At 64.3% G+C, this 56,208-nt stretch carries 53 protein-coding genes and 1 tRNA gene (1 of these 54 cut by a window edge); 36 read left to right on the forward strand and 18 right to left on the reverse strand.

The features are described from left to right. The first annotated feature begins 83 nt into the window (after positions 1-83). The 9 genes from FHS69_RS07015 to FHS69_RS07055 all read left to right on the forward strand — a co-directional run bounded on the left by FHS69_RS07015 (position 84) and on the right by FHS69_RS07055 (position 11,537). Positions 84-1,451, forward strand: coding sequence for an MATE family efflux transporter (locus FHS69_RS07015; protein ID WP_166777131.1), 1,368 nt, complete (start codon positions 84-86; stop codon positions 1,449-1,451). A 46-nt stretch (positions 1,452-1,497) separates the two neighbouring features. After that, positions 1,498-3,885 carry a chemotaxis protein CheA gene (locus FHS69_RS07020; RefSeq protein ID WP_166777132.1) on the forward strand — a complete coding sequence of 796 codons (2,388 nt, stop codon included), beginning with the start codon at positions 1,498-1,500 and terminating at the stop codon, positions 3,883-3,885. Beyond that, positions 3,882-4,319, forward strand: a complete 438-nt coding sequence (locus FHS69_RS07025) for a chemotaxis protein CheW (RefSeq protein ID WP_166777133.1) — start codon at positions 3,882-3,884, stop codon at positions 4,317-4,319. Before FHS69_RS07020 ends, FHS69_RS07025 begins: the two co-directional genes overlap by 4 nt. 54 nt (positions 4,320-4,373) lie before the next feature. Further along, entirely contained in the window at positions 4,374-4,739 is a 366-nt protein-coding gene (locus tag FHS69_RS07030; RefSeq protein WP_067674268.1) for a response regulator, read from the forward strand. 83 nt (positions 4,740-4,822) lie between these two features. After that, positions 4,823-5,845: a chemotaxis-specific protein-glutamate methyltransferase CheB gene (gene cheB / locus FHS69_RS07035; RefSeq protein ID WP_166777134.1), complete on the forward strand. Its 1,023-nt coding sequence runs from the start codon at positions 4,823-4,825 to the stop codon at positions 5,843-5,845. Continuing rightward, positions 5,836-6,702: a CheR family methyltransferase gene (locus FHS69_RS07040; RefSeq protein WP_067462438.1), complete on the forward strand. Its 867-nt coding sequence runs from the start codon at positions 5,836-5,838 to the stop codon at positions 6,700-6,702. Before cheB ends, FHS69_RS07040 begins: the two co-directional genes overlap by 10 nt. A gap of 108 nt (positions 6,703-6,810) precedes the next feature. Further along, on the forward strand, positions 6,811-8,349 hold the full coding sequence (locus FHS69_RS07045) for a putative bifunctional diguanylate cyclase/phosphodiesterase (protein ID WP_233457114.1): 1,539 nt from the start codon (positions 6,811-6,813) through the stop codon (positions 8,347-8,349). Then, the gene (locus tag FHS69_RS07050; RefSeq protein WP_166777135.1) at positions 8,346-10,136 is read left to right on the forward strand and encodes a methyl-accepting chemotaxis protein; all 1,791 of its coding nucleotides are present in this window, start codon (positions 8,346-8,348) and stop codon (positions 10,134-10,136) included. Before FHS69_RS07045 ends, FHS69_RS07050 begins: the two co-directional genes overlap by 4 nt. 57 nt (positions 10,137-10,193) lie before the next feature. After that, positions 10,194-11,537 carry a methyl-accepting chemotaxis protein gene (locus FHS69_RS07055; RefSeq protein WP_166777136.1) on the forward strand — a complete coding sequence of 448 codons (1,344 nt, stop codon included), beginning with the start codon at positions 10,194-10,196 and terminating at the stop codon, positions 11,535-11,537. Positions 11,538-11,597: 60 nt separating this feature from the next. Here FHS69_RS07055 and FHS69_RS07060 read toward each other — a convergent pair whose 3' ends face one another. Both FHS69_RS07060 and FHS69_RS07065 read right to left on the reverse strand, forming a co-directional pair. Then, complete coding sequence (locus tag FHS69_RS07060; RefSeq protein ID WP_166777137.1) at positions 11,598-14,924, reverse strand: amidohydrolase family protein; 3,327 nt, start codon at positions 14,922-14,924, stop codon at positions 11,598-11,600. Between the two features lie 29 nt (positions 14,925-14,953). Then, a complete protein-coding gene (locus FHS69_RS07065; RefSeq protein ID WP_166777138.1) occupies positions 14,954-15,982 on the reverse strand; it encodes a LacI family DNA-binding transcriptional regulator in 1,029 nt (342 codons plus the stop codon). A 171-nt stretch (positions 15,983-16,153) separates the two neighbouring features. Here FHS69_RS07065 and FHS69_RS07070 point away from each other — a divergent pair, with 171 nt between their 5' ends. Genes FHS69_RS07070 through FHS69_RS07085 form a run of 4 tightly spaced genes read left to right on the forward strand, consistent with a single transcriptional unit; the run spans position 16,154 to position 20,397 of the window. Beyond that, on the forward strand, positions 16,154-17,662 hold the full coding sequence (locus tag FHS69_RS07070; protein WP_166777139.1) for a flavin-containing monooxygenase: 1,509 nt from the start codon (positions 16,154-16,156) through the stop codon (positions 17,660-17,662). A gap of 33 nt (positions 17,663-17,695) precedes the next feature. Next, positions 17,696-18,454, forward strand: a complete 759-nt coding sequence (locus tag FHS69_RS07075) for a competence/damage-inducible protein A (protein ID WP_166777140.1) — start codon at positions 17,696-17,698, stop codon at positions 18,452-18,454. Positions 18,455-18,508: 54 nt separating this feature from the next. Continuing rightward, positions 18,509-19,477, forward strand: a complete 969-nt coding sequence (locus tag FHS69_RS07080; protein ID WP_166777141.1) for a polysaccharide deacetylase family protein — start codon at positions 18,509-18,511, stop codon at positions 19,475-19,477. A gap of 11 nt (positions 19,478-19,488) precedes the next feature. After that, positions 19,489-20,397 (forward strand): GNAT family N-acetyltransferase, encoded by a 909-nt coding sequence (locus FHS69_RS07085; protein WP_166777142.1) that lies wholly within the window; start codon positions 19,489-19,491, stop codon positions 20,395-20,397. On the opposite strand, the gene FHS69_RS07090 is transcribed toward FHS69_RS07085, so the two are convergent. From FHS69_RS07090 to rplK, 3 genes are all read right to left on the reverse strand, one after another. Next, complete coding sequence (locus FHS69_RS07090; RefSeq protein ID WP_067462405.1) at positions 20,394-20,573, reverse strand: hypothetical protein; 180 nt, start codon at positions 20,571-20,573, stop codon at positions 20,394-20,396. The two genes, FHS69_RS07085 and FHS69_RS07090, sit on opposite strands and share 4 nt — an antisense overlap. Positions 20,574-20,700: 127 nt before the next feature. Continuing rightward, entirely contained in the window at positions 20,701-21,393 is a 693-nt protein-coding gene (gene rplA / locus FHS69_RS07095) for a 50S ribosomal protein L1 (protein ID WP_166777143.1), read from the reverse strand. Between the two features lie 4 nt (positions 21,394-21,397). After that, positions 21,398-21,829: a 50S ribosomal protein L11 gene (rplK, locus tag FHS69_RS07100; protein WP_067462399.1), complete on the reverse strand. Its 432-nt coding sequence runs from the start codon at positions 21,827-21,829 to the stop codon at positions 21,398-21,400. A gap of 245 nt (positions 21,830-22,074) precedes the next feature. On the opposite strand from rplK, the gene FHS69_RS07105 reads away from it, so the two are divergent. The 3 genes from FHS69_RS07105 (at position 22,075) to FHS69_RS07115 (ending at position 24,724) form a co-directional block, all read left to right on the forward strand. After that, positions 22,075-23,109, forward strand: a complete 1,035-nt coding sequence (locus tag FHS69_RS07105) for a retroviral-like aspartic protease family protein (RefSeq protein WP_166777144.1) — start codon at positions 22,075-22,077, stop codon at positions 23,107-23,109. A gap of 46 nt (positions 23,110-23,155) precedes the next feature. Next, on the forward strand, positions 23,156-23,530 hold the full coding sequence (locus tag FHS69_RS07110; protein ID WP_166777145.1) for a hypothetical protein: 375 nt from the start codon (positions 23,156-23,158) through the stop codon (positions 23,528-23,530). A 69-nt stretch (positions 23,531-23,599) separates the two neighbouring features. Next, positions 23,600-24,724 carry a transporter gene (locus tag FHS69_RS07115; protein WP_166777146.1) on the forward strand — a complete coding sequence of 375 codons (1,125 nt, stop codon included), beginning with the start codon at positions 23,600-23,602 and terminating at the stop codon, positions 24,722-24,724. A 65-nt stretch (positions 24,725-24,789) separates the two neighbouring features. Here the strand turns inward: FHS69_RS07115 and nusG are convergent, their stop codons facing one another. Both nusG and secE read right to left on the reverse strand, forming a co-directional pair. Next, positions 24,790-25,326 (reverse strand): transcription termination/antitermination protein NusG, encoded by a 537-nt coding sequence (nusG, locus tag FHS69_RS07120; RefSeq protein ID WP_067462384.1) that lies wholly within the window; start codon positions 25,324-25,326, stop codon positions 24,790-24,792. Between the two features lie 44 nt (positions 25,327-25,370). Beyond that, the gene (gene secE / locus FHS69_RS07125) at positions 25,371-25,574 is read right to left on the reverse strand and encodes a preprotein translocase subunit SecE (RefSeq protein ID WP_067462379.1); all 204 of its coding nucleotides are present in this window, start codon (positions 25,572-25,574) and stop codon (positions 25,371-25,373) included. A gap of 297 nt (positions 25,575-25,871) precedes the next feature. Between secE and FHS69_RS07130 the strand changes: the two genes are divergently transcribed. Continuing rightward, positions 25,872-27,395: an alanine/glycine:cation symporter family protein gene (locus FHS69_RS07130; protein WP_166777147.1), complete on the forward strand. Its 1,524-nt coding sequence runs from the start codon at positions 25,872-25,874 to the stop codon at positions 27,393-27,395. Between the two features lie 79 nt (positions 27,396-27,474). Here FHS69_RS07130 and FHS69_RS07135 read toward each other — a convergent pair whose 3' ends face one another. The 5 genes from FHS69_RS07135 to FHS69_RS07155 all read right to left on the reverse strand — a co-directional run bounded on the left by FHS69_RS07135 (position 27,475) and on the right by FHS69_RS07155 (position 33,020). After that, positions 27,475-27,624, reverse strand: coding sequence for a hypothetical protein (locus FHS69_RS07135; RefSeq protein ID WP_166777148.1), 150 nt, complete (start codon positions 27,622-27,624; stop codon positions 27,475-27,477). A gap of 39 nt (positions 27,625-27,663) precedes the next feature. After that, positions 27,664-28,818 carry a glycosyltransferase family 87 protein gene (locus tag FHS69_RS07140; protein ID WP_166777149.1) on the reverse strand — a complete coding sequence of 385 codons (1,155 nt, stop codon included), beginning with the start codon at positions 28,816-28,818 and terminating at the stop codon, positions 27,664-27,666. Positions 28,819-28,922: 104 nt separating this feature from the next. After that, on the reverse strand, positions 28,923-30,746 hold the full coding sequence (locus FHS69_RS07145) for a DUF885 domain-containing protein (protein ID WP_166777150.1): 1,824 nt from the start codon (positions 30,744-30,746) through the stop codon (positions 28,923-28,925). Positions 30,747-30,846: 100 nt separating this feature from the next. Further along, positions 30,847-32,115, reverse strand: a complete 1,269-nt coding sequence (locus FHS69_RS07150; RefSeq protein ID WP_166777151.1) for a metal-dependent hydrolase family protein — start codon at positions 32,113-32,115, stop codon at positions 30,847-30,849. Positions 32,116-32,174: 59 nt separating this feature from the next. Next, positions 32,175-33,020, reverse strand: a complete 846-nt coding sequence (locus FHS69_RS07155; protein ID WP_166777152.1) for a MipA/OmpV family protein — start codon at positions 33,018-33,020, stop codon at positions 32,175-32,177. Between the two features lie 113 nt (positions 33,021-33,133). Between FHS69_RS07155 and crtY the strand changes: the two genes are divergently transcribed. The 6 genes from crtY (at position 33,134) to FHS69_RS07185 (ending at position 41,155) form a co-directional block, all read left to right on the forward strand. Further along, positions 33,134-34,318 (forward strand): lycopene beta-cyclase CrtY, encoded by a 1,185-nt coding sequence (gene crtY / locus FHS69_RS07160; RefSeq protein WP_166777153.1) that lies wholly within the window; start codon positions 33,134-33,136, stop codon positions 34,316-34,318. 59 nt (positions 34,319-34,377) lie between these two features. Then, positions 34,378-35,868 carry a phytoene desaturase gene (locus FHS69_RS07165; RefSeq protein ID WP_166777623.1) on the forward strand — a complete coding sequence of 497 codons (1,491 nt, stop codon included), beginning with the start codon at positions 34,378-34,380 and terminating at the stop codon, positions 35,866-35,868. 8 nt (positions 35,869-35,876) lie between these two features. Further along, positions 35,877-36,458, forward strand: a complete 582-nt coding sequence (locus FHS69_RS07170) for an LOG family protein (RefSeq protein ID WP_166777154.1) — start codon at positions 35,877-35,879, stop codon at positions 36,456-36,458. A 32-nt stretch (positions 36,459-36,490) separates the two neighbouring features. Next, positions 36,491-37,477: a phytoene/squalene synthase family protein gene (locus FHS69_RS07175; protein WP_208380262.1), complete on the forward strand. Its 987-nt coding sequence runs from the start codon at positions 36,491-36,493 to the stop codon at positions 37,475-37,477. Positions 37,478-37,620: 143 nt separating this feature from the next. After that, positions 37,621-39,492: an acetyl/propionyl/methylcrotonyl-CoA carboxylase subunit alpha gene (locus tag FHS69_RS07180; RefSeq protein ID WP_166777155.1), complete on the forward strand. Its 1,872-nt coding sequence runs from the start codon at positions 37,621-37,623 to the stop codon at positions 39,490-39,492. 112 nt (positions 39,493-39,604) lie between these two features. Next, positions 39,605-41,155 (forward strand): carboxyl transferase domain-containing protein, encoded by a 1,551-nt coding sequence (locus FHS69_RS07185; RefSeq protein ID WP_166777156.1) that lies wholly within the window; start codon positions 39,605-39,607, stop codon positions 41,153-41,155. On the opposite strand, the gene FHS69_RS07190 is transcribed toward FHS69_RS07185, so the two are convergent. Then, positions 41,152-42,423 (reverse strand): multidrug effflux MFS transporter, encoded by a 1,272-nt coding sequence (locus FHS69_RS07190; protein WP_166777157.1) that lies wholly within the window; start codon positions 42,421-42,423, stop codon positions 41,152-41,154. The genes FHS69_RS07185 and FHS69_RS07190 overlap by 4 nt on opposite strands. 65 nt (positions 42,424-42,488) lie before the next feature. On the opposite strand from FHS69_RS07190, the gene dinB reads away from it, so the two are divergent. Next, entirely contained in the window at positions 42,489-43,613 is a 1,125-nt protein-coding gene (gene dinB / locus FHS69_RS07195) for a DNA polymerase IV (protein ID WP_166777158.1), read from the forward strand. On the opposite strand, the gene FHS69_RS07200 is transcribed toward dinB, so the two are convergent. The 4 genes from FHS69_RS07200 to FHS69_RS07215 form a co-directional block, all read right to left on the reverse strand. Further along, positions 43,610-44,095, reverse strand: coding sequence for an NUDIX domain-containing protein (locus tag FHS69_RS07200; protein WP_166777159.1), 486 nt, complete (start codon positions 44,093-44,095; stop codon positions 43,610-43,612). The genes dinB and FHS69_RS07200 overlap by 4 nt on opposite strands. Then, the gene (locus FHS69_RS07205) at positions 44,083-44,703 is read right to left on the reverse strand and encodes a 6-phosphogluconolactonase (RefSeq protein ID WP_166777160.1); all 621 of its coding nucleotides are present in this window, start codon (positions 44,701-44,703) and stop codon (positions 44,083-44,085) included. Before FHS69_RS07205 ends, FHS69_RS07200 begins: the two co-directional genes overlap by 13 nt. A gap of 74 nt (positions 44,704-44,777) precedes the next feature. Further along, positions 44,778-45,239 (reverse strand): Dps family protein, encoded by a 462-nt coding sequence (locus FHS69_RS07210; RefSeq protein WP_067462336.1) that lies wholly within the window; start codon positions 45,237-45,239, stop codon positions 44,778-44,780. 108 nt (positions 45,240-45,347) lie between these two features. Further along, positions 45,348-45,911, reverse strand: coding sequence for a TMEM165/GDT1 family protein (locus FHS69_RS07215; protein WP_166777161.1), 564 nt, complete (start codon positions 45,909-45,911; stop codon positions 45,348-45,350). A 70-nt stretch (positions 45,912-45,981) separates the two neighbouring features. Between FHS69_RS07215 and FHS69_RS07220 the strand changes: the two genes are divergently transcribed. Further along, positions 45,982-46,776, forward strand: coding sequence for an SDR family oxidoreductase (locus FHS69_RS07220; protein ID WP_166777162.1), 795 nt, complete (start codon positions 45,982-45,984; stop codon positions 46,774-46,776). 28 nt (positions 46,777-46,804) lie between these two features. On the opposite strand, the gene FHS69_RS07225 is transcribed toward FHS69_RS07220, so the two are convergent. Next, positions 46,805-46,878: transfer RNA gene (locus FHS69_RS07225), tRNA-Gly, on the reverse strand. A gap of 115 nt (positions 46,879-46,993) precedes the next feature. Between FHS69_RS07225 and FHS69_RS07230 the strand changes: the two genes are divergently transcribed. The 11 genes from FHS69_RS07230 to mmsB all read left to right on the forward strand — a co-directional run. Beyond that, positions 46,994-48,064 (forward strand): PLP-dependent cysteine synthase family protein, encoded by a 1,071-nt coding sequence (locus FHS69_RS07230; protein ID WP_166777163.1) that lies wholly within the window; start codon positions 46,994-46,996, stop codon positions 48,062-48,064. A 35-nt stretch (positions 48,065-48,099) separates the two neighbouring features. Beyond that, entirely contained in the window at positions 48,100-49,314 is a 1,215-nt protein-coding gene (locus FHS69_RS07235; protein WP_166777164.1) for a DUF819 family protein, read from the forward strand. 88 nt (positions 49,315-49,402) lie between these two features. Then, entirely contained in the window at positions 49,403-50,899 is a 1,497-nt protein-coding gene (locus FHS69_RS07240) for a CoA-acylating methylmalonate-semialdehyde dehydrogenase (RefSeq protein WP_166777165.1), read from the forward strand. A 32-nt stretch (positions 50,900-50,931) separates the two neighbouring features. Beyond that, positions 50,932-51,402, forward strand: a complete 471-nt coding sequence (locus FHS69_RS07245; RefSeq protein WP_166777166.1) for a hypothetical protein — start codon at positions 50,932-50,934, stop codon at positions 51,400-51,402. 11 nt (positions 51,403-51,413) lie between these two features. Beyond that, entirely contained in the window at positions 51,414-51,722 is a 309-nt protein-coding gene (locus tag FHS69_RS07250; protein WP_166777167.1) for an I78 family peptidase inhibitor, read from the forward strand. Beyond that, positions 51,719-52,105 carry a RidA family protein gene (locus FHS69_RS07255; RefSeq protein WP_166777168.1) on the forward strand — a complete coding sequence of 129 codons (387 nt, stop codon included), beginning with the start codon at positions 51,719-51,721 and terminating at the stop codon, positions 52,103-52,105. The genes FHS69_RS07250 and FHS69_RS07255 overlap by 4 nt, the downstream gene beginning before the upstream one ends. A 48-nt stretch (positions 52,106-52,153) precedes the next feature. Further along, positions 52,154-53,308 (forward strand): acyl-CoA dehydrogenase family protein, encoded by a 1,155-nt coding sequence (locus tag FHS69_RS07260; protein WP_067462236.1) that lies wholly within the window; start codon positions 52,154-52,156, stop codon positions 53,306-53,308. Continuing rightward, on the forward strand, positions 53,305-53,703 hold the full coding sequence (locus FHS69_RS07265) for a VOC family protein (RefSeq protein WP_166777169.1): 399 nt from the start codon (positions 53,305-53,307) through the stop codon (positions 53,701-53,703). The genes FHS69_RS07260 and FHS69_RS07265 overlap by 4 nt, the downstream gene beginning before the upstream one ends. After that, complete coding sequence (locus tag FHS69_RS07270) at positions 53,696-54,748, forward strand: enoyl-CoA hydratase/isomerase family protein (protein ID WP_166777170.1); 1,053 nt, start codon at positions 53,696-53,698, stop codon at positions 54,746-54,748. The genes FHS69_RS07265 and FHS69_RS07270 overlap by 8 nt, the downstream gene beginning before the upstream one ends. A gap of 108 nt (positions 54,749-54,856) precedes the next feature. Beyond that, complete coding sequence (locus FHS69_RS07275; protein WP_166777171.1) at positions 54,857-55,639, forward strand: enoyl-CoA hydratase-related protein; 783 nt, start codon at positions 54,857-54,859, stop codon at positions 55,637-55,639. Between the two features lie 232 nt (positions 55,640-55,871). Further along, positions 55,872-56,208, forward strand: partial view of a 3-hydroxyisobutyrate dehydrogenase gene (mmsB, locus tag FHS69_RS07280; RefSeq protein WP_166777172.1) — the 5' end (the start) only. Its footprint extends 530 nt past the window's final position; only the first 337 of its 867 coding nucleotides appear in the window; its start codon is at positions 55,872-55,874; the stop codon falls past the right edge of the window.

A 56,208-nucleotide genomic window follows, 5' to 3' on the forward strand; every position in this document is an offset into this window, starting at 1 on the left:
TATCGCACGCACTTGCGCTACTCCGCAAGCGGGCAGGACTTCATGCTAGGCAAGTCCCGGTTCGCCCGCTAACGCCGCCAGCGATGAGCGAGATGGCCAAACTGACCCGCGGCACCATTCGCGGCCATCTCGTAAGCCAGACGCTGCCGATGATCTTCGGCGTTGCCGCGATCATGTCGGTCGGATTGATCGATGCCTATTTCATCGGCCAGCTTGGCGCGCAGGAACTGGCGGCAGTCAGCTTCATCTTCCCGATCACCATCGCGCTCTCCAGTCTCGGCGTGGGCGTGATGGTCGGGATCAATTCGGTGATTGCGCGGGCGCTTGGCGAAGGTGATGAAAAACGGGCCGAACGCCGCGCCAACTTCGGCGCGGTCTTCGCACTGGCTACCGGGATCTTGCTGGGTCTGGTCCTGTACCTGCTGCTCGACCCGCTGTTCCGGCTGATGCAGGCATCGGAGGAACTGCTGCCGCTGATCGGCGAATACATGCGCCCCTATGCGCTGGGACTGCCCGTGATGCTGCTCCAGATGGGGCTCAATGGCGTGCTCCGCGGACAGGGCGAGGCACGCAAGACCAGCTTTGTTTCGATCACGTATTCGGTCGCGAACTGGGCGCTCGACCCGATCCTGATCACCGGGGCGTTCGGTTTCGGCGGGTTCGGCGTCGCGGGCGCGGCCTACGCCACGATCGCGGGCTTTTTCATCGCGATCCTGATGGCGCTGTGGCTGATCAAGGGCGCGCGCCTGCAGATCAACCCGACCGCGATCCGCGAATGCGATCTTGGCGCCTCGAGCAAAGCGATCCTGTCGGTGGCCGGGCCGGCGGCGTTCTCCAACGCGATCAATCCGATCGGCCTCTCGGTCCTGACTGCGCTGCTTGCCAGCCAGGGGCAGGCGGCGGTGGCCGGGTTCGGCGCAGCCGGCCGGTTGCAGAGTTTCGCGGTGGTCCCGCTGCTTGCCCTGTCGGGATCGATCGGCGCGATCGTGGGCCAGAACTGGGGCGCGCGGCAGGCCGACCGCTCGCGCCGCGCGATGTGGTGGTCGGGCCTGTTCTGCATCGGCTACGGTCTTGCCATCGCGCTGGTGCTGTACTTCACCGGAGACTGGTTCGCCGATATCTTCACCGACGACCCGGCGGTCATCGAGGAATTCTCGCGCTATCTGAAAATCTCGGTCTGGGGCTACGCCGGTTTCGGACTGCTGATCGTGGCCAATGGCGCACTCAATGCGGTCGACAAGGCAGGCTTCGCACTCGCGCAGAGCGCAGCGCGGGTCTTCCTGGTGATGCTGCCCTTCGGCTGGATCCTGCGCGCGCAATGGGGTTCTTCGGCGATCTATGCCGCGGAACTGGTTGCCAATCTGGCGGGGGGCGCTCTGGCAGCTTTCATCGTCTGGCGCGTGCTGCGCGACGGTCCGCAAGATCGCGCGAGCATTCAAACCAATACTTAACCATCTTCCTCCATAGCCTCCCGCATCATGCGAGGGGCAATGGAACATGGATGACCTGCTGGCGGATTTCGTCGCCGAAACCCGCGAAATGCTGGAAGCCAGCGGCGGCGAGATCGTCGCCTGGGAAGCCGATCCGTCGGACAAGGCACGACTGGATACGATCTTCCGTTTCGTACACACGGTGAAAGGCAATTGCGGCTTCTTCGATTTCCCGCGGCTGGAAAGGCTCAGCCACGCGGCGGAAGACGCGCTTGCGGAATGCCGTGGCGGACGTCGCGAGCCCGACCCCGTGCTGGTATCCGCCGTGCTGGCGATCATCGACCGCATCAGCGCCATGACCGATGCGATCGAGGCGGAAGAGGAATTCCCCGAAGGCGGCGACGACGAACTGATCGCTGCGCTGCAACCCGGCGATACCCCCGGCGCCGCGATTGCGTCCAAACCCGCAGCGAAACAGGTCGAGGCCCCCGCCGCCGACAATGACGATGCGGCCCCGAAGGCTGCGCGCAGCAATGGCGTGCAACGATCCATCCGTTTGCCGACCGAATTGCTCGATGAAGTAATGAAGGGCGTGTCGGACATGGTGCTGGCGCGCAACGATCTTGCCCGGCGATTGCGCGAAGCGGGCGAACAACCCACCATCGACGGCCCCTTCGACCGGCTCAGCACGATCCTGGCCGATGTCCGCAACGCCATTACGCGCATGCGGATGCAGCGGCTCGAGCATCTGTTCGGTTCGCTTCCGCGGCTGGTGCGCGACCTGTCTACCGAACTCGGCAAGCAGGTAATGGTCGATTTCGAAGGCGGCGAAGTCGAACTCGACCGCGAAATGGTCGAGATGGTGCGCGACCCGCTCACCCATATCATCCGCAATGCGATCGATCATGGCCTCGAAGGACCCGGCGAACGCATCAAGGGCAACAAGCGCGAAATCGGGTTGCTCAAATTTGCCGCGCGCCAGTCTGGCAACCAGATCACGCTGACGATCACCGATGACGGGCGCGGCATCAACACCGAACGGCTGGCGGCCAAGGCGGTGGCCGCGGGCATCTATAGCCAGGCCGAAATCGACAGCATGTCGGAACGGCGCAAACACTATCTTATCTTCGAACCCGGCCTGTCGACCGCGGACGAGGTGAGCGCAGTTTCCGGGCGCGGCGTCGGCATGGATGTCGTGCGCGCCAATATCGAGCGCGTCGGCGGATCGATCGATGTCGCCAGCAAGCCGGGTGAAGGCACCAGCTTCTATCTCAAGCTGCCGCTGACGCTGAGCATCATTGCCGCGCTGACGGTCGGCAGCGGTGGGCAGCACTATGCGATCCCGCGCAGTTACGTCGAAGAAATCGTCTTCGGTTCGAGCGATCACGTCGAGTTCGCGCAGGCAGGCGCCCGGCGGCTCGTCACCTTTCGCGGCAAGCGGGTGCCCTGTCTCTCGCTCGGTGAAATTCTCGGCACCGAGGAGCCCGAGGGCACCGCATGGGAGAGCAAGACGCTGGTCCTCGTCCGACTGGCGAGCGACGATATCTTCGCGCTTGCCGTCGATCGGGTCTACGACCACGAGGATGTGGTGGTGAAACCGATTGCTCCGGCTATCATGGAAACCGGCCTCTATGCGGGCACGACGCTGCTCGACGACGGCCGCCCGATGATGCTGCTCGACCTGCCCAGCATCGCGCAGAAGCAGCAGTTGGTGAACGAGATGCGCAGCGCCACGCGCGTGGTCGAGGAAGAAGCGGTCGAATCGCGCAAGACGCATTCGATCATGCTGTTTACCGGCCTCGACGGTCGGCGCCGCGCGGTTCGGCTTGAGCTGGTCCGCCGGATCGACACCATCGCGCGCGAGGCGATCGACATCGACGGGGCGCGGGTCCAGGCGGTCATCGACGGCACGATCTTCCCCCTGGTGGGCCACGAACATGGCGAACTGCCGGAAGAAAGGTGCCGCCTGCTGCGCCTTTCGGACGGCGACAGCGAGCTTGTGTACGTGGTTCGCGAAGTGCTCGACGCTGCCGACATGGATGGCGACATCATTCCTTCCGCTACCGATCCGCTGGTCGAAGGCGTGACGCTGATCGGCGAACGCCCTGTGCCCGTGATCGACGGACACGCGCTCTTCGCGGCGCACAGCGCGCCGAAACGGGAGGTCCAACCGATGACCTGCCGCCTGCCTGCCGGTAGCGACTGGGCACACACGATCCTCGAACCGCTGATCGAAGCCGCGGGTTATCGAGTCGCGGGCGACCACGAGGAGCAGGCCGACGTCGCGATCGAGCTGGCCGAGCAGGAAGAAAGCACCCCTGCGAGCGCGCATCACGTCATCCGCCTGCGCCACGAACCCGAAGCGGTCACCGGCACCGCCGACAGCATCTACCGCTACGACCGCGACGCCTTGCTCGCGGCCCTCAAACAGGCCCGCATGGGGAAAACGGCATGAACGAACTCCTGCTTATGTGCATGATCGCCGGTCGCCGCGCGGCTATCCCCGCGATCCGCGTGCAATCTGTGATCGAGATCGACGAGATCACGCCCATTCCGGGTGCCCCATCCTTCATCCGCGGGCTGACCGCCTTGCGCAGCCAGGCGCTGACCGTGATCGATTGCACCGTGGCGCTGGGGCTTGAGCCGGGGGAAACGCCGACACAACAACGCGCCGCGGTGGTCGACATCGAAGGCCATCTCTACGCCTTACTGGTCGATGCCGCCTATGACGTCGGCGAAGCGCGCAGCGAGCCGATCGAGGTTCCCGGCGGTTTCGGCCCCGGCTGGCAGGCAGCCGCGCGCGGGATGGTCGAAACCGATGGCGGGCCGACCCTGCTGATCGAAGTGGAAAAGCTGGTCACAGCGCCGGTCGCGCAGGTGGCAGCTTAAGCGAATAGTTACCCTCTGCCGATACGAATGGCTCGAAACACCAGAGGTCACGAAATGAAATCCTGCCTAATCGTCGATGATTCACGCGTCATCCGCAAGGTCTCGAGACATATCCTCGAGACCCTCGGCTTCACCGTCGAGGAGGCCGAGAACGGCCAGGAAGGCCTCGACAAATGCGCCGAGACCATGCCCGACGTGGTCCTGCTCGACTGGAACATGCCTGTCATGACCGGTATCGAATTCATCACCCAGCTGCGCCAGCGCGAAGGCGGCGACAAGCCCAAGGTGGTGTTCTGCACGACCGAGAACGACGTGGCGCATATCCGCGAGGCGATCAGCGCCGGTGCGGACGAATACGTCATGAAGCCGTTCGATCACGAAACGCTGCAGATCAAGCTCCAGCTTGTCGGCATGGCCTGAGGAGCGCTGACATGGGCGCCCCCCTCCGCTCCGAAACGCTGACAAGAAAGCCCCGCGGGTTCTGCACGGATCCGGTGCGGGTCATGATCGTCGACGATTCGCTGACCGTGCGCACGGTGTTCTCGCGCATGATCAAGCAGGAACACGACATGGTCATCGTGGGCACGGCAAACACCGCCGAGGCAGGGTTGTCGGATCTTCCCGGCGCCGCGCCGGACGTGATGATGCTCGACCTCGAAATGCCCGGGATGGGCGGTCTCGAGGCGCTGCCCAAGATTATGGAGATCGCGCCGAAGACCAAGGTGCTGGTCATTTCGTCGCTGACCGCCGACGGCGCCGAATCGACGGTCAAGGCGCTCTCGCTGGGCGCCGCCGACACCATGCTCAAGCCGCGCCCCGGCGGGTTCGACGACGATTACAAGGCCGGTCTGCTCGGCAAGATCCGCGCGCTCAAGGGGCTCCCGCCCGAAGAAACCGAACAGGCGGCGCCCTCGTCTGCAAACGTGCCCCAGGTCGGCAAGCCGCCCCAGGCGATTGCGATCGGCGCCTCCACCGGCGGGATCCACGCGCTCAACCTGTTCCTGCGCCAGGTGCCGCAGAACTTCGACCTGCCGATCCTGGTTACCCAGCATCTGCCCGCGAGCTTCATCCCGGTCTTTGCGCAGCAAATGGAGATGGCGGGCAACCGTCCCGCCGTGCTGGCCGACGAAGGTACGGTTATCGAACGTGGCAAGATCTACATCGCGCCCGGGCACGGCCATATGGTGGTCCGCAAGGCCGGTGGGCGCCGCGTGATCGGTCTCGCCTATCACCCGGTCAAGAGTGGCTGCATGCCGTCGGTCGACCCGATGTTCGAGACGCTGGCCGAAGCTTATGACGGGCATGTTTCGGGCGTCTTGCTGTCGGGCATGGGCCGCGATGGCACCGATGGCGCGCAGGCTTTGCTGTCGGCGGGTGGAACCATGTTCGCCCAGAATGCCGAAACCTGCGCGGTGTGGGGCATGCCGCGCGCCATTAGCGAGATGGGACTTGCCGCCGCTGTCCTGCCGCCGGCCGAACTGGCCGACGCATTGCTCGACAGCGTCGGAGCCGACGCATGGCGGTAAACGATGCATCGCACCACATCATCAGCGAGCTTCTTGCCCAGCGCACCGGGCAGCAACTGACCGAGGGCCGTCGCTGGCGTGTCTCCAGCGCGCTATCGGGCCTGTTCCGCGAGTGCGGGATCGAGAATGTCGACCAGCTCGCTTGTCTGCTCGAACGGCCCGGCGAACACGGCCTCGCCACCCGCGTGGTCGAGGCCTTGCTCAACAACGAGACCTATTTCTTCCGCGACAACGCCTATTTTTCGGTGCTCGCCAACCAGGTGCTGCCCGATCTGGCGCGCAAGCGCGCTGCCACCAAGCGGCTGTCGATCTGGTCGGCCGGATGCTCGACCGGGCAGGAAGCGCTGAGCCTGGCGATGATCTTTGCCGAGCAGCCCGCACGCTGGAACGGCTGGACGATAGAGATTCTCGGGACCGACGTTTCGAACAAGGCAATCGAGACCGCACGCAACGGGCTCTACACCCAGTTCGAGATCCAGCGCGGGATCAGCGTTGCGCAGATGCTCAACTTCTTCGCCGAAACCAACGGTCACTGGCAGGCGGTCGACCGGATCCGTGCGATGACACGGTTCCAGCAGCACAATATCCTCGACTACCCGCCCTCGCCGGGCCGGTTCGATCTCGTACTGTGCCGCAATGTCCTGCTCTATTTCGATCCGCAGACGCGGTCCGCGGCGTTCGACCGTCTGGCAGGCGGGACCGCGCGTGACGGGTGGCTGATGCTCGGAGCGGGTGAAACCGTGGTGGGCCAGACCGAGCGGTTCAAGCCGGCCGAGTTCGGCTCTTCGCTCTACGAACCCGTACACGAATTGCCCGCGAGGGCGCCGATGTCGTCGCTGCGCGTCGCCGCTTCGTGACGTTTATCCGCGGATGGCGCGGGAAGAAGGTAAACCGGGGATTTACGCTTCCTTAGCGAATGCACACTAGGTCGTTGCAAAGGTTCGAAAAAGGGCGCGGTTCAGGGGATGTTGCTCAGTTCTTACGGGTCTCGCGAAAGCGAAAGCGCGTGGACGGTCGTCTTCGGCCCCATGGCCGTGCTCGGCGGCATTTTCGTGCTGACCTGGTCGGTCGCACTTGCCAATCGCATCGTCCCCTTCACCACCCCCGCGATCATCCTCACTTTCGGCGCCATCGCCTTCGTCCTGGCAACCATGCTGTGCGCCTATCTGGGCTTCCGTCACCTGCGCCGGGTGGAATTGCTGGCGCGGAGCGACAGCCTGACGATGCTGCCCAACCGCCGCGCGCTGCACTTCGATATCCAGCATGAATACCGTCAGGGTCACGAGGTCGCGCTGGCGATGATCGATCTCGACGGGTTCAAGCTGATCAACGACCATTACGGCCACTTCGTCGGCGATGCGGCAATCCGCGAATGCGCGGCCATCTTTACCGAGGTCTCGGAAAACGAAGCCGGTGTTTACCGGCTTGGCGGCGACGAATACGCAATGATGATTGGCGGTCCGGTGGCAGGAACGCTGCTCGAAGGGCTGTGCCGACGCATCATCGAACGACTGGCCAAGCCAATCCATGTCGAGGACCGCCGGCTGACGCTGGGCGCCAGCATCGGGATCGCCCGCAGCACGCCGCAAGACGAAATCCCCTCCTCCGAACTGCTGCGCCGCGCGGATATCGCCATGTATGCCTCCAAGCGCGGGGGCAAGATGCGTTGCACCTGGTTCTCGAAGAATTTCGACCGCAACCGCGAACAGCTCAAGGAAATGGACGACGAATTGCGGCTCGCGCTCGCCAATGGCGACTTCCGCGTCCATTACCAGCCGCTTGTCGACAGCGCATCGCGCGAAGTCGTAGCGGTCGAGTGTCTGCTGCGCTGGGAACGCGCAGACGGCAAATGCATCGGCCCCAACGTCTTCATCCCCGTCGCGGAGGAAAGCGGGCTGATCAATGCGATCGGCATGTGGGTGCTGCGCGAAGCCTGCCGCGATGCGCTGAACTGGGACGGCATCGCCTTGTCGGTGAACATATCGGCCGCCCAGTTGCGCAACCCCGAATTCCCGATCCAGCTCGGCCAGATACTCGAGGAAACCGGCTTCGATCCCGAACGGCTCGAACTCGAGATCACCGAGACATGCCTCGTGCTCGATCCGGTCGTCGCCGAACGCAGCCTGTCGGTGGTGCGCAGCTTCGGCGTTAAGGTCTCGCTCGACGATTTCGGCACCGGCTATGCCTCGATCGGTTTCCTGCGACAGTTCCGCTTCGAGAAGCTCAAGCTCGATCGCAGTCTGGTCGTCCAGGCAAGCGAAGACGACGGCAGCCGCGCGATGATGCTGTCGAGCATTACCGTGGCGCGCGCGATGAAGATGGGCGTGACCGCAGAGGGCGTCGAGACCGAGGAACAGGCGGCGATGGTCCGGGCCGCGGGGTGCGACCAGATCCAGGGCTGGCTGTATTTCAAGGCCATGCCGGCCGCGGAGATTGCCCAGCATCTCGGCAAGCCGGTCGCCCGGCAACCGAAGAATTCGAACCAGAAAGATAAAGTAGCATGAGTGCGTTGCAGGACATGGTCGACGACATGGTCGCCGAACACGAGACATCACCCGCGGACCATTTCCCCGAGCTCGGCACCGAGCGACGCGCGGAAGGCCCTGCGGACGATACGCACGTGGGCGCGTCGCGCTGGCTGTCCGACCGCTCGGTCGGACAGAAGCTGTGGGCGGTGTCGTCCTCCAACATCGCGGTCGTGCTGCTGTGTCTCATCGCAACTTGCCTTGGTGGCTATTTCGCGCTCGAGGCCCGCAATGAACGCATGGCGATATCCTCCGCTTCGATCATGGCCGAACGGATGGTCGCCGACATCGGCGAAGGCCGCCTGTTCGTCCAGCGCTTCGCCGTTTCGGGCGATCCCAACGATCTCGTCGCCGCGCAGGATGCCTTCGACCAGACCGATCGCGACCTCTCGCGGATCGAGGAGCAGGCGATCGAAGTCGCTCCCGCCGTCGTACCGCAGATAGAAGAGCTCGATGCGCAGCTCGCCGAACTGCGCTCGCGCGTGGTCGCGGCGCAAGCCTCGCGCGGCACGCAGGCACAATGGCAGGCCTTTGCGGACAGCGTCTATATCGACAGCCAGCAAGTCGTCGAACAGGCGATAGCGACCCGCGCGGAGATCGAAACGATCGGCGAAAATTCGGACGTCGCATCGCAGTCGCTGATCTACTGGCTCTTCGCCGCGTTCTTCGTCGTCGCGGCAGTCGGCATCTCCGTCGCATGGCTTAGCGCCCGTTTCATCGGCCGCGACGTCACCTCGGCATTGCGCCGCATGACGCATGTCGCCACCCGTCTGGCGCGCGGGGAGAAAGACATCCATATCCCCGCCACCTCACGGCAAGACGAGATCGGCGATCTGGCGCGGGCGCTGGAAGTCTTCCTGCAGTCGGCGTGGGAAGTGGAACGCATGTCGAAGGAACGCGAAGCGCTGCGCCGCGAACGCGGTCAGGAAATGGTCCGCTTCGCCGAACGTTTCGAAACCACGGTGGGCGAAGTGGTCAACGGCGTGGCCTCCGCTTCGGCCCAGCTCAAACTGACGGCCGGTTCGATGGCCGCCGCCGCCGAACAGGCGACGACGCAAACTTCGCTCGTCAGCACCTCGATGGAACAGGCAAGCAGCGGTGTAACAGCGGCGGCAGCAGCCTCGGACGAATTCGCCATGTCGATCGGCGAGATCAGCCGCCAGGCCGCGCATTCGGCAGCGCTGGCTCGGAAAGCGACCGATGCCGCGGGCGGCGCAGACGAGACGATCTCCGCTCTCGCCGTGTCGGCCGAACAGGTCGGGCAGATCGTCGAACTCATCCAGTCGATCGCGCAGCGCACCAATCTGCTGGCGCTCAACGCCTCGATCGAAGCAGCACGCGGCGGCGAAGCCGGGCGCGGCTTCGCGGTCGTCGCGAGCGAGGTGAAGGAGCTGGCCGCGCAGACCAGCCGTGCGACCGAAGAAGTCGCGCAGCAGATCCGGGCGATGCAGGATTCGACCGGTGCCAGCGTGGGTGCCCTGCGTTCCATCGGCGAACAGATCAAGGAGCTCGAAAGCACCGCCACCTCGATCGCCAGCGCGGTCGACCAGCAATCGGTGGCCGGGCAGGATTTGGCCCGCAGCATCGATCTGGCCGCGCGGGCGAGCGACGACGTGTCGGCCAATATCGGGCAGGTCCGCGAAACCAGCCTGGCGACGGGCGCAGCTGCAAGCCAGATGCTCAATTCCTCGACGGAACTCGAAGCCCAGGCAAGCACGCTGAAGGCGCAGGCGGCCCAGTTCCTGCAGCAGATCCGGGCCGCTTAACCCGATTTCAAGCATTCCGCCTTAGGGTTGATGTAGCCTTAAGGGGGATGCTTGGGGATGAACGCACACAGTTCGATCATTGCCGACGATCTCGCCCGCGAAATTGCGGCGATAGAGATCGCGGACACCGCAGAACAGCAGGAACTAAGCGGGATAAGCGCTTGGTTCATGCACCGCTCGCTCGCCTCCAAGGCGAAGATCGCATCGATTTTCTCGCTTGGCGGATTGATGCTGGTTACCGGCATCGCCCAGGCCGGGCTGATTTTTCCATCATTCGCGGGCACCGCACAGGTCTTGACGCTGCTGGTGCTTGCCGTTTCGCTGCTCGGCGGTTTCGCCAGCCTGCGTTTCGTGCTGCGCCACATCATCGATCCCTATATCCGTCTCAAGGACGATATGGCGCGGTTGGCGAACGGCGAACGCGACATCTCCGTTGCCAACACCCATCGGCAAGATGAAATCGGCGACCTCGCCCGGGCGTTCTCGATCTTCGTCCGTTCGGGCCACAAGCTCGACGAGCTGTTCGCCGGACGCAAGAAGGCCGCCGAGGAACGCAAGGCAGAGCTGATGCGCATGGCGCGCGAGTTCGAGAACGGTATCAGCGATGTCGTCAGCGGCGTTGCGACGGCCTCGAGCCAGCTCAACGCGACTGCCTCGGGCATGGCCGCCACTGCCGAACAGGCCGCCAGCCAGTCGAACCTCGTGACGGGATCGATGGAACAGGCAAGCAGCGGGGTAACCGCTGCTGCCGCGGCCTCGGACGAATTCGCCATGTCGATCGGCGAGATCAGCCGCCAGGCCGCGCATTCGGCCGAGCTCGCACGCAAGGCGACCGATGCCGCTGGGGGCGCGGACGAGACGATCTCCGCCCTCGCCGTGTCGGCCGAACAGGTCGGGCAGATCGTCGAACTGATCCAGTCGATCGCGCAGCGCACCAATCTGCTCGCGCTCAACGCCTCGATCGAAGCGGCACGCGGTGGCGAAGCCGGGCGCGGCTTCGCAGTCGTCGCGAGCGAAGTGAAGGAACTGGCCGCGCAGACCAGCCGTGCGACCGAAGAAGTCGCGCAGCAAATCCGCACGATGCAGGATTCGACCGGCGCCAGCGTGGGTGCCCTGCGTTCCATCGGCGAACAGATCAAGGAGCTCGAAAGCACCGCCACCTCGATCGCGAGCGCGGTCGACCAGCAATCGGTGGCGGGCCGCGATCTCGCGCGCAGCATCGATCTCGCCGCACGCTCGACCGACGAGGTTTCGGCGCATATGGGGCAGTTCCGCGAAACCAGCCTCGCCACGGGAAGCGCGGCGAGCCAGGTACTCAATTCGGCCACGGAGCTCGAAGGTCAGGCGGGCGCTCTCAAGACGAGAGTGGACGAGTTTCTCAACAATATCCGCACCGCCTGAGCGGCGTCTGACGCGAATCGGGCAGCGGCGGCGGACTTCATCCCCCGCCGCCGCAGTGGTTCATTCCCACCAGTAAGGCAGGCGGCGGGCATTGCCCGTCTCGACCTCGTTCATCGTGTGCGCGTCGTAGAGCCGCCCGCCAAGCATCACCCGGTCGATCTTGTCCGAATTGCGGATGTTCTCGCTCGGGTCGGCAGACAGCACCAGCAGGTCGGCCAGCTTGCCGACTTCGAGACTGCCGATGTCACGCTCCATTCCCAGCGACCGCGCGGGCTCGATGGTTCCTGCACGCAGCGCCTCGACCGCGCTCATCCTGCCCCGGGCGAAGCTCCACAGCTCCCAATGCGCGGCGACGCCGGCCTGTTGGCCATGGGCGCCGATGCTGACCTTGACCCCGCGTTGCGCCAGCTTGCGCGCCTCGCGCGCCGCTTCGTCGTCGACGAAGGCCCATTCGGGCGCGGTCACCCGGCGTGCGGTCTGCGCGATCAACTGGCGCGGCGGGGTGTGGACCATCAGCGGGTTGTCGAACACGTCGGTCGCCTGCCGCCAATAGGGATCCGCGGCGAGTCCGCCATAGGTCACCACCAGCGTCGGCGTGTAGTTGGACTGCGATCCTTCCCAGAATTGCAGCACGTCTTCGTAGAACACCTCGCCGGGAACATTGTGCTCGATCGTGGAATTGCCGTCCGCGATCAAATTCATGTCCATCCCGAACAGCGAACCGCCTTCCGCGACCACCAGCATGTCTTCTGCGCGGGCTGCAGCGACGACCTGCTGGCGCTGTTCGCGCCGGGGCTGGTTATAGTTCTTGATCGAGATGCCTCCCTGCGCCTTGATCCGGCGGATATGCGCCAGCGCATCGTCATAGCTGTCGATCCGCGCGTAGACGCTGGGGGCCTTGGCACCATAGACGATTTCCGCAGTCGAGAAGATCCGCGGCGCAAGCAACGAGCCGGCCTGCTGCCGCTCGGAAGCGGAAAAGATCATGCTCGCCGAGGACGAGGGATCATGTAGCGTCGTGGTCCCCATCGCGAGATTCTGCACCAGCGACCAGTTCTGCTGCGGGACGAGATCGCCCACGCCCTGCGGACCATGCGCATGCGCATCGACGAGGCCGGGCATGATCGTCTTGCCGCTGGCATCGATCACGGTTGCCCCCTGCGGCACCGCGACGCTGTCGACCGGGCCGATCGCAGCGATCCGGTCGCCCGTGATGACGATCGCGCCATTGGCGATTTCGCCCACCCCGTCGCCCGTCATGGTGAGGATCTTGGCCCCGGTCAGCACGACCGTGCCCGTCGGCTTCGCCTTGGCGATCGTCCGCTCGAGCGAAGTGCCGCTGGTGGGCGGGACGAAGGCCGGCGCGTCCTTTTCCTTGGGCGCATCCGCAAACATCGCATCGAGGCTCGCGCGGTACAGCACCGGCCCCATCGACCAGGTCAGCATGTCGCCGCCCTGCGTCCAGCCGATATAGTCGGCCCCGCCCTTCGACGCGCGGACCACGGGCAGGGAACTGGCCTTCTCGCCGACCGTCACTGCCTGGCCGCCGGGCATCAGCGGGGTAGCGAAGACCTCGTAATTCTCGCGGAAGGCGACGAAATCCCCGCGCGGGCTGACGTGGTATTCGGTCGCCAGTTCGCCTTCGGCGTGCACCTGCCGCGCCTCGCCATCGAGATCGGCGGAAAGCAGTTGCAGCTTGCCGCTGTTCCGGCCCAGCATGAACACGCGGTCGCTGTCGGCACCGAATTGCGGATTGGACGTGTCGCGCGCGACCAGCTCGGCCGTGCCGCCCGAAGCGCTCACGCGATAGATGCCCGCGTTCTCCGAATATTCGGGCGAGGTGAGATATCCGCCTTCGCGTTTCTCGAACACGATCGTGCGGCCGTCGGGCGAGAATCGCGGATGCGCGTAATGGCCCGGCATCCGGGTCACCGCACGCGCGCCCGACCCGCTGGCACTGGCAGTCATGATCTGCCCCAGCCCTTCGTCGGTCCAGCGCACATAAGTGATCTGCCGCCCGTCGCGCGACCAGGACGGCCACAGTTCGAGCGCACCGTCGCTACCCGAGGTCAGCCGCCGGGCCGTTCCGCCCGCGACCGGCTTGGAATAGAGCTTGCCGAGGCTTTCGAAGACAACCGTGCGTCCGTCGGGCGACACGCTGGCGAAGCGCGGGATCTTCGCAGTGAAGCTGTCGGGTGCAACCGGGATGACCGGGTGCGGCGCGTCCGCCACGCCGCGCGTGTCGTTGATGCTGAAGGGGATCACGGTGCTCCCGCTGCCGTCGGCCGCGACGCGGCGCAGCTTGCCCCCGGCCCAGAGCACCAGCGCATCGCCACCCGGCATCCAGTCGATCAGCGGATAGAAGCCATGGACCGCCCAGGTCTCCTGCATGTCCATATCGAGATCGCCATAGATCATCTCCTGCTCGCCGGTGGCTAGGTCCTTGATCCACAGCTCGGTCTGGTCCTTGTCGCGGCGGATGAACGCCAGCCGCTTGCCATCGGGCGATGGCTGCGGGCGCACTGCGCCGCCATAACCGCTGACCGCCGTGGTGACTTCACCCGTGGCAAGATCGTAGCGCTCGATGGCGAAGGTGCCCTGCGTCGAATCCTGCGCATATTCGAAGATCGGGCCCGGGGTGACGTTGCGCGAGTAATAGACCGCGCTGCCATCGGGCGCGTAGACCGGCTCGCCAAGCTCTTTCTGCAGTGTCTCGCTGGCACGCGCGACCAGCTTTACGCCGCCGCCCCCCGAAACGTGGTAGAGCCATATCTCGCCGGTGCCGAGCGAGCGTTGCGTGGTGAAATGCTTTTTCGCCACGATATAATTGCCATCGGGCGACCAGCTCGCCTGGTTGAGCAGGCGGAACTCTTCCTTGGTCAGCTGGCGCTTGTCCGTCCCGTCGGCATTCATGATCCAGATATTGTCGCCGCCACCGCGATCGCTGGTGAACGCGATGCGCGTCCCGTCGGGCGAGAAGCGCGGCTGCACTTCCCAGGCCAGCCCCTCGGCGATCCGGGTTGGCGTACCGCCCGCGATCGGCATCGTGTAGATGTCGCCCAGCAAAGAGAAAGCCAAGCTGCGCCCGTCCGGCGAGACGTCGACATCCATCCACGTCCCTTCGTCGGTACGGATTGGAACCTGCCGGATATTCGCCCCGCGCGGTGCGCTTACGTCCCACTTTTCCTCTTCCGGTTCGGCGGCGGCGGGATTGGCGGTTGCCGGCGCAGCCTCCACCGCCATGCCGCTGCCCTCGGCGGGACCATCTTCGGCCGATGCATCGACTTCCTGTTCCTCGACCGCATTGGGGCTGGGCTGCGGGTCCTGTGCATGCGCCGCCTGGCCGGCGAAAAGAAGCGCGAGAACGGAAGCGATACTGGTCTTCATGGAGTACTCCGGTACGGAAAATCGTTGGGTCAGCGCACGCTGGCACGCTCGACAAGATGCACGGCGACACGCCGTTCGGGTCGCTCGTCCCCGGCGGCAAGCGCGGTTTCGACGAGCAATTGACCGGCGCGGGCGAAATCGGGTTCGACCGTGGTCAGCGGCGGAGCGCTGAATTCACCCGAACCCAGTCCGTCGAATCCAATGACGCCGACGTCGCCGGGAACGGAGAGGTCGCGTGCGGCGAGTTCCTCGAGCGCCCCTAGCGCCATGGCGTCGCAGGCGAAGAAAAGTCCGTCGAACGGGGCGCCTGATTCGACCAGCTGGCCGATTGCATTGCGCCCCTGCGATACGCGATCGGCGCCGCCGCTGACGACGGCTTCTCCTGGAATGAGCCCGGCCGCTTCCATCGCTTCGCGATAGCCTTCGTAGCGTTCGCGGAACTGGCGCTGCGAAGATGCCGGGTCGCCGACGAAGACGATCTCCTTCGCTCCGCCCCGGACAAGCCGATCGACCGCCAGCCGGCCACCTGCGCGATTGTCCGATCGCACCCAGACGCTGTCGTCGAAGGGCGAACCCCAGAAGGCCATCCCGCCCGTGGTCTTGGCGCAGGCGGTGAAATAATCCCATGCGGCGCGATTGGTCGCTGTCCCGATCACCACCACTCCGTCGGCTTGACGCCGCGCGACATAATGGCCGAAGAATTCGTCGGGCTTTGCCTGAAAGGACACCAGCGCTTCATAGCCTCGCTCGGCCGCGGCGGCGCAGGTGCTGCCCAACAGGCTGTAGTAGAATGGATTGACCGCTGCCGGGCCTTCTCCCTCGCGACCGATCACCACGATGGCAATGGTCCCCGTTTCGCCGCGACGCAGGCCGGCCGCGCGCGCATTGACCTGATAGCCGAGTTCCTCGGCCGCGCGCTCGACCCGGCGGCGGGTCGCTTCGGTGATGGTTTCGGATCCCGACAGGGCCCGGCTGACAGTCGATTGGCTGACCCCCGCCCGCTCGGCGACATCGATCGATGTCACTGCCCGCGGCCTGGTCTTGTCACTGCTGGACATGCGCGAAAGGCTCTCCCCTTTGTTGCTGCCCTAACGCAGCGCCGTGGCGAAAGCGAGAGCCAAGCCAGCGCTGCCAACAACAGCCGCGCCCTTGATTTAGGTTTCGCCCTGCAACCGAGACTGGCGTCGGACGCCACTCTGCGTTAGGTTCTGCGGACTTGGGAGAGTGAAATGACAGATACGGCCACCGATTTCGACGTCATGATCGTGGGTGCGGGGATTTCCGGCATCGGCATGGCGGCGCACATGAAAGAGAAGGCGCCAGGCCACAGTTTTGCGATCGTCGAGCGGCGCGACAATCTGGGCGGCACCTGGGATCTGTTCCGCTATCCCGGCATCCGCTCCGACAGTGACATGCATACGTTGGGCTTCGATTTCGAGCCATGGAAGCACGAGAAATCGATAGCCGACGGACCGTCGATTCTCGAATATCTCGACCGGATCGTCGATGACCGGGACATTCGTCGGCACATCCGCTTCGGTCACAAGGTCATTTCGGCGGACTGGCGCGAGAGCGATGCGCGCTGGCATGTCACGCTCGAAACCGGCGAAGGCGAACGCAAGCACCTGACCGCCAACTGGCTGTACCTCGGTTCGGGCTATTACGACTATGACGAGCCCTATGATCCCGGCTTCGATTTCGGTGAGTTCGCCGGGCAGGTCGTCCATCCGCAATTCTGGCCGCAGGACCTCGATTACAGCGGGAAGAACGTGGTGGTGATCGGCTCGGGTGCCACTGCCGTCACGATCGTCCCCTCGATGAGCGACAAGGCTGCCAAAGTCACCATGCTGCAGCGCACGCCGACCTGGATGTTCAGTCGCCCCGCCAAGGATGCGCTGGCCAATTTCCTGCGCAAGATCCTGCCCGAAAAAACGGCCTACAAGATCACCCGCTGGAAGAACATCACGCTGCAGGATTTCGGCTTCAAGCGCGCGCGCAACAAGCCCAAGAAAATGGCCGAAGCGCTGCACAAGCGGATTCGCAAATCGCTGGGTGAAGATTGGGACATGACCGCTTTCACCCCGCCGTACAATCCGTGGGATCAGCGGCTGTGCCTGGTGCCCGACGATGATCTGTTCGAAGCGATGAAATCGGGCAAGGCGGAAATCGTCACTGGCCATATCAAGGCCTTCGAGAAGGGCGGCGTGCGCCTGACCGACGACAGCTTACTGCCCGCCGATATCGTGGTCACCGCAACCGGGCTCAAGCTGGCGGTCGCGGGCAAGATCGCCCTGTCGCGCGACGGCGTGCCGATCGATCTGGCGCAGCATTATTATTACAAGGGCTGCATGTTCTCCAACGTGCCCAACCTCGCGGTGGTGTTCGGCTATCTCAACGCCAGCTGGACGCTGCGCGCGGACATCAATTCGGACTATATCTGCCGCGTATTGACAGAATGCAGGCGCCGCGGCGTCGACGTGGTGGAACCGGTGCTGACACCGCAGGCGGAAGCCGCGATCGAGGAAGACGACATTTTCGATTTCTCGTCGGGCTACATCCAGCGCAGCAAATCGATCATGCCCAAGAATGCAGTCGCCTATCCGTGGAGGCTCAACCAGGAATATGTCGCCGATCGCAAGCGCATGCAGGACGATCCGATCGACGACGGCCTGCTCGCCTTCCGGCAGCACGGGGCGAACGCGCGCTCTGCGGACGAGCAGCTCGAAGCTGCGGAGTAGCATTCGCCGCGCGACCGCGTTAGGCCAGACACCATGACCGAACGCATCTACACCGCGGGACTCGTCGTGATCGGCGACGAGATCCTGTCGGGCCGCACGCATGACAAGAACATCGCGCAGATCGCCAGCTGGCTGCAGGTTCAGGGTATCCGCCTGTCCGAAGTGCGCGTCGTGCCGGATGTCATCGAACGGATCGTCGAGGCGGTGAATGCGCTGCGCGAGGGATACGACTATCTCTTCACCACCGGCGGTATCGGACCGACGCATGACGACATCACCGTCGATGCGGTTGCCACGGCACTGGGTGTGGAGGTGGTCATCCACCCCGACGCGCGCGCGATCCTGGAAAAATACTACGCCGACAAGCCGGGCGGGCTCAACGAAGCGCGGTTGCGGATGGCGCGCGTGCCGGAAGGCGCGGAACTGATCCCCAACCGCATGTCGGGTGCCCCCGGGATCAAGCTGGGCAACATCCATCTGATGGCGGGTGTCCCGCACATCACTGCAGGCATGCTCGACGCGTTGACCGGAACGCTCGAGGGCGGGCTCCCTCTGTTGGCGGAAACCATCGGCTGCTGGACCCCGGAAAGCGAAGTGGCGGACATATTGCGGCAGGTCGAAACCGCGCACGAGAATTGCCAGATCGGCAGCTATCCCTTTTTCCGCGAAGGACGTGTCGGCGCCAATTTCGTGGTGCGTTCGACCAGCCGGGATGAACTGCGCAGCTGTGTCGACAGTCTATGCGACGGGCTGGCAACCGCTGGCTTCGATTTCACCCCGGGCGGCATCTGAATAGTCTGCAAGTGTAGTCGCACTATTAACCTCTACGTGATAGGGGGCGGAGCGATGACTGCAGTCTATCTTACCATCGATACTGAATATTCGTCCGGGCTGGCCGCAAGGCTCGGCGTGCACGCGCGTGAAGAGGTCTTTGCGCGGTCGATCGACGGCCACACGCGCGAAGGTGCGGTCGGGATCGGGTTCCAGATGGACGTGATGGCGGATCATGGCATCAAGGGCGTGTTCTTCGTCGACCCGATGCCCGCGCTGATCTGGGGCACGGGCGCGATTGCCGATGTTGTCGAGCCAATCGTTGCGCGTGGCCACGACGTGCAACTGCACCTGCATCCCGAATGGCTCGAATTGGCTGGAGACGCCAGTCCGCTGGGCCGCCGCACGGGGCGCAATCTGCACGAATTTTCGGAAGACGAGCAGTTGGAACTGCTCGACTGGGCGCGAGCGACACTCATGGATGCGGGCGCCCCCGCCCCGATCGCGTTTCGCGCTGGCAATTATGGCGCAGACGATGCGACGTTGCGCGCGCTTCGCCGCCTCGGCATCCGATACGACAGCAGCCACGTGCCGGGCATTGCCCAATCCGACTGTCGCATTTCGTTATCGAACAAGGACCGTACCGTGGTGCGGCATGAGGGCACCATCGAGGTGCCGGTCGGATCGATCGGCAGCTTCAGGGGCCAGCGTCATGCCCAGGTAACCGCCCTGTCGCACGGCGAGATGGCAGCCGCGCTGCAGTTCTGCATTCGCGAAGAACGCGCAATGCTGAATATCGTGAGCCACAGTTTCGAACTGATGTGCCGCCAGCGCAGGCGCACCAACCGGATCGTGCGCGACCGCTACGTTTCCTTCTGCCGGACCGTGGCCGAAACCCGCGGCGCACGATCGGAGACCTTCGCCAGCCGCGCGCCGCAGATCGGCGATGCGACCGGCGCCGCGGCCATGCCCTGCAATGTCCTGCGCAGTGGTGCGCGCGTGGCCGAACAATTGCTCGCCAATCGTCTTTACGGAGCTTCGTGAAAGCTAGCTCGATGGCATCGGCGGCTCATCCTATCGCGTTCACGATCGGATCGCGACGCCTGTTCGCGATCGAGCGCCAGTTGGTCACCGTATCTTTTTCGCTCGAGGATATTCTTCTTGAACGGCCGCCCGCGGTCCCGACGCTCGGCAGCGCCGACGGGCTTCGCGTCCTGTCCGCTCCGCCCGCAGCCGAACAGCGCCTGCATGCGGCCATGCCCGGCTTTGTCGTGGGGGCACGGCAGGATTACGCGCGCAGCTACATCGCGATGACGGGAAGCTACGAGGATTATCTCGCACAGTTTTCGGGCAAGACCCGTTCCACCCTGCGGCGCAAGCGCCGCAAGTTGGAAGATGCCGGTGGCGGAGCGCTGGATGTGCGATGTTATCGTACTCCCGTAGAACTAGACGAATTCCTGGCCCTCGCCCTGCCCCTGTCGCGCAAGACCTACCAATCACGGCTGCTTGACGCGGGTCTACCCGAAGGGGAGGCGGCGCAGCGCGCCATGCGCGAGCTTGCGGATAGGGACGACATGCGGGCTTTCCTGCTGTTTCTGGCGGGCGAACCGATTGCCTATCTTTATCTGCCCGTATCCGGGAGGACACTTATCTACGCCTATCTGGGTTACGACGCCGAGCATGCGCACTTGTCCCCCGGGACGGTGTTGCAGATGGCTGCGCTGGAAAACCTGTTTGCCGAGAAGCGCTTCGCCTTTTTCGATTTCACCGAAGGCGAAGGCGCGCACAAGGCGCTGTTCGGCACGGGCAGCATTCCTTGCGCAAGCTATATCATGCTGCGCCCGAGCGGATCGAACCGCGCATTGTTGAGGTCGCTTGAGATGTTCGACCGCGGTGTCGCAGCGACGCGGGACCTGACATCGCGCTTCGGGCTCGATGCTGCGATCAGACGCCGACTGCGCTAGAGGTCGACGTCCTTCTGCGGACGTTCGGACAGTTCTTCACGCAATTCACGCGCGCCGCGTTCGGCCTTGCGGTCGACCGAATTGCGCGTCTTGCGATTGCGCGCCCAGGCGTAGACGATCACTGCGAGCAGGACGATCGGGCCGAGTACCGTGGCGAAAGGAAGGATCGCTTCCATCGAAATTCTCCTGTGGTCTTTCGCTTTCAACGGTCGGCAGCGCCGATCTTTCCGGCGGACAAAGCAAAGGGGCCGGAAGGTCTGCACCTTCCGGCCCCCTGATTGACAATCCCCGGAGGGAAAAGCGTCAGGCGCCCTCGACTTCGCCGAGATCGACCTTGAGACCCGGGCCCATCGACGAGGTCAGCGTGACCTTGCGGACGTACTTGCCCTTGGCACCCGACGGCTTCGCCTTGACGATGGCGTCGGTAAGCGCCTTGAAATTGGTCTTCAGGTCTTCGTCCTTGAACGACAGCTTGCCAATGCCGCTGTGGATGATGCCCTGCTTTTCGACGCGGAATTCGACCTGACCGCCCTTGGCGTCCTTCACGGCCTGTTCCACGTTCGGGGTGACGGTGCCCAGCTTCGGGTTCGGCATCAGGCCCTTGGGGCCGAGCACTTTGCCGAGGCGGCCGACGACGCCCATCATGTCGGGCGTTGCGATCACGCGGTCGTAGTCGAGATTGCCGTTCTGCATGTCTTCCATGAGGTCTTCGGCACCGACCTTGTCCGCACCCGCGGCCAGGGCCTTCTCGGCATTGTCGCCCTTGGCGAACACGGCGACCTTGACGTCCTTACCGGTGCCCGAGGGCAGCGACACCATGCCGCGGACCATCTGGTCAGCGTGGCGCGGGTCGACGCCGAGGTTCATCGCGACTTCGACAGTCTCGTCGAACTTCGCCTTGTGTTCGCGCAGCGTGGCGAGTGCTTCGTCCACGGTGTAGAGCTTCTCGCTGTCGAGCTTGGCGACGAGCTGCTGCTTCTTGGTCTGCTTAGCCATTATCTTAGCCCTCCACCACGTCGAGGCCCATCGAACGCGCGCTGCCTTCGATGATCTTGGTGGCCTGTTCGATGTCGTTCGCGTTCAGGTCCTTCATCTTCTGTTCGGCGATCTCGGTCAGCGCCGAACGCTTGATGGACCCGGCCGAAACCTTGCCCGGCTCCTTCGAGCCCGACTTGAGCTTGGCGGCCTTCTTGATCAGGAAGCTGGCCGGCGGGCTCTTGGTGGTGAAGCTGAACGAACGGTCGGCATAGACCGTGATCGTGGTCGGAATCGGCATGCCCTTTTCGAGGCCGTCGGTGGCCGCGTTGAACGCCTTGCAGAATTCCATGATGTTGACGCCGCGCTGACCCAGCGCAGGGCCGATGGGCGGCGAGGGATTGGCAGTGCCCGCGGGCACCTGCAGCTTGATATAGCCGTCGATCTTCTTGGCCATAATTGGCCTCCTTTCTCACTGTCGCCGAAGCTGTTTCCAACAGCGGCTCATGGTAAGCGGTCAAGCGGTCTGCCGGGGCAGACCTCCCGCACGGGTTCCCGAGAATGGTCTGGGATGACGCGCACATAGCGATATCGCCCGTGATTGCAAGCGATTCGCCGCTTACGCCGCACGTCCGTCGCGTAGCATGTTACCTTCATCGAAGGCCCCTCGCCCGCCACAATTGTGTTCTATACGCCCCAAGCATGAGGAGAGGACTGAACAGCATTACCCTTGCCGCGCTGCTTGGCATGACCACCATAGCGAATGCACAGCAGCCGAAAGCAGCGGAACCCAGCGATGCGCGCTTGCCCGGCCTTCCCCCCGCCGAATTCGACGAAACGCTGTCGATCGGCGGGGAGGAAATCGGCACCGAAAAGCTGCGAAGCCGAATGACCGTCGACGTAATGGTCAACGGCACCGGTCCTCACAGATTCGTTGTCGACAGCGGCGCCGATACCTCCGTCGTTGGGGAACGGCTGGCCGGCAAGCTCGCGATGCCCGAAGGCACGCCTGCAATGCTCCACGGCGTGACCGAGAGCAAGATGGTCGACCGGGTCCATGTCGACGAGATCGTTCTTGGCCCAACTGCAACGACCGATCTCGAACTGCCGGTGCTGGACGAGCGCGATCTGGGCGGAGATGGCATGATCGGTCTCGACGCGCTGGTCGAACAGCGACTGTTGCTCGACTTCGAAAACCGGCACATCAGCGTCGATGACGGTTTTACCCCGGCGCCCGTGATGGACGGTGTAATCGTGGTCAAGGGCAGGCTGCAGCGTGGACAGTTGATCCTGACCGAGGTGCGCGCCGATCGGCAGAGGGTCGAGGCCGTCGTCGACACCGGTTCCGAAATCACCATCGGCAATCGCGCATTGCGCGACAAGCTCGCGCTGCGCCGGGCAGGCAACTTCAGCAAGATCAAGGTCTTTGGCGTTACCGGCAAGGAAATGGAAATCGACTTCATGCTGGTAAAGGAGATGAAGCTCGGACCAATCCTGCTGCGCAACGTCCCGATCGCCTTTGCCGACATCCCTCCGTTCGAAGTGTTTGGCATCAAGGACAAGCCATCACTGCTGCTGGGGACCGATCTGATGGAAAATTTCCGTCGGGTCTCGCTCGATTTCAAGGACCGCAAGGTCCGGTTCCAGCTCAAAAAGTGCGACAATACGTCGCTGGTGCTGCGCACAACCACTGTTGCATCGAGACTTCGCGCCGAGCGGTCGACCGCCTGCAGCTGACAGGCTCTATTGCCATTACAATAGCGCGCCCATAAGGGCCCACCGCATGGAACGGGCCCGCGCGACCAAGGCGATCTGGCTGCTGCTGGCGGCAACGCTCTTCCTGCGTGCGCTGGTGCCCGCGGGATGGATGCCCGACACCGACCGCACCGATGTGATCGTCGCCAAAATGTGCAATTCCCCCGCCACGGTGACCATCACGCTCGACCGGGAAACTTCGCCGCACGAACCCGCGGCACATGAGAGCGGCCTCTGCCTGTTCGCCGGTTTCGCCGGCGATGCGCCGCTTCCCGAAACGTCTGCCACCGCCGACCGTGCGGCACCAGCCGCCCAACAACCCATCGGCATGCTTGCCGCGCTGCTGCTCGAACGCACCGCATTTCTCCTGCCACCCGGCCGCGCGCCGCCTGTCGCCGCCTGACCGGCGTTTCCCGTCGCCATGGGGAACGCCGCGACCACGGCATTTCTCATTTTACGACAGGAAAATTCAATGAAACACGTAATCGTGCGCGCCGTACTGGCGTCGTTGCCTCTGCTTGCCGCTTATCCTGCCCATGCACAGGAAACCGAAGACGCTTCGGACGACGCGATCGTCGTTACCCCCGTCACGCTGCATCCCGCTGCGGGGCTGATGAACGAGCACACCCATGACGGTGGCGAGTTCATGATCGGCCTGCGGTACACGCGCAGTGAATATTCGGGTGCCAACCAGTCGGGCACGGACAAGCTGACCGATGCGCAGGTGCTGGCCGCAGGCTACGCGGTGAAGGCATCGAAGATGAGCATGGACATGGTCATGCTCGACATCATGTATGCGCCCAATGACAAGCTCACGCTGATGGTCATGCCGCACTGGATGCGTCACGACATGACGATGGTCGGCATCGATCCCGCCAATACGGGGATGGGCCACGGTGACATGGATCACATGGGCGGCGACACCGGCATGGGCGGAATGGATCACAACCACCATTCGATGGCGTTCGGCCAGAGGATGAGCCATTCGACGCAAGGCTTCGGCGACACGCTGGTTTCGGCCAGCTACCGGCTCGCCAACACGCCCGCGTTCAAGGCGCATGCCACGCTCGGCGTCTGGGCCCCGACAGGCAAGGTCGATCGCAAGAATGCCAACGGCACCTTCGTCCATTACATGATGCAGTCGGGCAGCGGCACCTGGGATATCGAGCCCTCGGTCACTGTAGCCGGCCAGTCCGGGCTGATCGGCTGGGGCGCGCAGGCGAGCTATCGCTGGCGCACCGATGACGAAAACGAGAGCGGCTTCGCTTTCGGCGACAAGGCGCAGGCGACGGGGTGGCTCAGCTATCTGGTGGACAGCGGGTTCAGCCTGACCAGCCGGATCACCTGGGAATACGAGGGCCAGATCCTCGGCCATTACAACGGGCCGCACAACCATGCCACGCCGTCGGATATCCAGGCGAATTACGGCGGGGACAAGGTGCTGGCCGGCTTCGGCGCGAATGTCGCCTTGCCGGTGGGTGGGTCCGACCGCCCGCAGGTCGGTGTCGAGTTCGGCGTGCCGGTCTATCAGGACCTGAACGGCATCCAGCTGCCCGAGGACTGGCGTCTTTCGGTCTCGCTCGGACATACCTTCTGAATCGAAAAGGCCCCGCCCGGATCGTCCGGGCGGGGCCTTTCATCAAGCCACAGCGTGGCTGCGGCTTACTTGACCAGTTCGACCTGCTCGAAGTCGAGTTCGACCGGGGTCGCACGACCGAAGATCGAGACCGAGACCTTGACCTTCTGCTTGTCGAAATCGAGTTCCTCGACCAGCCCGTTGAAGCTGGCGAAGGGACCGTCGAGCACCTTGACCTGATCGCCGATTTCGTAATCGACGCTGATTTCCTTCTTGGGCGCGGAGCGCGCTTCTTCCACGCCGCCGAAGTAACGCGCCGCTTCCTTTTCGGAAATCGGCTGCGGCTTGTTGTTGGTGCCGAGGAAGCCGGTCACCTTGGGCGTGTTCTTGACGAGGTGATAGACATCATCGGTCATGTTCAGCTTGGCGAGCACGTAGCCCGGCATGAACTTGCGTTCGACCTGGACCTTCTTGCCGCGCTTGACCTCGGTGACGGTCTCGGTCGGAACCTCGACCTCCTCGACGCCCTCGGACAGGCCCAGGCGCTCGGCCTCGGCGATGATCGCATCGCGGACCTTGTTCTCGAAGCCCGAATAGGCGTGGATGATGTACCAGCGTGCCATGTGTACTCGTTACCCTGTCGAAATGCGGCTCGGGACCTGACCGATCAGGCCAGCGTCAGCAGCCAGCGCACCACGGCGCTGAACAGCGAATCGATGCCGAGGAAGAAAAGCGAGAGGATCACCGTGAGGATGAACACGAAGATCGCGGTGCGCACCGTTTCTTCGCGCGTCGGCCATACGACCTTGCGCCCTTCGGTCTGCACCTGCCGGAGGAATTCCGCCGGGCTGGTCTTCTTCTGCTCTGCCATGTCCACGTCTCTCGCGTAAAATTCGTGCCGCCTTCCGCCACGTCCCTTTCAGGTAGGGTCTTTCGCCGCCCCGGTTCAAGTCCGGGAGGGGCTTTTATCTGATCCCAATGTCGGAAGACGGCGCTGCGTCTACTCCCGCATGGGACAAAAGGCAAGCGGGGGAAGCGGGGGAAGCGGGGGAAGCGGGGGAAGCGGGGGAAGCGGGGGAAGCGGCAAGCATTCACCCTTTGCAAGACCGTTCCGCGACACTAGCGTGCCTGCTTTCAGTTTCCGGGACGCATGAGGGGAATACTCGCAATGGCAACAGGCCAGGCACAAAGTCTGGGTGATCGGCTGGTCCAGCCGGTCACCAATGTTTCCGATTTCATCTGGGCAGGCCTGTGGAACGGCGAAGCCGTCATCCCCTTCCCGCCGCTGGCGATCATCCTGTTGGGGGTCGGGCTGTGGTTCATGGCCGGGCTGCGCTTTTACCCGATTACCAAACTCGGCGCTGCGGCCAAGGGCCTGTTCGCCGGTCGCAAGAGCGAAGGCGCCGGCGAGATCAGCCCCTTCGCTGCGCTTTCGACCGCACTTTCGGGTCAGGTCGGCACGGGCAATCTCGCCGGTGTGGCCACGGCCATTGCGCTGGGCGGCCCCGGGGCGATCTTCTGGATGTGGATCACCGCGCTGTTTGGCATGGCGCTGGCCTTCGCCGAAGGCTCGCTCGCCATCCGCTATCGCGAAACCACCAGCGACGGGGTGAAACGCGGCGGGCCCATGACTTACATCATGATGGGCCTTGGCCCAAAATGGACCTGGCTGGCGGTCCTGTTCTGCCTGGGCACGCTGTTCAGCGCGCTGGTCACCGGCAATTCGATTCAGGCCAATGCGGTTGCCGACGGCCTCAACGAGCTGTTCGGGATCGAAGAATGGCTCGGCGGGTTGATCGTTGCGATCCTCGTCTTCATCGTCATCATCGGCGGCATCAAGTCGATCGGCCGCGTCGCGGAAAGCGTCGTGCCCTTTATGGCCGCCGCCTATCTGGTCATGGCCGTAATCGCGCTGGCGCTCAATTTCGGCGACCTGGGCGAAACCTTCGCGTTGATCTTCAACGGCGCTTTCAACCCGCAGAGCGCGGTCGGCGGCTTCACCGGCGCCGCTATCATCATGGCGATTCGCGCGGGTGTGGCACGCGGTCTGTTCTCCAACGAGGCGGGCCAGGGTTCGACGCCGATCGCCCATGCGGTCGCGCAGACCGACGATCCCGAACAGCAAGGCCGGATGGCCATGCTGGGCACCTTCATCGACACGATCGTGATCTGCACCATGACCGCGCTGGTGATCCTGACCGTACGCGGCGATTTCACTGCCGGCGGCGAAGCGGTTGCACATGCCTGGCAATCGGACCGGGTCGGGTTCGAGATGACCAGCGGCGCGTTCGCAGCGGCCTTTCCGTTCGAGGTCGGCTCGATCCCCATCGGCACGCTGGTCGCCAGCATCGCATTGCTGCTGTTCGTTTTCACCACGCTGCTGACGTGGAGCTATTACGGCGAACGCGCGATCACCTTCTTGTACGACCGGATGAAGGGATCCACCCGCGAAGGTGAAAAGAAGCTGCACATGGTCTGGCGCGTGCTGTGGTGCGTGGTGATCTTCATCGGCGCCGCGCAGCCGAGCGAACTGGTATGGCGTCTGGGCGATATTTCGAACGCCACCATGGTGCTGCCCAACCTGCTCGCGCTCGCGCTGCTTAGCGGGGTCGTGTTCAAGCTGGCTCGCGGCGACCGCACGGCGGGCAAGGAATTCCATGAGGCGACGCCCGAGGAACCCGAAGAGTACTGAGGCACCCTCTATCGCAAGACAAAGGGGCCGGAGAGCATAACGCTCCCCGGCCCCTTTTCTCTGGCTGTTGAAGGCTGGATCAGTAGCGGCCGAAGAGGCGCGCGAAAAAGCCCGGTTTCTCCATCGGCAGGATCTTGCCATGCATACGGTAGCGCAGCGAACTGTCGGTATAGGGTTTGGGCTGCGCCCACCGATCGGGATGGCTGCTGCGGAAAGACATGCTCGACATGGGTAACCTCCATGAATGTCAGTGCTGCAGGGTAAACCGTCAGCCCCGCCGCGCGGTTCCCGTCGATGCACGGGTCCAGATCAATGCCAGTAGCGCCAAGGCGGCGATTGGCATCAGGTTGACGCCGATCGGAAAGGCCGCTGCACGCGTGGCATAGGGCGCGAAATAAAGCAGCACGAGCGCCAGCTTCTCATAGGGGCGGAAGCCGCGTTCGAGGCCCTGCAGCACCAGCCACAGCGTCGGATAGTTGAGGAAGGGCAGGTCGTAGTTGAACAGATAGGGCGAGGCGAGCGCGGTCGCAGCGAGCACGGCAGCCGCGACCGCGCTCGTATCGCCCGAGAACCGGCGCCAGCCCGTCAGTGCCACCGCCAGCGCCAACGCTGCCGAAAGCCCGGCGCCAGCCAGCGCGATCCCGTCGCCCATCAGCAGCCTCAATTGCGCAAACGCCGTGCTCATGCGCAGCATGAATGCGGGATCGAGACGCTCGACCAGTTGGCGGCTGGCCGCCCAGCTGTCGGTATAGGCGAGCATGGTCGCGGTGCCGAACGTCAGCCATGCTGCTGCAAGCAGGCCCGCAGCGGTCAGCCCCGCAGCAGCGAACGCGCGCCATCGGCCACCTGCGGCCAGCCAGAATGGCGTCAGCACGGCCAGATGCGGTTTGATCACCAGCGCGCCGATCGCCACACCCGCGATGCGCGGACGACGCGAAAGTTCATGCGCTGCAAGCACCAGCAAGGCGCCCGTCAGCAGCCCGGTCTGGGCATGTCCCGCCGCGATCAGCGCGCCGGGATAGGCCAGCACCAGTGGCCACAGGCGGGGAAAGGCCCGGATGCCGGCCCAGCACCACAGGCCCCATGTCAGCGCCACCCATGCGGCCCAGGCGATCGGCAGGGGCAGGACGCCCAGCGGCGCGACCACGAACAGGAATGGCGGCGGATTGACGAAGGCGAACCAGCCCGAACTGCCGGTCGCACTTTGCACGCGCTGCTGCGCTGCAAGATCATAGGCTGCGGCAGGATCGCCCGCGGCGGTCAGTTGGCCCGCGCCCCAGAAGGCGAGAAAGTCGGTCGTGCCGGGCGGCATTGCGCGCCAGAACGACACGCCCACGAGAACGAGGCTGGCCAGCGCCAGCAGCAGCGCATAGCCGCGCACCCGCTCATGCGTGAGCCAGTCAGCCCGGCGCAGCCAGTCCATCGCCCCTAATTCCCCTTCGCGTGAATCATGCGACGAAGGGATTAGCGCGCGCCGGTCACGCTAACCAGCGCGAGCGGGGGTCAATCCCCGCCCGCGCCGCTCGATCAATCCACCGGGGCCGCGATCCAGCGGTCGATCTTCGCTTCGAGAACCGGCATCGGCAGCGCGCCGGTGTCGAGCACCTGGGCGTGGAACTCGCGGATGTCGAAATCGCTCCCCAGCTTCTCCTCGGCACGCTGGCGCAGTTCCTGGATTTTCAGCGCGCCGACCTTGTAGGCGAGCGCCTGGCTGGGAATGGCGATATAGCGTTCGACCTCGGCCACCACTTCGGTGCGCGTCATGCCCGAATTTTCGAGCATGAAATCGATCGCCCGTTCACGGCTCCAGCCCTTGGCGTGGAGGCCCGTATCGACCACCAGCCGCATGGCGCGCAGTTGTTCGTCCTGCAGCGTCCCGTAGCGGTTCCATGGGTCTTCGAAGAACCCCATCTCGTAGCCCAGCGTCTCCGAATAGAGCGCCCAGCCCTCGACATAAGCGGTGTTGCCGCCAAAGCGCATGAAGGCGGGCAGTGCCTCGTTCTCGCGCGCGAGGCTGATCTGGAAGTGATGCCCCGGCGCGCCTTCGTGCAGGTAGAGCGTGACATTGCCGGTGGTGAGGCGGCTGGGCAGGTCGTAGGCGTTGAAATAGAACGTGCCCGGACGCGAACCGTCGGGTGCACCCGACTGGTAGGATCCGCCTGCCGAGAACTGCTCGACCGAAGGATCGTAGGGCTTGATCTCGAGCGGGGTCTTGGGAACCAGCGAGAAATACTCGCCGATCTTTCCGTCGACCTCCTCGCCGATATCGTAATAGCTCTGCGTCAGCGCTTCGCGACTCTCGGGCTTGAACTGTTCGTCAGTGCGGACATAGTCGAAGAATTCGTTGAGCGAGCCGGTGAAGCCGACCTCTTGCTTGATTTCCTCGAGCCCGTTCTTGATCCGCGCGACTTCGCTCAATCCCAACTCGTGCAGATAGTCGGCGGTCAGCGGCAGGGTCGTCGTCGCTTCGATCATCTGCGCATAGAGCTTGTCGCCGCCCTTCATCTGGCTCAACCCCACGCTGTCGCGTGCTGCGGCGAGATATTCGTCACGCAGGAAATCGCGCATCGCCGCATCGGCCGCGTAGATCTCTTTGGTCTTGGCGGTGTAGGCCTCGGTCAGGCGGGCCTTGTCGTCCTCGGAAAAATCATCCGGGAAGTTCTTCACCGGCTTCATGTACTGCGAATCCTCGACCGGGATCGCCAGCAGCGTGTCCAATTGCTGGATCACGATACCAATCGTCAGCTTGGTCTCGACTACGCCGCTTTCCATCCCTTCGCGGAACTTGTCGATCGCGCGGCCGGAAATCTCGATATAATCGTCATGGCGCGACAGATTGTCCTCGTAATTGGCCAGCGTCTTGAACTGCGCCGCGGAATCGCCGCTGGCGAAATTCGGATAGAAAGTGTGGAAGCCCGTAAAGTGGTTGGCCGGTCGCACTTCGGTCAGCGCGCGAATTTCGTCGCTCATCCCGCGCAGTGCGGATTCCTGATTATACTTGAAAACGTCGTAGGCGAGCTGGTCGGTTTCGGTCAGCTTGCTGCGGTCGATCTGCGCGAGCTTGGCGAGGTTGAGCTGGGTGTCGAGACGGCTGGCATAGAAGGAGGAATCGGTAAGGAAATCGCCCAGCCGGTCGGCATTGGTGTCGTCGCCGCGGAACAGCCGGCCCAGCGGATTGAGTTCGAGGCTGCGCGCGTCCGAATCCTCGAACAAGGCGAACAGCTTGTCATGCTCGCTCTGTTCGGCTGCCGCCTCGGTCTCGGCATGATGATCACGAGCCAGCGCCGGATTGGCCGCAAGAACGAGCGACAGTGCAGCGCCCGAAGCGAGCGCGGTGCGGACGAGTTTCATGGTTATTCCCCTGTAATCTGTATTACGGGGGTACAACACAATCGCGACGCCATAGGCAAGCGCGTGCTGCTACGAATGCGGCACAGCGCTCGACCGGCGGCTATTCGATGACGCGACCGCGCACCATGACCCAGTCAACGCTCTCGAGCGTGCTCGTGTCTTCGAGCGGATTTCCGGCGACCGCGATGATGTCTGCCGAATAGCCTGCGGCAAGCCGGCCGATCTCGTTCTCGAGCCCGAGCACGCGCGCGGCATTGGTCGTGGCGGAGGCGAACGCATCGCTATGGCTCATGCCCTGCTCGACCATCAGCGCGAATTCGCCTGCATTGCGACCATGTCCGAAGACGCCTGCATCGGTGCCGAAGGCGATCGGAACACCCCAACGCAAGGCCCGCCCCATGAACACGCGCGCCGTATCCGCCACTTCGCGGATCTTGGCTTCGACGACGGGGGTGTAGATGCCCTGCCCCAGCCGCTCGGTCACGCCCTTGAAGGCCATCAGCGTGGGCACCAGTACCGTGCCGTTGTCCTTCATCGCACGCGCGGCCGCTTCATCGAGATAGGTGCCATGCTCGATCGAATCGATCCCTGCCCGCGCCGCGGCCTCGATACCGCGCGCGCCATGCGCATGCGCCATGACCTTCAGCCCCAGCGAATGCGCCGTATCGGCGATGCTTTTCATTTCGGCATCGGTAAAATGCGCCTCGAGCCCGCGGCCTTGCTGGCTCAGCACACCACCTGTCGCGGTGATCTTGATGATGTCGGCACCGTTCTGGCTGGCGAGACGGACCTTTTCCGCGCATTCGACCGCGCCGGTGCAGGTGAAACCGCTGTCGAGCAGCTCGTTGATTTCGGGGCGGAAGCCGTTGACGTCGCCATGACCGCCGACGATTGCCAGCGCGGGTCCGGCCGCCACGATGCGCGGGCCGTCGATGAACCCTTCAGCCGTGCCGCGGCGCAGAGAGAACGCGCTGGCCGGACCGCTGCCCGCCTCGCGCACGGTAGTGAACCCGGCGAGCACGGTTGCGCGCGCATTCTTCGCACCGACGACCACGTCCCATTCGTCGGGTTCGACCGTCGCCTTCCAGAAGTCGCCACCCGGATCGCCCGTCAGATGGACGTGCAGATCGATCATGCCGGGAGCGAGCGTCCTGTCCTTGAGATCGACCAGCACCGCGCCTTCGGGCGCCGGAGCATGTCCATCGGCCACGCCGACGATCAGGCCATCGGTGACCGTGATGGTCGAGGCACCGCGCGGCTGGCTTTGCGCATCGACCACCACCGCGCCAGCATGGATCACGGTGGTATCGGCCCATGCGGGCGTCGCGATCAGCGCTCCGGCAAGTGCGAGCAGTGCGGCAGGTTTCATTCTCTATCCCCTTGGTTTCCCGAGGGGATGCCCGCAAGGCCCGCGCGGTTCAACCCGGTTTAGAAGGTATAGCCGATACCGATTGCGCCCATCCACTGGTCCGCATCGCCGCGGATTGCGGTGAAGGGCGTGTCCTTGCTGTCGCCCAGCTGGCGCGAATAGCCGCCGAGTGCGATCAGCGAGACCCCGCCATTGGCGAGGTTGCCATCGAGATCGACCCCGACCAGCAAATTGGCGCCAACGCTGTCCCATCCGCCATCGGCTTGGAATGCAGGCAAGGCGCCACCGGCGGGCACCGAGTAGTAATAGTCGGCGTAGTCGTCATCGACATAGGTCCCGCTCACCGACAGCGAGATCGCGGCGCCGCGGCTCACCGGCGTAAAATAGGTGACCCCGGGATTGACCGTCATCCCGTCATGCGCACCTGCCACGTCCCACAGCGTGTCTATGTTGAAGCTGACGCTGTCGTAAGGGTTGAGCACGCCGGGGAAGCTGACCCCGATCGAAGGACCGACTTCGAACGCGGTGTCGAGTTCGCCATAGGACAACACGACCTCGTCCTCGACCTGCGAAGCGCGGTTGCGGTTGAGCTTGGCAGCGACCCCGGCCGAAATGCGGGCTCCCTCGCTGTCGTCGTCGACGAAATCGAGCGCCGCACCGCCGGGACGCGGCGAAATGCGAACGCCGCCGACCTTGCCCTGGATGATCGGGATTGCGGAGACGACATAATCGTCCGAACCGTCATAGCTGGGCGAATAGATCGCGCCGACGCCGACCGACACCCAGGTATCGTCGAACACCGTGTCTTCCGCGCCTTCGGGCAGCGCTTCGACATTCTGGGCCATGGCGGGGGCGGCGCAGGCGAGCGCCAGCGTACCGGTTGCGGCGGCGAACAGTGACTTCATGGAATTTCCCTCAGTGAATCCTTGGTCGTGCAACTCTCACCAGAGCGTCACGTTCCCGTAACGCGCGTCAAAGCGATTGCCGCTGACGCGCCGGAGCCGTAAGCCTGCCACCAATGACCGGGCGCATGATCGATATGGCGATAGTCGGCGGCGGGCTCGCAGGCGGGCTGGCTGCACTGGCGGTTCACCGCGCGCATCCCGAGCTGCGACTGGCGCTGTTCGAAGCCGGCGAAACGCTGGGAGGCAACCACCGCTGGAGCTGGTTCGCCAGCGATCTCGACACTGCGGGCGAAGACCTGCTCGAACAATTCCGTAAGGTCGAATGGAACGACGGCTACGAAGTGGCTTTCCCTGCCCATTCGCGGCGGCTCGGCTCGTCCTACCGCTCGCTCGCCAGCCATGATTTCGATGCCGCACTGCGCCGTGCCCTGCCCGCAAACACGATCCGCGCCCGATCGCGCGTCTCCGAACTCTTGGCGGACGGCATTACTCTTGAAAGCGGCGAACACATCCCCGCTCGCGTGGTGGTCGATTGCCGGGATTTTCTGCCTACGCCGCATTTGCGCGGGGGGTGGCAGATTTTCATGGGCCGGTTGCTGCGCACACCCGAAGCGCATGCGGTGCCCCGTCCGATCGTGATGGATGCGGATGTCAGGCAACACGACGCCTACCGCTTCGTCTACACCCTGCCACTGGGCGCGCACGACCTGTTCGTCGAAGACACCTATTACGCCGACCGTCCCCTGCTCGATCGCAATGCGCTGTCGGGGCGGATCGACCGTTATTGCGAGCGGATGGGATGGCAGGGCGAGATCGTGGGCGGCGAGGCCGGTATCCTGCCCGTGATCACCGGGGGCGATTTCGCTGCCTATCGCCGCAGTCTCGGACCGCCGGGTGTGGTCCGCATCGGTGCGCGCGGCGGCTTCACGCATCCGCTGACCAGCTATACGCTGCCTTTCGCGGTCGCCAATGCGCTTGCGCTCGCACGCGAGGCACGGCTTCCCGGCGAGCAATCGGCAGCGATTTTCGAACGGCGGGCGCGACGCCACTGGGCGGCCATGCGTTTCTATCGCCGGCTGGGCCGCATGTTGTTCGATGCCGCAGCGCCTGCGGAACGCTATCGCGTGTTCGAGCGCTTCTATCGTCTGCGCGAACCGCTCGTCGAACGGTTCTACGCGGGAAATCCCACGTTGGGCGACAAGCTCCGCATCCTCTCGGGCCGTCCGCCCGTACCTGTTCCAGCCGCTATCCGGGCCTTGCTTGGCAAGGGCAGCCCGCTGGTCCATGAAAGGTCGTAATGAACGCCGATACTTCCACTTTCGCCGCTACGGATGAAACCAACGGGCCGGTAGAACCGATGCCGACTGGGCGCAGTGCATGCGTGATCGGTTCGGGCTTCGGTGGTCTGGCGCTCGCCATCCGCCTTCAGTCCGCCGGCATCCAGACCACGGTGGTCGAAGCGCGCGACAAGCCCGGTGGCCGCGCCTACTACTGGGAGCGCGAAGGTTTCACCTTCGATGCCGGACCGACCGTGATAACGGACCCAGACTGCCTGAAGGAGTTGTGGGCACTGTCGGGACACGACATCGCCGAAGACGTCGAGCTCATGCCGGTCATGCCGTTCTACCGGCTCGCCTGGCCCGACGGGACGCAGTTCGACTATTCGAACGACGAAGAGGAGCTGTTCCGCGAGATCGCCCAGCTCAATCCGGCCGACGTTGCAGGCTACCAGCGGTTCCTCGAATACTCCGAAGCCGTTTACGAGGAAGGCTACGTCAAGCTTGGCCATGTGCCGTTCCTCGATTTCAAATCGATGCTCAAGGCGGCGCCGGCGCTCGCCAAGCAGCAGGCCTGGCGCAGCGTCTATTCGATGGTCTCGAGCTATGTCGAGAACGAGAAACTGCGTGAGGCGCTGAGCTTCCACACGCTGCTGGTCGGCGGTAATCCGATGAAGACCAGCAGCATCTACGCGCTGATCCACAAGCTGGAAGTGGATGGCGGCGTATGGTGGGCGCGTGGCGGAACCAACCGGCTGATCGCGGGCATGGTGCGCCATTTCGAACGGCTTGGCGGCACGATGCGGCTGCACGACCCGGTGGTTCATGTGCACACGCTGGGCAAGCAGGCGACCGAGGTCGAAACGCATTCGGGCTGGCGCGAACGGTTCGATGCCGTCGCCAGCAATGCCGACATCATGCACAGCTACAAGGACCTGCTGTCCGGCTCCAAGCGCGGCGCGGATTATTCCCGCAGCCTGTCGCGCAAGAGCTTCAGCCCCTCCCTGTTCGTGGTGCATTTCGGCATCGAGGGCAGCTGGCCGGGCATCCCGCACCACATGATCCTGTTCGGCCCGCGCTACAAAGGCCTGCTCGACGACATCTACGATCATGGCGTGCTGCCACAGGACTTTTCGATTTACCTGCACCATCCGACCGTCACCGACCCGTCGATGGCGCCCGAAGGCATGAGCACCTTCTACGCGCTGGTCCCCGTCGCCCACATGGGCAAGCTGGCGGTCGACTGGGAGGAAATGGGCCCGCTGCTCGAGAAGCGCATTCTCGACGAGCTCGAGCGACGCCTGATCCCCGATATCCATTCGCGCATCGTCACCAAGTTCCATTACGCCCCGCGCGATTTCGCGATGGATCTGAACGCGCATATGGGCAGCGCTTTCAGCCTCGAACCGGTCCTGACACAGAGCGCGTGGTTCCGCGGCCACAACCGCGACGACGTGATCGACAATTTCTATCTCGTCGGGGCCGGCACCCACCCGGGGGCGGGCATCCCCGGGGTGGTCGGCAGTGCCAAGGCCACCGCCGGCTTGATGATCGAGGATCTGGCGGTATGAGCCGCAAGATGAATCGTCTCGCAATCTACTGCGGCTCGGCCTCGCCCGATGACCCGCGCTATATCCAGCTCGCCTACGATGTCGGCAAGGGCCTCGCAGCACGCGGCATCGGCGTCGTGTACGGCGGCGGGCGGCTCGGCCTGATGGGCGCGACCGCGCGCGGCGCGCTCGAAGCGGGCGGCGAAGTGATCGGCGTCATTCCCGATGCGCTCGCCAATTCCGAAGTCGCCAATCACGATTGCACCGAGCTCTACACCGTCGGCGGCATGCACGAACGCAAGCAGCGCTTCACCGACCTTTCCGACGGCTTCGTCACCATCCCCGGCGGAGTCGGCACGATGGACGAATTGTGGGAAGCGATGAGCTGGGCGCAGCTCGGCTATCACGACAACCCGGTCGGCCTGCTCAACGCCTTCGGCTTCTACGACGAGCTGATCGCGTTCAACCGCAAGATGGCCGAGGTCGGCTTCGTGCGCCCCGTGCATCAGGGCATTCTGGTGCACGATACCACGCTCGACGGGCTGCTCGACAAGATGGCGTCATACGAACCGCATACGCCCATCTTCCAGATGAAGGCCGACGACCTCTGAGCAAGCCGCGCACTCTCGTCCAGTCGCGCTACATGCGTGCCACTCCGGCCCGGGCCGGGGGTGGTCGCGACCGCGCCGTGCTGGTCGAGAAATCGCTCGATTCGATCGAGCAGGGCTCGCACAGTTTCGCTGCCGCTTCCAAGCTGTTCGACAAGGCCACCCGCGAGCGCAGCTGGCTGCTTTACGCCTGGTGCCGTCGGTGCGACGACATCGCCGACAATCAGGACAAGGGCGGGCCGCTGGGCGATCAGGGCGATATGAAGGAGGCCGAGGACCGCGTTCAGGCGCTGCGGATCCTTACCCGCCGCGCCTTCGAGGAACAGCCGACCGCGGATGCCGCCTTCGACGCTTTCGGCCTCGTCGCCGACGAATGCGGGCTGACGCTGGAGGAAGCGAACGACGTGATCGCGGGCTTTGCGCTCGATGCCGCGCGCTGGAGCCCGCGGACCGAAACCGACATGATGCGCTATTGCTATCACGTTGCCGGCGCGGTCGGCATCATGATGGCGCGGATCATGGGCGTACATCCCGACGATGGCGAAACGCTCGATCGCGCATGCGATCTCGGCCTCGCTTTCCAGATCGCCAACATCGCGCGCGATATCGTGGAAGATAACGATGCGGGCCGCTGTTACCTGCCGCAGACCTGGCTCGACGAGATGGGCTGGGAAAAGGGCGAGCATGCCCTGCCCGAAAACCGCTTCCGGCTCGCCAGCCTGATGCCGCGCATGATCGCGCTGATGGAAAAGCACGAAGCCGCGGCCAAGCTTGGCGCGCGCCGGCTCCGCTTCCGTCAACGCTGGGCGGTGTTGGCAGCGGCACGGATCTACGGCGGCATCGGACGCAAGGTCCTGAACCGCGGCCAGCTGGCCTGGGATACGCGGACGCGGATCAGCACACCCGAAAAGGCTGCACATATCGTCGCCGCCTTCTTCGAGGCGTTGTGGAACCGCCCCGTGCCTCCGACGGAACCGATCCTGTGGAGCAGGCACGATTTCAGGCCGGTGGCCGGCTGGTAGCCCCGCAATAGCCGGCATTGCGCGACGGCCCGAAAGGCCGTGCGGCACTGCGTATCCAGCCATGACAGTTGCGAACACGCTCGTGGATGGATTGCACCGCCTGCGGCTCGCAATGCCTTGCAAAATAGGTTAGCGGCACCCGCATGATCGAGAAGCTCCTGATCGCCAATCGTGGCGAAATCGCCTGCCGCATCATTCGCACCGCGCACGACATGGGTATCGCCACGGTCGCGGTCTATTCGGATGCCGATGCGCGCGCATTGCACGTGCGCTCCGCCGACGAGGCAGTGCATATCGGCCCCTCCCCCGCTGCCGAGAGTTACCTGGTGGGCGAGAAGATCATTGCCGCGGCGAAACAGACCGGCGCGCAGGCGATCCACCCGGGCTATGGTTTCCTGTCCGAGAACGCTGCCTTCGCGCAGGCGGTGATCGATGCGGGGCTGATCTGGGTCGGCCCCAAGCCATCGAGCATCGAGGCGATGGGTCTGAAGGATGCCGCCAAGAAGCTGATGCGCGCCGCAGGCGTGCCCGTCACCCCCGGCTACGAGGGCGAAGACCAGTCGGTCGAGCGCCTCAAATCCGAGGCCGACGCCATCGGCTATCCCGTGCTGATCAAGGCCGTCGCGGGTGGCGGTGGCAAGGGCATGCGGAAGGTCGATGCGGCTGCGGATTTCGAGGCGATGCTGGAAAGCTGCCGGCGCGAGGCCAAGGCCAGCTTCTCCAATGACGAGGTGCTGCTGGAGAAGTGGATCACGTCGCCGCGCCATATCGAGGTGCAGGTCTTCGGCGACAGCCACGGCAATGTCGTCCACCTGTTCGAACGCGACTGCTCGCTCCAGCGCCGCCACCAGAAGGTGATCGAGGAAGCCCCCGCCCCCGGCATGGACGAGGCGACCCGCGAGGAAATCTGCGCCGCCGCTGTGCGCGCAGCCAAGGCGGTGGATTACGAGGGCGCCGGAACGATCGAATTCATCGCCGACGCCAGCGAAGGTCTGCGCGCCGATCGCATCTTCTTCATGGAGATGAACACGCGGCTTCAGGTGGAGCACCCGGTTACCGAAGAAATCACCGGGGTCGATCTCGTCGAATGGCAACTGCGCGTGGCGAGCGGCGAACCGATCCCGCTGGCACAGGACGCGCTTTACATCGACGGTCATGCGATCGAGGCGCGCCTCTACGCCGAAGATCCGAACGGCGGCTTCCTACCGTCCACCGGCGCACTGGATCATTTCGAACTTGGCACCGAAGGGCGGATCGAAACCGGCGTCGCGGAAGGCGATATGATTTCGCCCTTCTACGACCCGATGGTCGCCAAGCTGGTTGTTTGGGGCGAAACGCGTGACGAGGCCATCGACCAACTGGCCGGCATTGCCGAGGGCGTCGAAATATGGCCGGTAAAGACCAATGCGGCGTTCATTGCTAATTGCCTGCGCGATGAGGATTTCGAGAACGCAAATCTCGACACGGGCTTTATCGAGAACAAGCTGGACAGCCTCGTTTCATCCGATGAAGCCGATGACGGCATCTGGCAGAATGCCGCAGATTTCATCGCTCTCGCCGAGCTTGAAGAGCATGATGACTTGCCGATGGGCTTCCGCCTCAATGCACCGGGAGTGCTGGCGACGACGCTTTTGCACAAGGGCCAGTCACGAACTGTCGCAGCTGCATCATCGTTGAACGAATTGGATGCCACGGGGTTCGTCGATCCGGCGCGCGCCGTCGTTTTTGCCGATGGTCAGGCATTCGCCTTCGAGCGCCAGTCGCGCGGATCGGGCGCCGCGGCAGCGGGTGACGGGGCCATCGTCGCGCCCATGCCGGGCAAGGTCATTGCGGTCGATGTCGCCGAGGGCGATGCGGTCACCGCGGGCCAGCGGCTGATGGTGCTCGAGGCGATGAAGATGGAGCACGCGCTCACCGCGCCGTTCGACGGCACCGTGACCGAGCTTTCCGCCGCCGAGGGAGCGCAGGTGCAGGTCGAGGCCGTGCTTTGCGTAGTGGAGCCGGTCGAAGAATAGGGCTTCACAAACTCCCCAGTCATTGCGAGCGTAGCGAAGCAATCCAGTCCCGATGCGCTCTGGATTGCCGCGTCGCCTGCGGCTCCTCGCAATGACGTGTGGGGAGAGAGTGGTGAGCTGGGAAAACGAACTCGAGGAACTGCGCGCACGCGAGACGCTGGCCGAGCAGATGGGCGGCGCGGACAAGGTCGCGCGCCAGCATTCTCGCGGCAAGATGGATGCCCGCGCGCGGCTCGCGGCGCTCGTCGATGACGGGTCCTTCCGCGAAATCGGCAAGATCGCCGGCAAGGGTTCCTATGACGAGGAGGGCAATCTCACCGGCGTCCTCCCTGCCCCCTTCCTGTTCGGCAAGGCACTGATCAACGGCCGCCCCGTGGTCGCCACGGCGGACGATTTCACCATTCGCGGCGGTGCGGCGGATGCCGGGATCAGCCGCAAGATGGTTCAGGCCGAGAAGATGGCGCATGAACTCAAGTTGCCGCTCATCCGCATGATCGACGGCACCGGTGGCGGCGGATCGGTCAAGACGCTCGAACAGATCGGCGCGACCTATATTCCCGCAGTGCCCGGCTGGTCGGACGTGGTGCAGAACCTCGATACCGTGCCCGTGGTTGCGCTTGCGCTCGGCCCTACTGCAGGCCTCGGCGCTGCGCGCACGGTTGCCAGCCACTATTCGGTGATGGTCAAGGGACTTAGCCAGATCTTCGCTGCCGGCCCCGCCGTGGTCGACGGCCTCGGTGAAAGCTACAAGGGCTCGGTCGATCACCAGCAGGCCAAGGAAGATCTCGGCGGCAGCGGGATCCACACGCGCAACGGCGTGATCGACGACGAAGTGGCCAGCGAGGCCGAAGCTTTCGCCCGCGCTCGCCACTTCCTGTCCTTCATGCCAGAGCATGTCGGCCAGTTGGCCCGCCGCGCGAAATGCACCGACCGCGCCGACCGACGCGAAGAAGAGTTGCTTTCGCTCGTCCCGCGCGAGAACAAGCAAGTCTATTCGATGCGCCGTTGCCTCGAGATGGTCTTCGACCGGGGCACCGTGTTCGAGATCGGGCGCATGTGGGGCCGCGCCTGTATCACCGCGCTCGCACGGCTCGACGGCTGGCCGGTGATGGTACTCGCCAGCGACCCGTCCTATCTCGGCGGCAGCTGGGACGCGAAGACCAGCGAGAAGGTCGAACGGTTCGTCAAGCTGGCCGACCAGTTCCGCCTGCCGATCGTCCATCTGGTCGACAATCCCGGCTTCATGATCGGCCGCGAGGCGGAAACGGCGGGCACGATCCGCTATGGCGTGCAGGCGATGAATGCGGTTTACAGCGCCAGTGTCCCACTCGCCAGCGTGGTGCTGCGCCGCGCCTATGGCATCGCGGGCAGCGCGATGAGCAATGCCGAAACCTACCAGTACCGCTATTGCTGGCCGAGCGGCGACTGGGGCTCGCTTCCCATCGCGGGCGGGCTGGAGGTTGCCTACAAATCGGACATCGAGGCGGCGAAAGATCCGGTAGCCGAGCTCGAGGCCATCCGCGCGCGGCTCGACAAGGTCACCAGCCCCTTCCGCAGCGCCGAGCGCTTCAATGTCGAGGACATCATCGATCCCCGCGACACCCGCCCGCTGCTGTGCGAATTCGCCGGGCTTGCATGGCGACGGCTGGAAAGCGAGAGTTAGTCGGTTTCGTTGTCGGGTTCCGGCGGGCCGAACAGCCGGCCCCGCTCCGAATAAAGCACGAAGGCGAGGCTGACCGTCGCGGTGACCAGCAGCGCGAGAGCCAGGGGGCGTGCAGTCCCGTCATAGGCATAGCCCACCGCCGCGCCCAGCAGCGCGCCCGTGGTCATGCGCATGAAGCTCTGCGCGCTCGATGCGGCGCCAGCGATATGGCGGAAGGGCTGCATCGCGATCGAGCCGAAGTTCGCGCCGATGAAGCCGAGCAGGCTCATATTGGCCGCCATCAGCGGCACGAAGGTCCACAGGCTTTCGTCGGGCTGGTTGGCGAACCACAATTGCAGCGCGGCAACGATAATGAACACAAACAGCGCGGTATGGCTGACGCGGCGTGCGCCCATGCGCTCGACGATACGGCTGTTGGACCAGTTCGCCAGCGCCATGCAGCCTGCGCACAGTGCGAACAGCAGCGGGAACATGTCGCCCGCGCCGAAGGCTTCGCCGATCAATTGCTGCGAGGAATTAATGAAGCCGAACAATCCGCCGAACACCAGCGCGCTCGCAAGGGTATAACCGATGGTCGACCGCAGGGTGACGGCGCTGCGCATGTTGCGCGCGATGACACCCACCCTGATGGGCTGCTTGTCTTCCTCATGCAGTGTTTCGGGCAGCCGGAAATGCACCCACAGCGTCATGACCACGCCAAGAACGGCCATCGATACGAAGATCCAGCGCCAGTCGCCCATCGCCAGCAGCACCCCCTGCCCGATGCTCGGCGCGACGGCCGGGACGAGCAGGAAGATCACGAAGATCAGGCTCATCATCCGCGCCATCTTGTCGCCGCCCACACGGTCGCGGATGATGGCTGGCGGCAAGGCGATGATCCCCGCTGCGAAGAATCCCTGAAGCGCCCGCAGCACGATCAGTTGCGTAAAGCTGGTCACCAGCGCGCAGGCGAGCGAGAAGGCGATGTAGAATCCCAGCGCGGTGAACAGCACCGGGCGGCGCCCGTAGCGATCGGCGAAGGCTCCCGGGATGAGGGTCCCGATCCCTCCTGCGAGAAGGTAGATCCCGACAACGAACTGCCGGTCGTTGCCCTGCGCGCCAAGCGAACCGGCAAGGTCGTCGAGCGCGGGAAGGATGGCATCGATGCCGAAGGCATTGCACGCCATCAGCAATGCCATCATGCTGATGAGTTCGCGCTCGCCGATCCGTCGTCCCTCGGCGGCGCGGGAAATCGGGCGTTCGCCGCCGGCCAGGGGATCGCTTCGCATTTGCACAATATGCCACGTGGCGGACAAGGTTCCGCTTTGCAACCCGCTCGCCTATCTAAAGCAACATGAGCGGCATGGAAGACAAGGGTGGCGAAGACGAGAAAGAGGCCGACGGCCTGCGCAAGATCATCCATGTCGACATGGATGCCTTCTTCGCCAGCGTCGAACAGCGCGACAATCCCGAATTGCGCGGCAAGCCGGTCGCGGTTGGCGGGTCGAGCGGGCGCGGCGTAGTCGCGGCGGCAAGCTACGAGGCGCGCAAATTCGGCGTGCGCAGCGCCATGCCCAGCGTCACCGCCAGGCGGCTGTGTCCCGACCTCGTTTTCTGCAAGAGCCGCTTCGACGTCTATCGCGAGGTCAGCCAGCAGATCCGTGCGATTTTCCGCCACCACACCGACCTCGTCGAACCGCTCAGCCTCGACGAAGCCTATCTCGACGTGACCGAAGACAAGCTCGGCATCGGGAGCGCCACGCGGATCGCCGAGCTGATCCGCCAGGAAATCCGGGCGAAAACGCGGCTGACCGCAAGCGCCGGGGTCAGCTACAACAAGTTCCTAGCCAAGATCGCGAGCGACCAGAACAAGCCCGACGGGCTATGCGTGATCCGGCCTGGCGGCGGTGCGAGCTTCGTTGCCGACCTGCCGATCAGGCGCTTTCACGGAGTGGGCCCGAAAGGCGCCGAAAAGATGGCCCGCCTCGGCATCGAGACCGGCGGCGACCTGGCGACGAGGGACATCGAATGGCTGCGGGCTCATTTCGGAAGCTTTGCCGACTATCTCTATCGCGCTGCGCGCGGGATCGACCTGCGGCCGGTCCGGTCCAGCCGGATCCGCAAATCGGTCGGCGGTGAACGGACATTCAGCCGCGACCTGTCCTCGGGCAGCGAATTGCGCGAAACGATGGAAGACATCATCGATATCGTCTGGGGCTATATCGAGCGCGCCGAAGCGCGGGGGCGCACAGTCACCCTGAAAATGAAATACACCGATTTCCAGATCTTCAGCCGGGCCAGGACGGTCGATCGTCCCATCGCCAGCAAAGAAGAATTCGCTGGCGTGGGCCGGGCGCTGCTCGAAGAGGTGCTGCCCTTGCCGATGCCGATCCGCCTGATGGGGCTGACACTCTCCAAGCTCGAGCGCGATACGCCAGACGAGCCCAGGCGGCCCGACGCGCAGCTTTCGCTGCTCTAACGCTGCGAAGCGCGCGAGCGCCAATCCTGCCACAGCGCCAGCCGCGTTCGGGTGCGCGGACTGAGCGGCTCGGGCAGCGAATGCACGGGGAAGAAACGCGCTTCGACCACTTCGCGTCCGTCGACCTTCGGCACAGCATCGACCACCCCGGCAAACAGATGCGCGCGGTGCGGGGCGTTGGACAGTTCCTCCTCGATCTGGCCCACCGAGGCCAGAGCGGCGATCTCGCAGCCGGTTTCTTCGCGCAATTCGCGCCGGGCCGCCGTCTCGGCAGGCTCGTTGCGCCGCCGCCCGCCGCCCGGAAAGTACCAATTGGGCGGCCCATAACTGTGCCGCACCAGCAGGATGCGCCCGTCGAGATCGCTGGCGATCACGCTGACCCCCTCGCCCGTGCGCCCGCTCACGCCGCGCCAGCGGTGGCGGATGCGATGCGCGATGCGCAGAACCAACCGGTGCAGCGACTTGGGTATCAGGTGAAGCATGTGACCGGTTGTGTAGCCGCCTTCAGCAGACGTGCAACCGGCAGATCGTGCTGTCCCGAAATGGCTTGGTCGAGCACCTCGCGTTTCTCGTCACCCCGGATGACGAACACCAGCGCATCGCTTGCCAGCAGCGAAGGCAGCGTCAGGCTGATACGGTCGAAAGGCGCTTCGGGAGGCAGCGGATCGGGGGTCAGACGCAGGATCGCGCGCGACTCGTCGACGCGGGGGTCGGTGTTCGGAAACAGCGATGCGATATGCCCATCTGCCCCCATGCCGAGCCATGCAAGATCGAAACGGGGAACCGCCTCCATCACCGTGAGCGTGACGACTTCGGCACCCGCGGGCTCGAACAGGTCGCGCAGCCGCCCGGTGTTGGACGCAGCGTGGTCTTCGGGGACGATGCGATCATCGCCCGGCCAGACTACCAGCCGGGTCCAGTCGAGATCGTGCTCGAGCATGGCGGCGATGATCGGAAACGGGGTGGACCCACCCGGCACGGTGATCGTAACCGGCCCGTCTTTCGCACCCAGCGCGGCTCGCAACCGCCTGGCCAACCAGTCGGCAATCGCGGCATCGCCGCTTCCCTCGATGATCGTCAGATTATCCATACCCTGTCAATACACCAGGGCCGCCTTTCCCCAAGAGGGAAAGACGGCTCCGGCACAATCGTTTCGACCAGTGCTTACTTGCTGGTCTGGTTGAGGAACCAGATGCGTTCCTCGCATTCATCGATCCAGTCGTCGACGACACCGCTGGTGGCATTGTCGCCCGCTTCCTCGGCTGCTTCCTTCACCTCGCCTAGGCGCTGGTGCAGCTTCTTGTTGTCGTCGCGCAGTTCCTTGACCATTGCATCGGCGGTCAGTGTGACATCGTCCTGGTCTTCGATGCGGGTCGCCTTCATGACGCTGCCGATCGAAGTCAGCGTGTACTCGTCGTTCTTGCGGACGCGTTCGCCAAGATCGTCGACCGTACCAACAAGCTGCGCCGCCTGTTCGTCGAACAAGACATGCAGATCGCGAAAACGTGGGCCGGCAACGTGCCAGTGAAAGTTCTTGGTCTTGAAATAAAGCGCGACGGTATCGGCAAGCGCGCCGTTCAACGCGCTGACGAGACCGGCTTTCGAATTGTCGCCAACATCGGCCATGATATGTCCCCTTTTGTTAATTTCGGACCGCCCCGGGCGGGGCGCTTATTGATATAACCCGCACATGGCACTTCGGTTTCTCGATTAACGACGGACGCAGTAATCGATTTACCCGATAATACCTCGTGCGCTCAGCCCGGTCAGCACGGCGAGAACGAGAAGCAAGACTGCCAGCGCAATCCGCAAGCCGCGCAGGGGCAGCCGTGATTCCAGCTGCCCCCCCAGCGTCCAGGCGAGCACCACTGCCGCGCCGCCACCGATCGTCCCTCCCAGCGCCGCCAGCGGCCAGGTGGCGAACACCACCGCGAATGCGGCGACGAGAAAACGCGAGGCATCGGTCAGCTGGCGCGCGAAGAGGACGATCGCCATGGCGCCCAGCGACCGGGTCGGTTCGCGCGGCGCGCGCTCGCGATTGGGCCAGGCGCATTCGCCCGCCGCCAGCAACAGTGCGATGGCGACGAACATCGTCGCCGCGCTTTCCGACATGGTCCGCGCCAGCATCGCTCCGGCCCATGCCGCGATCGTTGCCGTCGTCGCGGAACTGGCAAGCGCGACCACGAGAAGACCGTTGCCCCGCCCCAAGGCTGCTGCAAGCCGCGCGACCAGCAATTGGTCGCGCGCCCCCGTCGCAGCGAGGAAACTGGCGACCATCGCGAACAGCAGCGGCGTCATGCGACCTCCCTCTTTCTCTGCCTGCCTGCTTGCGATAGCACGCGCGCAAACGAAAGACAGGGAGGGACAGATGGAATTGCAACAGGGCATGGCCGCCGTGGTCACCGGCGGCGCTTCGGGGCTGGGCAAGGCAAGCGCGCAGGCGCTGGCCGATCTCGGGCTCGAGGTCACGATTTTCGACGTCAACGAGGAAGCCGGCGAAGCGCATGCGCGGGCGATCGGCGGCACTTTCGCGCTTGTCGACATCACCGACGAACAATCGGTGGTCGACGGTTTCGCCAAGGCCCGCACGGCGCATGGGCAGGAACGCGTCACGGTCCATTGCGCCATGACCAGCCGCCGCGGCAAGACGCTCGGCTGGGATAAGGAAAATGGCTGCTACAAGCGCCTCTCGACCGAAGACTATGCGTTCGGTGCCGAGGGCATCCTCGTGTCCTCCTACCGCATCGCCAGCCTGTCTGCGCTGGGCATGGCCAATTCCGAACCCGTCAACGAGGACGGCGAACGCGGCTGCGTGACGCTGACCGCCAGCGTTGCGGCGCAGGATGGCCAGATCGGACAGACGATCTACGGCAGTTGCAAGGCCGGGGTGAACGGTCTCGTCCTGCCGATGGCGCGCGACCTGATGGACCTCGGCATTCGCGTGAATTCGGTCATGCCGGGCATTTTCGCGACACCGCTGATGCTGGGAATGAAGGATCGCAATCCGCAGATGTGGGACCAGCTCAACGCCAGCGTGCCCTTTCCCAAGAGGCTCGGCCATCCCGAGGAATTCGCCTCGCTTATCTGCGAAATCGCCCGCAACAGCTACATCAACGGCCACCAGTTCCGGCTCGACGGTGCCATCAGGATGCCGCCGAAATAGAGGGCTCGCTTGCGGTCATGGGGATCGTTGGAGCGGGTGAAGGGAATCGAACCCTCGTCGTCAGCTTGGGAAGCTGCTGCTCTACCATTGAGCTACACCCGCGAGGCGGCGCGGCGCTTGCCACGGAAGGCGCGCGCCGGTCAATACAAACCGGCGCGGGCAGCGAAAATCGCGCGCCCGGGGTTTAACGCCGGCCCTTTCCCGGTAGAAGGCCGCCATGACGAACACGCGCGAGTGGGTGAATTGGGCCATCGGCCGCATCGAGGCCGATTTCAACCGGTCCGCCGACACGCATCTCATACCGCTGCCGGTTCCCGCGCTGCCCGATATCGCGATCTATCTCAAGGACGAGTCGAGCCATTCGACCGGCAGCCTCAAGCACCGGCTCGCCCGGTCGCTATTCCTTTATGGCCTGTGCAACGGCTGGATCTGCGAAGGCACGCCGGTGGTCGAGGCATCGAGCGGCTCGACCGCTGTGTCCGAAGCCTATTTCGCGCGCATGCTGGGCCTGCGTTTCATCGCAGTGGTCCCCCGCAGCACCGCGCAGGCCAAGATCGACGCGATCGCCTTCTACGGCGGCGAATGCCATTTCGTCGACGCACCGGGTGAGGTCTATGCGGCCGCCCAATCGCTGGCGGACGATTTGCAGGGCCATTACATCGACCAGTTCACCTATGCCGAACGCGCGACCGACTGGCGCAGCAACAACAATATCGCTGAATCGATCTTCGCCCAGATGGCGCGCGAACCGCATCCGGTGCCGCGCTGGATTGTCTGCGGCGCGGGAACGGGCGGCACCTCCGCCACCATCGGGCGCTATGCGCGCTACAACCGTTTCGGTACCGGCGTCTGCGTGGCGGATCCCGCGGGCTCGGTGTTCCACCGACACTGGGCCGACCGCAGCGTGGCGCGCGTCGATCATTCGGCCGGATGCATCGAAGGCATCGGGCGCCAGCGGGTCGAACCCAGCTTTCTCCCCGATATCATCGACCGGATGGAGATCGTCGAGGACATCCACTCGATCGCCGCCGCGCATGAGGTAAGCGCGCGCCTAGGGCGCAGTTGCGGCGGATCGACCGGCACCAATGTCTGGGCCTGCGCGCGTCTCGCTGCAGAGATGGCGGAACGCGGCGAGAAAGGATCGATCGTCTCGATCCTGTGCGATGACGGTGCGCGCTATCGCGACACGATCTTCGACAAGGACTGGCTGGCGGCGCGCGACCTCGATGTCGCGGCGCCGCGACAGGCCATCTCCGACTTCTTCGAAACCGGCCGCTTCGCCGGCTAGACACTGCATCTCCATAACAAGGGCTGCCGCATCACATGATCAGCGACGACAGGATAATTCTCGGGCTGCTCGCCCTCGTGCTCGGCTTCGTTTTTGCGACGCGCGACCGCCCCGGCTGGCAACGCTTCTACGTCTTCGTGCCGATCATCCTGGTCTGCTATCTGGTGCCCAGCCTGATGACGACCTTCGGGCTGATCGACGTGTCCGAAAGCAATCTGTGGCCGGTGGCGAAGGACTATTTCCTGCCCGCCGCGCTGTTCCTGATGACGCTGTCGATCGACATCAAGGGCATCCTCGGCCTCGGCAGCAAGGCCATCATCATGTTCCTTACCGCAACCGTCGGCATCGTCATCGGCGGCCCGCTGGCGCTGTGGATCGTGGCGCAATTCGAACCGTCGATCATCGGTTCAGGCGACACCGCCGCATGGCGCGGCTTGGCGACGCTGGCGGGGAGCTGGATCGGCGGCGGCGCGAACCAGACCGCCATGCTCGAGGTCTATCGCTATCCGCTCGAAGGCTTCGCCGCGCTGCTGGCGGTGGACATCATCGTGGCGGAAATCTGGATGATCTTCCTACTCTATGGCGCCGGCGCGCACGAACGCGTCGACCGCTGGCTGGGGGCGGACAGTTCCTCGATCGCGCGGCTGCGCGACACGATGGCGGGTTACACTGCGAGCATCGAGCGCGTCGCCAAGGCCAATGACTATGTGCTGCTGTTCGGCGTTACCTTTGCGATCGTGGGGCTCGCGCATCTGCTTGGCGGCTGGCTGGGCGGCTGGTTCGCGGCGATGCAAGGCGAGGACGCCACGCTGGCGAGCGAATTCTTTTGGGTCGTGGTGATCGCCACTACCGCCGGCCTCGCTGCCAGTTTCACCCGCGCCCGCGAACTGGAGGGCATCGGCGCCAGCAAGTTCGGCGTGCTTTTCATCTTCCTGCTGGTGGCCGTGATCGGCACGCGGATGGACGTGACCAAAATCGCCGATGCGCCCGCTTTCATGGCGATCGGCTTTATCTGGATGCTGTTCCACGTCATCCTGCTGCTTGGCGTTGCGAAACTGATCAAGGCGCCGTTCTTCTTCGTCGCGGTGGGCAGCAAGGCGAATATCGGCGGCGCAGCTTCGGCGCCCGTGGTCGCCGCGGCTTTCCATCCCGCACTTGCCCCCGTGGGCGTGCTGCTCGCGGTTTTGGGCTATGCGCTGGGCACCTATGGCGCGATCCTGTGCGCTCAGATGATGGCAGCGGTCGGCTAGCCGTGCGCGATAAAGGTTTCAGCTGATACCGGTTGATTTCGGACCCTCCACGCGTATGGGCCGTTGCCAACGAAAGAGAGGATTATCCATGCGTCAGGTAGACCATTTCATCGTCGGCGGAGCAGGCGGCACTGCTGCGCGCAAGCACCAGATCTGGAACCCGTCGACCGGCGAAGTCCAGGCCGAAGTCGCGCTGGGCGATGCCGCGCTGCTCGACCGCGCGGTCGCGACCGCCAGGAAGGTCCAGCCCGAATGGGCCGCGACCAATCCGCAGCGCCGCGCGCGGGTGATGTTCGAATTCAAGCGGCTGGTCGAAGCCAACAAGCAGGAACTGGCCGAACTGCTCGCCAGCGAACACGGCAAGGTCGTCGACGATGCGCATGGCGACGTGCAGCGCGGGCTCGAAGTGATCGAATATGCCTGCGGCATCCCGCAGGCGCTCAAGGGCGAATACACGCAGGGCGCCGGCCCCGGCATCGATGTCTACTCGATGCGCCAGCCGCTGGGCATCGGCGCGGGTATCACGCCGTTCAACTTCCCCGCGATGATCCCGATGTGGATGTTCGGCATGGCGGTTGCGGTCGGCAATGCCTTCATCCTTAAGCCGTCCGAACGCGATCCCAGCGTGCCGGTGCGCCTCGCCGAACTGTTCGTCGAAGCGGGCGCGCCCGAGGGACTGCTTCAGGTCGTCCATGGCGACAAGGAAATGGTCGATGCCATCCTCGACCATGAAGACATCGCTGCGGTCAGCTTCGTCGGGTCGAGCGACATCGCGCATTACGTCTACAAGCGCGGCGTTGCGGCGGGCAAGCGCGTGCAAGCGATGGGTGGCGCGAAGAACCACGGCATCGTCATGCCCGATGCCGATCTCGACCAAGTGGTGAACGATCTTGCCGGCGCCGCTTTCGGCTCGGCAGGCGAACGCTGCATGGCGCTGCCGGTGGTCGTGCCGGTTGGCGAGGACACCGCCGACCGGCTGCGCGAAAAGCTGATCCCCGCGATCAACGCCCTGCGCGTCGGCGTCAGCAACGATCCGGAAGCGCATTACGGCCCGGTCGTCACCCCCGAGCACAAGGCACGGGTCGAACAGTGGATCGACACCGCCGAGCAGGAAGGCGCCGAAGTCGTCATCGACGGGCGCAGCTTCACGCTGCAGGGACATGAGAACGGCTTCTTTGTCGGCCCGACGCTGCTCGACCGCGTGACCACCGACATGGAAAGCTACCGCGAGGAAATCTTCGGGCCCGTCCTGCAGATCGTGCGCGCGAAGGATTTCGAGGAGGCCGTGCGCCTGCCGAGCGAGCACCAGTACGGAAACGGCGTCGCGATCTTCACGCGCAACGGCCACGCGGCGCGCGAATTCGCGCATCGCGTCAATGTCGGCATGGTCGGGATCAACGTGCCGATTCCCGTGCCGGTCAGCTATCACAGCTTCGGCGGGTGGAAGCGTTCGGGTTTCGGTGACACCGACCAGTATGGTCAGGAAGGTCTCAAGTTCTGGACCAAGGCCAAGAAGGTCACGCAGCGCTGGCCAGATGGTGGCGGTGACGGATCGAACGCCTTCGTCATCCCGACGATGGGGTAATTGCCGCGACCGGCGGTCAGGAGAGAGACGCCATGAAACGATCACTGCTTCCCGCCACCGTGCCGCTGGTCATGCTGCTTGCCGCGTGTTCGGGCGCGTCGGACAACGCAGCCGCTCCCGAACCGGCAGAAACGATGATGCCGGTCGAACCCGACGGCGGAATCGGCGACGGGGCCGGTCCGCCCGAGGGCTTGGGCGCCCCCGCTATCCCCGCCCCGTTCCACGGCGTGTGGGACTATGTCGACGGCAGCTGCGCGCCCGAATCCGACCTGCGCATCGAAATCCGGCCGGAAAGCATCGGCTTCTACGAATCGCTGGGCGAACTGACAGCAATCGACATCGCGTCCCCCGACGACATAACCGTCACGCTCGCCATGGAAGGCGAAGGCGAGACATGGGACATGCAGCGTCGCTTCGTCCTGTCGGACGACGGCGCTACGCTGACACCGCGAGCGGTGGGCGAGGAAAGCTTCGAACCCATGCCGCTGAAGAAATGCGAATAGGGAGATCCACCATGCACAAGTTCGTTCCGATCGCACTCGCGCTACCTCTTGCGGCCTGCGCCAATCCGGGCGGGAGCGAACCGCCCGCCCCGCCCGTTCCGCCCGAAGCGGCAGCGGGCGCATGCGATGCCACGGCGACCGAAGCCTATGTCGGCCAGACCGCAACCGCCGAAACCGGCGCCGCGATCCTTGCCGCCAGCGGAGCCGAAGTGCTGCGCTGGGGTCCGCCCAACTCGGCATGGACGATGGATTACCGCACCAACCGGGTGAACGTCCGTTACGACGAGAGCAGCACGATTACCGAGATCACCTGCGGATGACCTCCGGGCGCGCCTTCACCGGGTCGCCCTATGAGGCGCAATTCGGGTTTGCGCGCGCGGTCCGCGAAGGCAATCGCATTCTCGTTGCCGGCACCGGCCCGGTCGAGGACGACGGCAGCTCGACCGCAGGCGGCGCAGCGACACAGGCCGAACGGTGTTTCGCGCTTGCCCTCCAAGCCATCGAGCGATTGGGTGGAAGCGTGCAGGACGTTGTGCGCACACGGATGCTCCTGACCGACCCGGCGGACCAGGACGCGGTCGGCGCGGTGCATGCGCGCTTCTTCGGTGATGTCCGCCCCGCCGCAACGATGGCAGGCGTCGCTTGGCTTTGCCGACCGGAATGGAAAGTCGAGATCGAGGTCGAAGCAATCATCCAAAGCTGACATCCGCGCCCCTTTTCACCCCCCACTACCATCGCTAGGTCACGCGCCATGACGACGAATGCAGGACAGTTCCAACTCACCGAAGAACAGCTCGCGATCCAGGAAATGGCGCAGCGCTTCACCGCCGACAACATCACGCCCTTCGCGGGTGAATGGGATGAAAAGTCGCACTTTCCCATCGATGTGATCAAGCAGAGCGCGGAGCTCGGCTTCGGTGCGATCTACGTCAGCGAGGAAGCGGGCGGCATCGGCCTCGGCCGCCTCGAAGCCGCGCTGATCATGGAAGCCATGGCCTATGGCTGCCCCGCGACCAGTTCGTTCATCTCGATCCACAACATGGCCGCGTGGATGATCGACCGCTTCGCCAGCGATGAGATCAAAGCGAAATACCTGCCCGACCTCGTGACCATGGAAAAGGTCGCGAGCTATGCGCTGACCGAGCCAGGCAGCGGTTCGGATGCCGCTGGGCTCAAGACCAGCGCCCGGCTCGATGGCGATCATTACGTGCTCAACGGCACCAAGCAGTTCATCTCGGGCAGCGGGTTCAACGACGTGTATGTCACCATGGTCCGCACCGGCGACCACAAGACCAAGGGCATCACCTGCCTCGTCATCGACAAGGACACGCCGGGCCTTTCCTTCGGCAAGCCCGAAAAGAAGCTCGGCTGGAATGCCAGCCCGACCGCGCAGCTCATTTTCGAGGACGCCCGCGTCCCGGTGGCCAATCGCGTCGGTCCCGAAGGCGACGGCTTCCGCTATGCGATGATGGGTCTCGACGGCGGGCGCCTCAACATCGGCGCCTGTTCGCTCGGCGGCGCGCAGCGCTGTCTCGACGAGGCGGTTGCCTATACCAAGGAACGCCAGCAGTTCGGCCAGCCAATCGCCGATTTCCAGAACACGCAGTTCATGCTCGCCGATATGGCGACCGAGCTCGAGGCGGCGCGCGCACTGCTTTACCTCGCCGCGGCCAAGGTGACCGACAACGCGCCCGACAAGAGTCGGTTCTCCGCCATGGCCAAGCGGCTTGCCACCGACAGCGGCAGCAATGTCGTCAACAATGCGCTGCAATTGTTCGGCGGCTACGGCTATCTCAAGGAGTATCCGATCGAGCGCTTCTGGCGCGACCTGCGCGTGCATTCGATCCTCGAGGGTACGAACCAGGTCATGCGGATGATCGTCGGCCGGGACATGCTACGCCAGTGACCGCGACCGGCCTTGCCCTCGTCACTCTGATCGTCCCCGATTACGACGAAGCCCTGCAGTTCTTCACTCAGGTGCTGGGCTTCGATCTCGTCGAGGACACCGATCTGGGCGACGGCAAGCGCTGGCTGGTCGTAGGCGGCCAACACGGAGGCCGCATCCTGCTCGCCAAGGCAAGCGACGACACGCAACGCGCCGCAATCGGCAACCAGTTCGGCGGGCGGGTCGGCCTTTTCCTAGAGACCGATGATTTTTCCGCCACGCACGATCATCTGCAGCGGGCGGGGATAGCTTTCGCCGAAGCGCCGCGCCACGAAGCCTATGGCACTGTCGCGGTCTTCACCGATCCCTTTGGCAATCGCTGGGATCTGATCGAATACGAGAAGCACAATGACTGAACAGCTCCACACGCACATCCACGCCCGCACCGGCCATATCTCGCTCAACCGGCCCAAGGCGCTCCACGCGCTCACGCTCGACATGTGCCACGCGATGAGCGCGGCGCTGGCCGAATGGGACGCCCAGGAGGCGGTCGAGGCGGTGATCCTCGATCATGCAGAGGGCCGCGGCTTCTGCGCGGGCGGCGATATCAACCTGCTGCGCAACTCGGCACTGAACGATGACGGTGAGAGCGGCCGCGCATTCTTCCACGATGAATACCGGCTCAACCACCAGATGTTCGAATACGGCAAGCCGATCGTCGCCTTCATGGACGGCATCACGATGGGCGGCGGCGTCGGCATCGCGCTGCCGTGCAAGTATCGCGTCGCGACCGAGAACACGCGTTTCGCCATGCCCGAAAGCGGTATCGGCCTGTTCCCCGACGTGGGCGGCGGATGGCACCTGTCGCGGCTGGGCGGGCGCTTGGGGCAATTCCTCGCGCTGACCGGTGCTCGTCTCGACGGCGCCGAATGCGTCTGGGCGGGTATTGCCACGCACTACCTTCCGGCCGAGAAACTCGCCGAGGCGAAAGCGCGCATCATCGAGCATCCCGACCGGATTGGGGGGATCCTGTCCGAACTTGCAGTGACCCCGCCCGCAGCGCGGATCGAAGGCAATGCCGCGCTGATCAAAAAGCACTTCGCATCCGATCGGTTCGAAGACATCCTCGCCAGCCTCGAGGAAGAGGATAGCGAGTGGGCGGCGAAGGAGCTCGCCACGCTGCGCAGCAAGAGCCCGCAAACCTGCAAGGTCGCGCTGCGGCAGCTGGCGGACAGCGCAAAACTCGACAGCTTCGCCGACAACATGCGGATGGAATTTCGCATCGCCAGCCGCGTGCTGACCCGCCCCGATTTCGCCGAGGGCGTACGCGCGGTGATCGTCGACAAGACCGGCGATCCCCGATGGGACCCGGCAACGCCCGAAGGCGTGAGCGAGGAGCTGATCGACAGCATCTTCGCGCCCCTGCCGGATGCCGAGGAATGGACACCGTTCCAACGGTGAATTTCGTCGCCCCTGCGCAGGCAGGGGCCCAAATGCCGCCGCGGTTACGCGTCGCCTGTACGTTTTCTAGGCTCCTGCCTACGCAGGAGCGACGATGGAGAGAGAATTTTGAGCTACGAAACCATCACTGTCGAACAGCGTGACGCGGTCACGCTGATTACGCTCAACCGTCCCAAGGCGCTCAACGCGCTCAACAGCACGATCCTCGCGGAACTGACCGAGGCCTTTGCCGCCTATGAAGCCGACAAGAGCCAGCTGTGCGCGGTTCTGACCGGTTCGGGCGACAAGGCGTTCGCTGCCGGCGCGGACATCAAGGAAATGAGCGAGAAGGCCGCTGCAGACTTCTATCTCGAAGACTTCTTCAGCCCCTGGACCAGCGAAATCGTGAAGAAGACGCGCAAGCCCTGGATCGCGGCCGTCAACGGCTTCGCGCTCGGCGGCGGCTGCGAACTGGCAATGATGGCCGATTTCATCATCGCGAGCGAGAACGCCAAGTTCGGCCAGCCCGAGATCAAGCTGGGCGTCGCGCCGGGCATGGGCGGTTCGCAGCGTCTGACCAAGGCCGTGGGCAAGTCGAAGGCGATGGAAATGTGTCTCACCGGCCGCATGATGGATGCCGAGGAGGCCGAGCGCAGCAATCTGGTCGCGCGCGTCGTGCCGCATGACACATTGCTCAACGAAGCGCTGAAGACCGCCGCGCAGATCGCCAGCATGCCGCCGATGGCCGCGATAGCGAACAAGGAAATGGTCAACGCCGCTTTCGAAACCAGCCTCGACCAGGGCCTGATCATCGAGCGCCGCATTTTCCAGATCCTCGCCGCCAGCGAAGACAAGGCCGAAGGCATGGCAGCCTTCGTCGAGAAGCGCGAAGGCAAGTGGAAGGGGCGGTAACCCGTTTCGGGAATTGCCGCTTTCCTACGCGACCCGCGAGCTGATACCTCTGGGGTCGAGAGGGCCGGACAAGCCGGCACTTCGCCGCCCCGGCCCCGGTGTAAACTTCGCAGGAAAATTCGGTTCTGCAACAACACCTTGCAGAACCGAATTAGGGTGACACGGTGTCAACTTTGTCAATTTCGTCACCCACCCGAGAACAATGCGCAGCAAAATGCGAGAGGATGGACCAATGAAAATCGCCTTTATCGGCCTCGGCAATATGGGCGGCGGGATGGCCGCAAACCTCGTGAAGGCGGGGCATGAGGTAAACGCCTTCGACCTGTCGGAAGACGCTCTCGCCACTGCCAAGGACAATGGCTGCACCACTTTCACCGACGCGTCAGAAGCCGTGCAGGGTGTCGACGGCGTGGTCACTATGTTGCCCAATGGCGCAATCGTGAAATCGGTCTACGAAGGCAGCGTGATCGGCAAGACACCCCCAGGTGCAGTTCTGCTCGACTGCTCGACGATCGATGTCGCCACCGCGAAGGAGGTCATCGCGCTGGCCGAGGCTGCCGGATACGACA

This window comes from Qipengyuania flava, assembly GCF_011762005.1.
Lineage (GTDB): Bacteria > Pseudomonadota > Alphaproteobacteria > Sphingomonadales > Sphingomonadaceae > Qipengyuania > Qipengyuania flava.

Excerpts from the sequence above, each read along its gene's own strand:
- rplK (WP_067462399.1), bottom strand. The coding sequence starts at position 21,829 with ATGGCCAAGAAGATCGACGGCTATATCAAGCTGCAGGTGCCCGCGGGC.
- FHS69_RS07210 (WP_067462336.1), bottom strand. The coding sequence starts at position 45,239 with ATGGCCGATGTTGGCGACAATTCGAAAGCCGGTCTCGTCAGCGCGTTG.
- FHS69_RS07025 (WP_166777133.1), top strand. The coding sequence starts at position 3,882 with ATGAACGAACTCCTGCTTATGTGCATGATCGCCGGTCGCCGCGCGGCT.
- FHS69_RS07230 (WP_166777163.1), top strand. The coding sequence starts at position 46,994 with ATGACGAACACGCGCGAGTGGGTGAATTGGGCCATCGGCCGCATCGAG.
- FHS69_RS07215 (WP_166777161.1), bottom strand. The coding sequence starts at position 45,911 with ATGACGCCGCTGCTGTTCGCGATGGTCGCCAGTTTCCTCGCTGCGACG.
- FHS69_RS07070 (WP_166777139.1), top strand. The coding sequence starts at position 16,154 with ATGACAGATACGGCCACCGATTTCGACGTCATGATCGTGGGTGCGGGG.
- dinB (WP_166777158.1), top strand. The coding sequence starts at position 42,489 with ATGAGCGGCATGGAAGACAAGGGTGGCGAAGACGAGAAAGAGGCCGAC.
- cheB (WP_166777134.1), top strand. The coding sequence starts at position 4,823 with ATGATCGTCGACGATTCGCTGACCGTGCGCACGGTGTTCTCGCGCATG.
- FHS69_RS07180 (WP_166777155.1), top strand. The coding sequence starts at position 37,621 with ATGATCGAGAAGCTCCTGATCGCCAATCGTGGCGAAATCGCCTGCCGC.
- FHS69_RS07085 (WP_166777142.1), top strand. The coding sequence starts at position 19,489 with ATGGCATCGGCGGCTCATCCTATCGCGTTCACGATCGGATCGCGACGC.
- FHS69_RS07235 (WP_166777164.1), top strand. The coding sequence starts at position 48,100 with ATGATCAGCGACGACAGGATAATTCTCGGGCTGCTCGCCCTCGTGCTC.
- FHS69_RS07190 (WP_166777157.1), bottom strand. The coding sequence starts at position 42,423 with ATGCGAAGCGATCCCCTGGCCGGCGGCGAACGCCCGATTTCCCGCGCC.
- secE (WP_067462379.1), bottom strand. The coding sequence starts at position 25,574 with ATGGCAGAGCAGAAGAAGACCAGCCCGGCGGAATTCCTCCGGCAGGTG.
- FHS69_RS07245 (WP_166777166.1), top strand. The coding sequence starts at position 50,932 with ATGAAACGATCACTGCTTCCCGCCACCGTGCCGCTGGTCATGCTGCTT.
- FHS69_RS07050 (WP_166777135.1), top strand. The coding sequence starts at position 8,346 with ATGAGTGCGTTGCAGGACATGGTCGACGACATGGTCGCCGAACACGAG.
- FHS69_RS07260 (WP_067462236.1), top strand. The coding sequence starts at position 52,154 with ATGACGACGAATGCAGGACAGTTCCAACTCACCGAAGAACAGCTCGCG.
- FHS69_RS07140 (WP_166777149.1), bottom strand. The coding sequence starts at position 28,818 with ATGGACTGGCTGCGCCGGGCTGACTGGCTCACGCATGAGCGGGTGCGC.
- FHS69_RS07080 (WP_166777141.1), top strand. The coding sequence starts at position 18,509 with ATGACTGCAGTCTATCTTACCATCGATACTGAATATTCGTCCGGGCTG.
- FHS69_RS07135 (WP_166777148.1), bottom strand. The coding sequence starts at position 27,624 with ATGTCGAGCATGTCTTTCCGCAGCAGCCATCCCGATCGGTGGGCGCAG.
- FHS69_RS07150 (WP_166777151.1), bottom strand. The coding sequence starts at position 32,115 with ATGAAACCTGCCGCACTGCTCGCACTTGCCGGAGCGCTGATCGCGACG.
- FHS69_RS07240 (WP_166777165.1), top strand. The coding sequence starts at position 49,403 with ATGCGTCAGGTAGACCATTTCATCGTCGGCGGAGCAGGCGGCACTGCT.
- FHS69_RS07075 (WP_166777140.1), top strand. The coding sequence starts at position 17,696 with ATGACCGAACGCATCTACACCGCGGGACTCGTCGTGATCGGCGACGAG.
- FHS69_RS07205 (WP_166777160.1), bottom strand. The coding sequence starts at position 44,703 with ATGGATAATCTGACGATCATCGAGGGAAGCGGCGATGCCGCGATTGCC.
- nusG (WP_067462384.1), bottom strand. The coding sequence starts at position 25,326 with ATGGCACGCTGGTACATCATCCACGCCTATTCGGGCTTCGAGAACAAG.
- FHS69_RS07045 (WP_233457114.1), top strand. The coding sequence starts at position 6,811 with ATGTTGCTCAGTTCTTACGGGTCTCGCGAAAGCGAAAGCGCGTGGACG.
- FHS69_RS07020 (WP_166777132.1), top strand. The coding sequence starts at position 1,498 with ATGGATGACCTGCTGGCGGATTTCGTCGCCGAAACCCGCGAAATGCTG.
- FHS69_RS07055 (WP_166777136.1), top strand. The coding sequence starts at position 10,194 with ATGAACGCACACAGTTCGATCATTGCCGACGATCTCGCCCGCGAAATT.
- FHS69_RS07110 (WP_166777145.1), top strand. The coding sequence starts at position 23,156 with ATGGAACGGGCCCGCGCGACCAAGGCGATCTGGCTGCTGCTGGCGGCA.
- FHS69_RS07145 (WP_166777150.1), bottom strand. The coding sequence starts at position 30,746 with ATGAAACTCGTCCGCACCGCGCTCGCTTCGGGCGCTGCACTGTCGCTC.
- rplA (WP_166777143.1), bottom strand. The coding sequence starts at position 21,393 with ATGGCTAAGCAGACCAAGAAGCAGCAGCTCGTCGCCAAGCTCGACAGC.
- FHS69_RS07200 (WP_166777159.1), bottom strand. The coding sequence starts at position 44,095 with ATGCTTCACCTGATACCCAAGTCGCTGCACCGGTTGGTTCTGCGCATC.
- FHS69_RS07250 (WP_166777167.1), top strand. The coding sequence starts at position 51,414 with ATGCACAAGTTCGTTCCGATCGCACTCGCGCTACCTCTTGCGGCCTGC.
- FHS69_RS07090 (WP_067462405.1), bottom strand. The coding sequence starts at position 20,573 with ATGGAAGCGATCCTTCCTTTCGCCACGGTACTCGGCCCGATCGTCCTG.
- FHS69_RS07065 (WP_166777138.1), bottom strand. The coding sequence starts at position 15,982 with ATGTCCAGCAGTGACAAGACCAGGCCGCGGGCAGTGACATCGATCGAT.
- FHS69_RS07130 (WP_166777147.1), top strand. The coding sequence starts at position 25,872 with ATGGCAACAGGCCAGGCACAAAGTCTGGGTGATCGGCTGGTCCAGCCG.
- FHS69_RS07040 (WP_067462438.1), top strand. The coding sequence starts at position 5,836 with ATGGCGGTAAACGATGCATCGCACCACATCATCAGCGAGCTTCTTGCC.
- FHS69_RS07165 (WP_166777623.1), top strand. The coding sequence starts at position 34,378 with ATGCCGACTGGGCGCAGTGCATGCGTGATCGGTTCGGGCTTCGGTGGT.
- crtY (WP_166777153.1), top strand. The coding sequence starts at position 33,134 with ATGACCGGGCGCATGATCGATATGGCGATAGTCGGCGGCGGGCTCGCA.
- FHS69_RS07170 (WP_166777154.1), top strand. The coding sequence starts at position 35,877 with ATGAATCGTCTCGCAATCTACTGCGGCTCGGCCTCGCCCGATGACCCG.
- FHS69_RS07015 (WP_166777131.1), top strand. The coding sequence starts at position 84 with ATGAGCGAGATGGCCAAACTGACCCGCGGCACCATTCGCGGCCATCTC.
- FHS69_RS07255 (WP_166777168.1), top strand. The coding sequence starts at position 51,719 with ATGACCTCCGGGCGCGCCTTCACCGGGTCGCCCTATGAGGCGCAATTC.
- FHS69_RS07115 (WP_166777146.1), top strand. The coding sequence starts at position 23,600 with ATGAAACACGTAATCGTGCGCGCCGTACTGGCGTCGTTGCCTCTGCTT.
- FHS69_RS07220 (WP_166777162.1), top strand. The coding sequence starts at position 45,982 with ATGGAATTGCAACAGGGCATGGCCGCCGTGGTCACCGGCGGCGCTTCG.
- FHS69_RS07175 (WP_208380262.1), top strand. The coding sequence starts at position 36,491 with ATGCGTGCCACTCCGGCCCGGGCCGGGGGTGGTCGCGACCGCGCCGTG.
- FHS69_RS07060 (WP_166777137.1), bottom strand. The coding sequence starts at position 14,924 with ATGAAGACCAGTATCGCTTCCGTTCTCGCGCTTCTTTTCGCCGGCCAG.
- FHS69_RS07155 (WP_166777152.1), bottom strand. The coding sequence starts at position 33,020 with ATGAAGTCACTGTTCGCCGCCGCAACCGGTACGCTGGCGCTCGCCTGC.
- FHS69_RS07270 (WP_166777170.1), top strand. The coding sequence starts at position 53,696 with ATGACTGAACAGCTCCACACGCACATCCACGCCCGCACCGGCCATATC.
- FHS69_RS07105 (WP_166777144.1), top strand. The coding sequence starts at position 22,075 with ATGAGGAGAGGACTGAACAGCATTACCCTTGCCGCGCTGCTTGGCATG.
- FHS69_RS07030 (WP_067674268.1), top strand. The coding sequence starts at position 4,374 with ATGAAATCCTGCCTAATCGTCGATGATTCACGCGTCATCCGCAAGGTC.